This window comes from Synechococcus sp. TAK9802, assembly GCF_014279535.1.
GTDB lineage: Bacteria > Cyanobacteriota > Cyanobacteriia > PCC-6307 > Cyanobiaceae > Parasynechococcus.
Map to the genome: position 1 here is coordinate 1,179,923 of NZ_CP047937.1, position 54,496 is coordinate 1,234,418.

Annotated in this window: 60 protein-coding genes, 1 tRNA gene and 1 pseudogene (1 of these 62 only partly in view); 26 read left to right on the forward strand and 36 right to left on the reverse strand. The window is 62.0% G+C overall.

All coding sequences use genetic code 11. From position 1 onward, the window contains the following. Positions 1-114: 114 nt before the first annotated feature. Entirely contained in the window at positions 115-294 is a 180-nt protein-coding gene (locus SynTAK9802_RS06820) for a hypothetical protein (protein WP_115162128.1), read from the reverse strand. 129 nt (positions 295-423) lie between these two features. On the opposite strand from SynTAK9802_RS06820, the gene SynTAK9802_RS06825 reads away from it, so the two are divergent. Beyond that, positions 424-645 carry a hypothetical protein gene (locus SynTAK9802_RS06825; protein WP_186495522.1) on the forward strand — a complete coding sequence of 74 codons (222 nt, stop codon included), beginning with the start codon at positions 424-426 and terminating at the stop codon, positions 643-645. On the opposite strand, the gene SynTAK9802_RS06830 is transcribed toward SynTAK9802_RS06825, so the two are convergent. The 7 genes from SynTAK9802_RS06830 to rsmA form a co-directional block, all read right to left on the reverse strand. Next, complete coding sequence (locus tag SynTAK9802_RS06830) at positions 642-863, reverse strand: hypothetical protein (RefSeq protein ID WP_186495523.1); 222 nt, start codon at positions 861-863, stop codon at positions 642-644. The genes SynTAK9802_RS06825 and SynTAK9802_RS06830 overlap by 4 nt on opposite strands. Beyond that, positions 856-1,845 (reverse strand): protein translocase subunit SecF, encoded by a 990-nt coding sequence (gene secF / locus SynTAK9802_RS06835; protein WP_186495524.1) that lies wholly within the window; start codon positions 1,843-1,845, stop codon positions 856-858. Before secF ends, SynTAK9802_RS06830 begins: the two co-directional genes overlap by 8 nt. Before the next feature lie 3 nt (positions 1,846-1,848). Then, positions 1,849-3,330, reverse strand: coding sequence for a protein translocase subunit SecD (gene secD / locus SynTAK9802_RS06840; protein WP_186495525.1), 1,482 nt, complete (start codon positions 3,328-3,330; stop codon positions 1,849-1,851). Between the two features lie 5 nt (positions 3,331-3,335). Then, the gene (locus SynTAK9802_RS06845; protein ID WP_011364166.1) at positions 3,336-4,319 is read right to left on the reverse strand and encodes a pyruvate dehydrogenase complex E1 component subunit beta; all 984 of its coding nucleotides are present in this window, start codon (positions 4,317-4,319) and stop codon (positions 3,336-3,338) included. A gap of 182 nt (positions 4,320-4,501) precedes the next feature. Continuing rightward, positions 4,502-4,819 carry a DUF3082 domain-containing protein gene (locus SynTAK9802_RS06850; RefSeq protein ID WP_186495526.1) on the reverse strand — a complete coding sequence of 106 codons (318 nt, stop codon included), beginning with the start codon at positions 4,817-4,819 and terminating at the stop codon, positions 4,502-4,504. Then, positions 4,816-5,739, reverse strand: coding sequence for a 4-(cytidine 5'-diphospho)-2-C-methyl-D-erythritol kinase (gene ispE / locus SynTAK9802_RS06855; protein WP_186495527.1), 924 nt, complete (start codon positions 5,737-5,739; stop codon positions 4,816-4,818). Before ispE ends, SynTAK9802_RS06850 begins: the two co-directional genes overlap by 4 nt. Before the next feature lie 9 nt (positions 5,740-5,748). Next, a complete protein-coding gene (gene rsmA, locus SynTAK9802_RS06860; RefSeq protein ID WP_186495528.1) occupies positions 5,749-6,573 on the reverse strand; it encodes a 16S rRNA (adenine(1518)-N(6)/adenine(1519)-N(6))-dimethyltransferase RsmA in 825 nt (274 codons plus the stop codon). Positions 6,574-6,721: 148 nt separating this feature from the next. Here rsmA and SynTAK9802_RS06865 point away from each other — a divergent pair, with 148 nt between their 5' ends. Beyond that, complete coding sequence (locus SynTAK9802_RS06865; RefSeq protein ID WP_186495529.1) at positions 6,722-8,749, forward strand: recombinase family protein; 2,028 nt, start codon at positions 6,722-6,724, stop codon at positions 8,747-8,749. Positions 8,750-9,560: 811 nt separating this feature from the next. Here the strand turns inward: SynTAK9802_RS06865 and SynTAK9802_RS06870 are convergent. Then, positions 9,561-9,656 (reverse strand): DUF1651 domain-containing protein, encoded by a 96-nt coding sequence (locus tag SynTAK9802_RS06870; RefSeq protein ID WP_186495530.1) that lies wholly within the window; start codon positions 9,654-9,656, stop codon positions 9,561-9,563. Between the two features lie 865 nt (positions 9,657-10,521). Here SynTAK9802_RS06870 and SynTAK9802_RS06875 point away from each other — a divergent pair. Next, the gene (locus tag SynTAK9802_RS06875) at positions 10,522-11,079 is read left to right on the forward strand and encodes a hypothetical protein (RefSeq protein ID WP_186495531.1); all 558 of its coding nucleotides are present in this window, start codon (positions 10,522-10,524) and stop codon (positions 11,077-11,079) included. A gap of 98 nt (positions 11,080-11,177) precedes the next feature. Here the strand turns inward: SynTAK9802_RS06875 and SynTAK9802_RS06880 are convergent, their stop codons facing one another. Next, on the reverse strand, positions 11,178-12,101 hold the full coding sequence (locus tag SynTAK9802_RS06880) for a phage major capsid protein (protein WP_186495532.1): 924 nt from the start codon (positions 12,099-12,101) through the stop codon (positions 11,178-11,180). Positions 12,102-12,178: 77 nt separating this feature from the next. Here SynTAK9802_RS06880 and SynTAK9802_RS06885 point away from each other — a divergent pair, with 77 nt between their 5' ends. Genes SynTAK9802_RS06885 through SynTAK9802_RS06900 form a run of 4 tightly spaced genes read left to right on the forward strand, consistent with a single transcriptional unit; the run spans position 12,179 to position 14,175 of the window. Continuing rightward, positions 12,179-12,676 carry a pentapeptide repeat-containing protein gene (locus SynTAK9802_RS06885; protein ID WP_286863816.1) on the forward strand — a complete coding sequence of 166 codons (498 nt, stop codon included), beginning with the start codon at positions 12,179-12,181 and terminating at the stop codon, positions 12,674-12,676. 3 nt (positions 12,677-12,679) lie between these two features. Continuing rightward, a complete protein-coding gene (locus tag SynTAK9802_RS06890) occupies positions 12,680-13,108 on the forward strand; it encodes a hypothetical protein (protein ID WP_186495533.1) in 429 nt (142 codons plus the stop codon). Continuing rightward, positions 13,105-13,539, forward strand: a complete 435-nt coding sequence (locus SynTAK9802_RS06895) for a 23S rRNA (pseudouridine(1915)-N(3))-methyltransferase RlmH (RefSeq protein WP_115082171.1) — start codon at positions 13,105-13,107, stop codon at positions 13,537-13,539. The genes SynTAK9802_RS06890 and SynTAK9802_RS06895 overlap by 4 nt, the downstream gene beginning before the upstream one ends. A gap of 9 nt (positions 13,540-13,548) precedes the next feature. Beyond that, on the forward strand, positions 13,549-14,175 hold the full coding sequence (locus SynTAK9802_RS06900; RefSeq protein ID WP_255487705.1) for a 2OG-Fe(II) oxygenase: 627 nt from the start codon (positions 13,549-13,551) through the stop codon (positions 14,173-14,175). Here SynTAK9802_RS06900 and SynTAK9802_RS06905 read toward each other — a convergent pair. Next, positions 14,144-14,533 carry a hypothetical protein gene (locus tag SynTAK9802_RS06905; RefSeq protein WP_255487706.1) on the reverse strand — a complete coding sequence of 130 codons (390 nt, stop codon included), beginning with the start codon at positions 14,531-14,533 and terminating at the stop codon, positions 14,144-14,146. The genes SynTAK9802_RS06900 and SynTAK9802_RS06905 overlap by 32 nt on opposite strands. Positions 14,534-14,621: 88 nt before the next feature. Between SynTAK9802_RS06905 and SynTAK9802_RS06910 the strand changes: the two genes are divergently transcribed. Both SynTAK9802_RS06910 and SynTAK9802_RS06915 read left to right on the forward strand, forming a co-directional pair. Further along, complete coding sequence (locus tag SynTAK9802_RS06910; RefSeq protein ID WP_006850817.1) at positions 14,622-15,053, forward strand: LexA family transcriptional regulator; 432 nt, start codon at positions 14,622-14,624, stop codon at positions 15,051-15,053. 12 nt (positions 15,054-15,065) lie between these two features. Further along, entirely contained in the window at positions 15,066-16,340 is a 1,275-nt protein-coding gene (locus tag SynTAK9802_RS06915; protein ID WP_115008927.1) for a Y-family DNA polymerase, read from the forward strand. Positions 16,341-16,361: 21 nt separating this feature from the next. On the opposite strand, the gene SynTAK9802_RS06920 is transcribed toward SynTAK9802_RS06915, so the two are convergent. From SynTAK9802_RS06920 to dnaG, 3 genes are read right to left on the reverse strand one after another with little or no spacing between them, the layout of a single operon-like run. After that, positions 16,362-16,658 carry a hypothetical protein gene (locus tag SynTAK9802_RS06920; protein ID WP_006851716.1) on the reverse strand — a complete coding sequence of 99 codons (297 nt, stop codon included), beginning with the start codon at positions 16,656-16,658 and terminating at the stop codon, positions 16,362-16,364. Continuing rightward, positions 16,658-16,915 carry a hypothetical protein gene (locus SynTAK9802_RS06925; protein WP_115132806.1) on the reverse strand — a complete coding sequence of 86 codons (258 nt, stop codon included), beginning with the start codon at positions 16,913-16,915 and terminating at the stop codon, positions 16,658-16,660. The genes SynTAK9802_RS06920 and SynTAK9802_RS06925 overlap by 1 nt, the downstream gene beginning before the upstream one ends. Before the next feature lie 55 nt (positions 16,916-16,970). Next, positions 16,971-19,019 carry a DNA primase gene (gene dnaG / locus SynTAK9802_RS06930; protein WP_186495535.1) on the reverse strand — a complete coding sequence of 683 codons (2,049 nt, stop codon included), beginning with the start codon at positions 19,017-19,019 and terminating at the stop codon, positions 16,971-16,973. Positions 19,020-19,072: 53 nt separating this feature from the next. Between dnaG and SynTAK9802_RS06935 the strand changes: the two genes are divergently transcribed. After that, positions 19,073-19,963, forward strand: coding sequence for a DMT family transporter (locus SynTAK9802_RS06935; RefSeq protein ID WP_186495536.1), 891 nt, complete (start codon positions 19,073-19,075; stop codon positions 19,961-19,963). A 3-nt stretch (positions 19,964-19,966) separates the two neighbouring features. Here SynTAK9802_RS06935 and SynTAK9802_RS06940 read toward each other — a convergent pair whose 3' ends face one another. Then, on the reverse strand, positions 19,967-20,428 hold the full coding sequence (locus SynTAK9802_RS06940; protein ID WP_186495537.1) for a hypothetical protein: 462 nt from the start codon (positions 20,426-20,428) through the stop codon (positions 19,967-19,969). Between the two features lie 22 nt (positions 20,429-20,450). Between SynTAK9802_RS06940 and ruvA the strand changes: the two genes are divergently transcribed. Genes ruvA through SynTAK9802_RS06955 form a run of 3 tightly spaced genes read left to right on the forward strand, consistent with a single transcriptional unit; the run spans position 20,451 to position 21,847 of the window. Next, positions 20,451-21,095, forward strand: a complete 645-nt coding sequence (gene ruvA, locus SynTAK9802_RS06945; protein ID WP_186498077.1) for a Holliday junction branch migration protein RuvA — start codon at positions 20,451-20,453, stop codon at positions 21,093-21,095. A gap of 56 nt (positions 21,096-21,151) precedes the next feature. After that, on the forward strand, positions 21,152-21,421 hold the full coding sequence (gene rpsO / locus SynTAK9802_RS06950) for a 30S ribosomal protein S15 (protein WP_006851408.1): 270 nt from the start codon (positions 21,152-21,154) through the stop codon (positions 21,419-21,421). Between the two features lie 12 nt (positions 21,422-21,433). Then, entirely contained in the window at positions 21,434-21,847 is a 414-nt protein-coding gene (locus SynTAK9802_RS06955; protein ID WP_186495538.1) for a PAM68 family protein, read from the forward strand. A gap of 31 nt (positions 21,848-21,878) precedes the next feature. On the opposite strand, the gene SynTAK9802_RS06960 is transcribed toward SynTAK9802_RS06955, so the two are convergent. From SynTAK9802_RS06960 to trpD, 8 genes are all read right to left on the reverse strand, one after another. Then, positions 21,879-25,397, reverse strand: coding sequence for a DNA polymerase III subunit alpha (locus SynTAK9802_RS06960; protein ID WP_186495539.1), 3,519 nt, complete (start codon positions 25,395-25,397; stop codon positions 21,879-21,881). A gap of 70 nt (positions 25,398-25,467) precedes the next feature. Then, positions 25,468-26,943 carry an Asp-tRNA(Asn)/Glu-tRNA(Gln) amidotransferase subunit GatA gene (gatA, locus tag SynTAK9802_RS06965; protein ID WP_186495540.1) on the reverse strand — a complete coding sequence of 492 codons (1,476 nt, stop codon included), beginning with the start codon at positions 26,941-26,943 and terminating at the stop codon, positions 25,468-25,470. Positions 26,944-26,971: 28 nt separating this feature from the next. Continuing rightward, entirely contained in the window at positions 26,972-27,217 is a 246-nt protein-coding gene (locus tag SynTAK9802_RS06970; protein WP_186495541.1) for a DUF1816 domain-containing protein, read from the reverse strand. Positions 27,218-27,274: 57 nt separating this feature from the next. Further along, positions 27,275-28,885, reverse strand: a complete 1,611-nt coding sequence (gene rlmB / locus SynTAK9802_RS06975) for a 23S rRNA (guanosine(2251)-2'-O)-methyltransferase RlmB (RefSeq protein WP_186495542.1) — start codon at positions 28,883-28,885, stop codon at positions 27,275-27,277. Positions 28,886-28,901: 16 nt separating this feature from the next. Then, positions 28,902-29,312, reverse strand: coding sequence for a ribonuclease III domain-containing protein (locus SynTAK9802_RS06980; RefSeq protein ID WP_186495543.1), 411 nt, complete (start codon positions 29,310-29,312; stop codon positions 28,902-28,904). Further along, positions 29,309-29,698, reverse strand: a complete 390-nt coding sequence (locus SynTAK9802_RS06985) for an STAS domain-containing protein (protein ID WP_186498078.1) — start codon at positions 29,696-29,698, stop codon at positions 29,309-29,311. Before SynTAK9802_RS06985 ends, SynTAK9802_RS06980 begins: the two co-directional genes overlap by 4 nt. Positions 29,699-29,740: 42 nt before the next feature. After that, a complete protein-coding gene (gene carA, locus SynTAK9802_RS06990) occupies positions 29,741-30,901 on the reverse strand; it encodes a glutamine-hydrolyzing carbamoyl-phosphate synthase small subunit (RefSeq protein ID WP_186495544.1) in 1,161 nt (386 codons plus the stop codon). Between the two features lie 7 nt (positions 30,902-30,908). After that, positions 30,909-31,955: an anthranilate phosphoribosyltransferase gene (gene trpD, locus SynTAK9802_RS06995; protein ID WP_186495545.1), complete on the reverse strand. Its 1,047-nt coding sequence runs from the start codon at positions 31,953-31,955 to the stop codon at positions 30,909-30,911. Positions 31,956-32,116: 161 nt separating this feature from the next. Here trpD and SynTAK9802_RS07000 point away from each other — a divergent pair, with 161 nt between their 5' ends. Both SynTAK9802_RS07000 and SynTAK9802_RS07005 read left to right on the forward strand, forming a co-directional pair. Further along, entirely contained in the window at positions 32,117-33,880 is a 1,764-nt protein-coding gene (locus tag SynTAK9802_RS07000) for an ABC transporter ATP-binding protein (protein WP_186495546.1), read from the forward strand. A 67-nt stretch (positions 33,881-33,947) separates the two neighbouring features. Further along, the gene (locus SynTAK9802_RS07005; RefSeq protein WP_011364125.1) at positions 33,948-34,211 is read left to right on the forward strand and encodes a hypothetical protein; all 264 of its coding nucleotides are present in this window, start codon (positions 33,948-33,950) and stop codon (positions 34,209-34,211) included. 229 nt (positions 34,212-34,440) lie between these two features. Here SynTAK9802_RS07005 and SynTAK9802_RS07010 read toward each other — a convergent pair whose 3' ends face one another. Next, a complete protein-coding gene (locus SynTAK9802_RS07010; RefSeq protein ID WP_186495547.1) occupies positions 34,441-34,662 on the reverse strand; it encodes a hypothetical protein in 222 nt (73 codons plus the stop codon). 151 nt (positions 34,663-34,813) lie between these two features. Here SynTAK9802_RS07010 and msrA point away from each other — a divergent pair, with 151 nt between their 5' ends. The 4 genes from msrA (at position 34,814) to SynTAK9802_RS07030 (ending at position 36,217) form a co-directional block, all read left to right on the forward strand. Next, positions 34,814-35,527, forward strand: a complete 714-nt coding sequence (gene msrA, locus SynTAK9802_RS07015; RefSeq protein ID WP_186495548.1) for a peptide-methionine (S)-S-oxide reductase MsrA — start codon at positions 34,814-34,816, stop codon at positions 35,525-35,527. Between the two features lie 34 nt (positions 35,528-35,561). Beyond that, complete coding sequence (locus SynTAK9802_RS07020; RefSeq protein ID WP_186495549.1) at positions 35,562-35,726, forward strand: hypothetical protein; 165 nt, start codon at positions 35,562-35,564, stop codon at positions 35,724-35,726. A 67-nt stretch (positions 35,727-35,793) separates the two neighbouring features. After that, positions 35,794-36,129 carry a hypothetical protein gene (locus SynTAK9802_RS07025; RefSeq protein WP_186498079.1) on the forward strand — a complete coding sequence of 112 codons (336 nt, stop codon included), beginning with the start codon at positions 35,794-35,796 and terminating at the stop codon, positions 36,127-36,129. A gap of 14 nt (positions 36,130-36,143) precedes the next feature. After that, a tRNA-Pro gene (locus tag SynTAK9802_RS07030) sits at positions 36,144-36,217 on the forward strand. Positions 36,218-36,296: 79 nt separating this feature from the next. On the opposite strand, the pseudogene SynTAK9802_RS07035 reads toward SynTAK9802_RS07030, so the two are convergent. From SynTAK9802_RS07035 to SynTAK9802_RS07050, 4 genes and pseudogenes are all read right to left on the reverse strand, one after another. Further along, positions 36,297-36,509 (reverse strand): annotated as a pseudogene (locus SynTAK9802_RS07035) (replication/maintenance protein RepL); the annotation flags it as partial. A 49-nt stretch (positions 36,510-36,558) separates the two neighbouring features. Further along, positions 36,559-37,539: a phosphate ABC transporter substrate-binding protein PstS gene (gene pstS / locus SynTAK9802_RS07040; protein WP_186495550.1), complete on the reverse strand. Its 981-nt coding sequence runs from the start codon at positions 37,537-37,539 to the stop codon at positions 36,559-36,561. An 88-nt stretch (positions 37,540-37,627) separates the two neighbouring features. Continuing rightward, a complete protein-coding gene (locus SynTAK9802_RS07045) occupies positions 37,628-37,897 on the reverse strand; it encodes a hypothetical protein (RefSeq protein WP_186495551.1) in 270 nt (89 codons plus the stop codon). Positions 37,898-37,976: 79 nt separating this feature from the next. Beyond that, positions 37,977-38,819, reverse strand: coding sequence for a 3'-5' exonuclease (locus SynTAK9802_RS07050; RefSeq protein WP_186495552.1), 843 nt, complete (start codon positions 38,817-38,819; stop codon positions 37,977-37,979). A gap of 85 nt (positions 38,820-38,904) precedes the next feature. On the opposite strand from SynTAK9802_RS07050, the gene SynTAK9802_RS07055 reads away from it, so the two are divergent. Next, positions 38,905-39,360, forward strand: a complete 456-nt coding sequence (locus SynTAK9802_RS07055) for a peroxiredoxin (RefSeq protein ID WP_186495553.1) — start codon at positions 38,905-38,907, stop codon at positions 39,358-39,360. A gap of 2 nt (positions 39,361-39,362) precedes the next feature. Further along, positions 39,363-40,091: a DUF1350 family protein gene (locus tag SynTAK9802_RS07060; protein ID WP_186495554.1), complete on the forward strand. Its 729-nt coding sequence runs from the start codon at positions 39,363-39,365 to the stop codon at positions 40,089-40,091. Here SynTAK9802_RS07060 and acs read toward each other — a convergent pair. Next, positions 40,081-42,054, reverse strand: coding sequence for an acetate--CoA ligase (gene acs, locus SynTAK9802_RS07065; protein WP_186495555.1), 1,974 nt, complete (start codon positions 42,052-42,054; stop codon positions 40,081-40,083). The genes SynTAK9802_RS07060 and acs overlap by 11 nt on opposite strands. 129 nt (positions 42,055-42,183) lie before the next feature. Between acs and SynTAK9802_RS07070 the strand changes: the two genes are divergently transcribed. Continuing rightward, complete coding sequence (locus tag SynTAK9802_RS07070) at positions 42,184-42,834, forward strand: HAD family phosphatase (RefSeq protein WP_186495556.1); 651 nt, start codon at positions 42,184-42,186, stop codon at positions 42,832-42,834. A 9-nt stretch (positions 42,835-42,843) separates the two neighbouring features. On the opposite strand, the gene sds is transcribed toward SynTAK9802_RS07070, so the two are convergent. Genes sds through SynTAK9802_RS07095 form a run of 5 tightly spaced genes read right to left on the reverse strand, consistent with a single transcriptional unit; the run spans position 42,844 to position 47,334 of the window. Beyond that, positions 42,844-43,815, reverse strand: coding sequence for a solanesyl diphosphate synthase (gene sds, locus SynTAK9802_RS07075; protein ID WP_186495557.1), 972 nt, complete (start codon positions 43,813-43,815; stop codon positions 42,844-42,846). 37 nt (positions 43,816-43,852) lie between these two features. After that, the gene (gene murI / locus SynTAK9802_RS07080; RefSeq protein WP_186495558.1) at positions 43,853-44,650 is read right to left on the reverse strand and encodes a glutamate racemase; all 798 of its coding nucleotides are present in this window, start codon (positions 44,648-44,650) and stop codon (positions 43,853-43,855) included. Next, entirely contained in the window at positions 44,647-45,741 is a 1,095-nt protein-coding gene (locus tag SynTAK9802_RS07085) for an N-acetylmuramoyl-L-alanine amidase (RefSeq protein WP_186495559.1), read from the reverse strand. The genes murI and SynTAK9802_RS07085 overlap by 4 nt, the downstream gene beginning before the upstream one ends. A gap of 5 nt (positions 45,742-45,746) precedes the next feature. Further along, positions 45,747-46,568: a carbon-nitrogen hydrolase family protein gene (locus SynTAK9802_RS07090; protein WP_186495560.1), complete on the reverse strand. Its 822-nt coding sequence runs from the start codon at positions 46,566-46,568 to the stop codon at positions 45,747-45,749. 34 nt (positions 46,569-46,602) lie between these two features. Beyond that, a complete protein-coding gene (locus SynTAK9802_RS07095; protein WP_186498080.1) occupies positions 46,603-47,334 on the reverse strand; it encodes a 2-phosphosulfolactate phosphatase family protein in 732 nt (243 codons plus the stop codon). Positions 47,335-47,397: 63 nt separating this feature from the next. Between SynTAK9802_RS07095 and SynTAK9802_RS07100 the strand changes: the two genes are divergently transcribed. Genes SynTAK9802_RS07100 through glmU form a run of 4 tightly spaced genes read left to right on the forward strand, consistent with a single transcriptional unit; the run spans position 47,398 to position 52,615 of the window. After that, on the forward strand, positions 47,398-48,960 hold the full coding sequence (locus SynTAK9802_RS07100) for a UbiD family decarboxylase (RefSeq protein WP_186495561.1): 1,563 nt from the start codon (positions 47,398-47,400) through the stop codon (positions 48,958-48,960). A gap of 24 nt (positions 48,961-48,984) precedes the next feature. Then, on the forward strand, positions 48,985-50,310 hold the full coding sequence (gene aroA / locus SynTAK9802_RS07105) for a 3-phosphoshikimate 1-carboxyvinyltransferase (RefSeq protein ID WP_186495562.1): 1,326 nt from the start codon (positions 48,985-48,987) through the stop codon (positions 50,308-50,310). Continuing rightward, positions 50,291-51,226, forward strand: a complete 936-nt coding sequence (locus SynTAK9802_RS07110; RefSeq protein WP_186495563.1) for a tRNA (5-methylaminomethyl-2-thiouridine)(34)-methyltransferase MnmD — start codon at positions 50,291-50,293, stop codon at positions 51,224-51,226. The genes aroA and SynTAK9802_RS07110 overlap by 20 nt, the downstream gene beginning before the upstream one ends. A gap of 36 nt (positions 51,227-51,262) precedes the next feature. Then, complete coding sequence (gene glmU / locus SynTAK9802_RS07115) at positions 51,263-52,615, forward strand: bifunctional UDP-N-acetylglucosamine diphosphorylase/glucosamine-1-phosphate N-acetyltransferase GlmU (protein WP_186495564.1); 1,353 nt, start codon at positions 51,263-51,265, stop codon at positions 52,613-52,615. 9 nt (positions 52,616-52,624) lie between these two features. Here glmU and murF read toward each other — a convergent pair whose 3' ends face one another. Further along, a complete protein-coding gene (gene murF / locus SynTAK9802_RS07120; RefSeq protein WP_186495565.1) occupies positions 52,625-53,974 on the reverse strand; it encodes a UDP-N-acetylmuramoyl-tripeptide--D-alanyl-D-alanine ligase in 1,350 nt (449 codons plus the stop codon). Beyond that, on the reverse strand, positions 53,971-54,496 hold the 3' portion of the coding sequence (locus SynTAK9802_RS07125; RefSeq protein WP_186495566.1) for a hypothetical protein. The gene runs 257 nt beyond the window's last position; only the last 526 of its 783 coding nucleotides appear in the window; its start codon lies off the right edge, out of view; its stop codon occupies positions 53,971-53,973. Before SynTAK9802_RS07125 ends, murF begins: the two co-directional genes overlap by 4 nt.

The following is a 54,496-nucleotide window of genomic DNA, read 5'->3' on the forward strand; positions in this document are numbered from 1 at the left end:
GGTAGCAAGAGTCACACCTGAGACCCGACCTGCATGCGTATTTTTGCGGAGTCGTGAGAACGACGCGTCGAGCCTTGGGACTCTTGGGAGAGGGTCCCATTTTTTTCGACCAGATCAGAGCAGATGACGCCGCTTTTTTTCTCTCGAATCACGCTCCCGCTCAACCGCTTGCCAATAGGCCGCAGAAACCGCGACCTCCTGGCCACGCTCAATCTTGTTCAAGCGCGTCTTCAGAGCCTCAACCTCAGCACGCAAGCCGAAGACCACCTCGCTGAGACCAGGATTCAACTCCATGGAACCTGAGCAACCAATTGAGTCGTAACTCAGCCTTTACAGGCCATGACGTTCACCCCGATACCAAAGAAGCCAGCTTGGCGCTCTTCAATCCAATAGTGTGTCCAAGAGGTCGTGAGACGAGCGGGCTTGGACGTCATCTTCAATTTCTCCCGTTACGAGGAACTGAGGCAGGCCGTGATGCAGCTGGTTCGCGAGAATCTTGACCCCGATTTGCTGCAAGAGGAAGCCCACGATCTGTTCGAATCGTGGTGGGCCTCAACCCACAGCAAGGGGCAGTGGAACGCCGAGGTAAAACAACGCACCTGGGATTCGATCTGGCGGGAATTCGGCAACGGCCCCAAGCGCTAACCGAAACGACGCCAGAGAGAGCCGGAACCCAGCAAGACCACCACAGCGAGCTGATGATGCCGAATGGCATAACCAAGCCCTGTGATCGTGAACTGATCACTGAGCAGCAGAACTTCGGTGCGCAGATCAGCCAGAGCCAGCAGGATCAACAGAATTGGAAACCAACGGGCCGGAACAGCACGGCGTCTCCGCTCTGAATTACCGCTGGATTTAGTCACGGGAGCGGTCCCAAAGCGTGAGCAACGAGGGCGCCAGGGCGATGCTCGACCAGGAACCAACAACAACCCCGAGGGCGAGGGCGATGGCAAACCAATACAGCGTTGCTCCACCGAAAAACACGAGCGCCAAGAGAGGCAGCAGGGTGGTTCCGCTGGTGTAGAGCGTGCGGGTCAGAGTGGCGGACACCGCTTGATCCACCTGCACTGAAAGCGGCAGGTCGGCAGCATCCTTGCTGCGTTCACGGATGCGATCAAAGACCACCACCGTGTCGTTGACCGAATAACCAGCAATGGTCAGCAATGAAACCGCAAAGAGGCTGTCCACCTCAAGCTGGAGCACAACCCCGAGCCAGGCAAACACTCCACAGACGATCGCCACGTCATGGGCCAGCGCCACCAGAGCGAGAAACGCGTAGCGGCGGTCGTAGCGGAAGCTGATGTAGGCCGCAATACCGCTGAAGGCCACCAACAGAGAAATGAGACTGCTGCGCAGCAATTGTTTGCCAAGGCTCGGCCCGATCGTGTCGACCGATTGACCACCGGAGAGAAAAGGCCCTGCAACGGGTTCAACCGCCTCAATCACGGCTTGGCCCTGGGCAGCCGACAACGTTGGCAGGCGCAGCAACAACGACTGACCGCCATCCAGAAGCTGGACCCGGGGAGCGCCCAGGTTGGGGAGAGGTTGACCCTCCTCCTGGGGCAGCTCCAGGCTGCGGATCACATCCGAAACCTGAATCGCCTTGAGCTCGGCGCAGGCGTCATCACAGCGACGCTCCAGTTGAATCTGCGTGCCACCGGTGAAATCCAGGCCGGGACGGAGGGGAGCACGAATCGCAGGATCCAACCAGCTGAGCACCAGGCCCAACAGGCTGATCAGAACCAACAGACCAGAAACGATCCACACCTTGCGGCGCATGCTGCTGAGGGACCAGCGCAATCTGAGGACCGTGGCCGCTTGTGCCGATGACGATGCTTCAGTCATGGTTCAGGCGGTGGGGGAAGGAAGTTGCCCGGTGGGCAGAAAATTGCTGGCACGACGCAGACCGGCGTAGCCCATCAGGAAACGAAGCAGGGTGCGGGTGCAGGTCAGGGCCGTGAACAAACTCAGCAGAACACCAATGCCCAGGGTCGCGGCAAAGCCCTTGACCAGGCCGGTGCCAAGGAAGAAGAGAGCTGCACAACTGATCAGAGTGGTCAGGTGACCATCGACGATCGATGAAAAGGCTTCGGAGAAGCCTGTATCGATCGAGCGGATCAAGGTGTTGCCCCGCCGCAATTCGTCCTTGATCCGTTCAAAGATCAGCACATTGGCATCCACGGCCATGCCGATCGAGAGGATGAAACCAGCGATTCCCGGCAGGGTGAGGGTGACCGGAATCAAGGCGTACACCGCCAGGTTGAACAGGGCATAGAGGCTGAGGGCCATCACAGCCACCGCCCCTGGCAGGCGATAGGCCACCACCATGAACACCGCCACCAGGGCCAGGCCCGAGAGGGCGGCCACCAGGCTGCGGCGGATGTTCTCTGCTCCGAGCGTGGGCCCGATGGTGCGGACCTCGATCACTTCAACGGGGAGGGGCAGGGAGCCGCCGCGGAGCTTCACCTCGAGCTCACGGGCTGTTTCCGCACTGAAATTGCCACTGATGGTGGCTGCACCACCAGAGATTCCAGCACTTTTGAACTGGGGGCCAACGCTGGCGGCACTGATCAGCTGATCATCCAGAGTGATGGCCAGCAACCGGTCGGTACCGGCAATCGATTTGGTGAGGTCAGCGAAGGCCTCAGCACCCTCACCATCGAAATTGAGGGTCACCTCCCAGCTGTTCGGGTTGTTCTGGAGCGGTTGGCGGCCTGCCGTCACCAGCTGCTTGCCCGTCAGGGCTGCCGGCTCAAGCATCGTGAGCAGATCGGCATCAACCTTGTTCAGAAGCTGGCGGAGCTGCTCCTCTTCCGAGCTGGCCTGCCCATCCAGACCCAGGGTCTGCTGGGTTGACTTCAGCTGAGCCAGATCCAGAGGCTCCGGGGTCTCACCACGGCGGATCTGATCTTCACGCAACCTGAGGATCGCTTCCACCTGGGAACGGAGCTGCCTCAGACCTCGGAACTCTGCTTCGGTGTCGGCCTTTTGGGCACGAAACTCCAACAGGGCTGTGTCGCCGAGAACCCGCGCAGCAGCGGTGGGATCCTGCTCACCTGGGAGCTGCAGCACGAGCTGCGACTCACCCACCGTCTGCAGGGTGGACTCAGCCACACCAAGACCGTTGACCCGACGTTCGAGCACGGCTTTCACCGCTTCCATCTCTTCGGCACCAACCCGGGTGATTTCTCCAGCTGGCTTCACCTCAACGGTGAGCTGACTGCCGCCCCGCAGATCGAGGCCCAGTTCCAGCGGCGTCCGAACCAAAAACATCCCGGCGGCGATCGCCAGGGCAAGAACAAGGGCAAACCAACCCTGATAACGCGCCATCAACGTCAGATGCCCTTGTTGACCAACGCCTGCGCCGCCTCAACGATCTGATGCGGCTGAATGATCGTGAGGTTCTCGAGAGAACCGTTGTAGGGGGTGGGGATGTCCTGACTGGAAAGACGCACAGGCCGGGCATCCAGATCGTCGAAGCACTGTTCGGTGATCAGCGCAATCAACTCGGCCCCGATGCCGCCGGTCTTCATGCATTCCTCCACCACGATCACCTTGTTGGTCTTGCGGATGGAGCGGCTGATCGTCTCCATATCGAAGGGCTTGAGGCTGATCAGATCGATCAGCTCAACGCTCACCCCCTCTGCCTCGAGTTGCTCCACAGCCTTGAGGCAGTGATGACGCATCCGGGAGTAGGTGAGGATCGTCACATCGGTGCCTTCTTTCACCAGATCCGCCTGGTCGAGGGCACAGGTGTAGTCGCCTTCGGGGAGCTCCTCGCTGAGGTTGTAGAGCAGAACGTGCTCGAAGAAGAGCACGGGGTTGTTGTCGCGAATCGCGGCCTTCATCAGGCCTTTGGCATTGGTGGGCGTGCTGCAGGCAACGATCTTGATGCCGGGGACGGCATGGAAGTAGGCCTCCAGCCGTTGGCTGTGCTCAGCGCCAAGCTGACGACCCACACCGCCGGGGCCGCGCACCACGGTGGGAATGGTGAAGTTGCCGCCGCTCGTGTAGCGGAGCATCCCCATGTTGTTGGAGATCTGGTTGAAGGCCAGGAGCAGGAAGCCCATGTTCATGCCCTCAACGATCGGCCGGAGACCGGTCATCGCGGCACCAACCGCCATTCCGGTGAAGCCGTTCTCAGCAATCGGGGTATCGAGCACCCTGAGATCGCCGTATTTCTCCGCCAGATCCTTGGTGACCTTGTAACTACCGCCGTAGTGACCGACGTCCTCCCCCATCACGCAGACGTGGGGGTCTCTCCCCATCTCCTCGTCGATGGCTTCCCGGAGGGCGTTGAAGAGAAGTGTTCCTGCCACGGCGTCACAGTGATCCCGGCCAATCCGGGTGGTGAGGCCAAGCTATCTCAGTCAGCGCAGGGTCAACCGCCCGCCGCGAAGGTGAACAACAACAAAACGGAAAGCAGCATGGCCGGAGACAGCAGCAACGCCAGCTGGCCGAGGTCGTGGGGCGTCATCCAAACCCTGGCAATGAGCGGACGCTAGGCAGGGTTCTGATCGCGAGCCGTAAAGAGACTGCGAAGAAACACCAGGGTCAGGCCAAGGGCCACAAAACCCGTGCTGAAGGTGGCCAGGAAGGACAAACCCACCAGAAGGGTCTTCAGGGTGACGGCGATGTTCTGGGCAATCGGCGAGCTGTAGTGCGGGGGATGAACGGCGAAATACACCACCATCCGCCGACTCAGGCCAAGGGCCAGCCAGGCCAACAGCCCGGCCGTCAGCGCTCCGGAAAAAAAACTCAGCGGACCTTTGCGCGGATCCTGTGGTTCGGGGCTCTCTGGTGTGGGGACATCAGTCATGCCTCGATCCTCACGCCATCGCTGCGAAGGGCGCAAGACCAGGCCTTCAGGCCGGCGCGGTCCAGCTGGGGAGTGAGCTGATCCTGCGCCTGGCGACATGACGCCAGATCGGAGAACAGCGCGAAACAACTGGGTCCTGAACCACTCATGGCCACCGCCAGGCTTTCGGGAACGCTGTTCAACAGATCGAGCGCCGAACGCACCGCAGCTGTTTCAGGAGCAACCACCTCCTGCAGGTCATTGCGCAGTGGAGGTGGCAGCTCGCTGCGCAATGGCTGGAGCCAATCAACGCTGCGCAAGGCTTGCCGGCGTTGTTCAAAAGCCGCCTCGTCAGCGAGGTAGTGGGATTGATTGAGCTCACGGCAACGCTTGTAGGCCCAGGGCGTTGAAACGCTCACCGTGGGGTCTTTGACCAAGAGCACCGCCAGGGGTTGAGGCGTTGGTGGCACTGCTTCCAGTTGTTCGCCTCGCCCGAAACAGAGCTGACATCCTCCGGCCACACAGAAGGGCATGTCTGAACCGAGCTCAGCGGCCATTCGCTCCAGATCCGCGGGGCTGTGGCCCAAGCCCCACAGAGCATTCAGACCAACCAGTGCCGCGGCGCCGTCGCTGGAGCCACCAGCCAGGCCAGCACCGATGGGGATGCGCTTCTCGAGATGAATGGACGCCCCCAATTCACTGAAACCCGAACGGTCCCGCAGCAACTGGGCCGCCCGGAGGATCAGGTTGTCGTCACCGACGCTGAGGCTGGCGTCATCGCAGGTGAGGCTGAGTTGTGCATCAGCGGTGTTCTGAAAGCTCAGGCGATCCGCCAGTTCGATGCTCTGCATCACCATGGCCAGCTCATGGAAACCGTCCGAGCGCAGCCCCAGGACCTCCAGGTGCAGGTTGACTTTGGCCGGGGCCGTCACCGTGATCATGGTGGTTGTTCAGTCGCCCCGATTCAAACCCCTGGCCAGGGCGACCCAGTTGGCGGGCGCGAGTTCCTGGGGGCGTTGCTGCAGGCTGAAACCCGCGGAGGCCGCCAGCTCCTTCAAGCGGTCTGGCTCAGCCACACCCGCCAGGGTGTTGCGCAACATCTTGCGCCGGGCCAGAAACGCTTGCTTCAGCAGCGATTCCACCCGGGCGGCCAGAGCCGGCTCCACCCGCTCCGAGGCCGGCAAGGGCTCCAGGCAGATCACTTCTGATTGCACCTTTGGAGGCGGCTGGAAACAGCGCGGCGGCACCGGACACACCGAACGGCACCGGGCCAGCAGCTGCATGCGCACACTCAGGGCGCTGAAACTGCTGTGGCCGGGTCGGGCACGAATCCGCTCCGCGACTTCCTTCTGCACCAGCAACACAAGCCGTTGGTAGGGCGGATCCACCGGCCGGTCCAGTCGGCCCACCAACCGCTCCATCAGTGGGCCAGTGATGTTGTACGGAATGTTGGCCACCACCTTGTCGGCGATGCGGCCATCACTCAATTCCAGTGGGGCTTCGAGAACATCGCCCTGATGGAGGCTGAACCCAGGCTGAGCCTCAAAACGCTCCTGAAGACCATCCACTAGATCGCGGTCGAGCTCAATCGCATGCACCGCCTTCAGCCCCGCGGTCAGCAGACGCTCGGTTAATGCCCCGCGACCGGGCCCCACCTCCAGCACCCGATCGGTGGACTGCAGGTCAGCAGCCTCGATGATTCGTTGCAGCACGGATTCGTCCCGCAACCAGTGCTGACCAAAACGCTTGCGGGCGTGATGTCCGGAGAAACCCATGGCTTAGGTCCTAGCGTTACAAAACCTCCAAACCTGCTGGTACAACAGGCGAGTTACTGACTCGTAACTGGTGCCAGACACCGCAGCTCGCTCCAGAAAATTCAAAAAACTGCCGACTGGATCTCTGTCCAATGTGGCAGTCAGCCATATGCGGGTCAGCACGCAGGGGCAAACCACCGAGCGGCAGGAGCGTGCGCTTGAGGAGTGGATGGCAGACCATCCCGAGTACGAGCTGCAGGACAAAAGGGTTGATAAGCAGTCAGGTCGCAACCTGAACCGACTGGACTGGTTCATCAACGGCAAATATTCCGACGGCACGGTCTTGATCGTTGAAGACATTGACCGATTCAGCCGCCTTGGCGTCACTGACGGCGTTGACCTGCTGTTTCGTCTCTGGAAAAAGGGCCTAGCCATTGCGGTTGTTGGTGATCCCTTTTACGGCGAAGTCCTCAAGAACTTGGACGACAAGGGTGAGGAAATAATCAAGGAGCTAAATCGCGCGCGTCGGGAAAGCGATCGCAAACGGGACAAGTCCAACGACGCGGTACGGGTCAGCCGAGAGCAGATCAGGCTGGGCAAGTTCACGCACCCGAAATGCCTCTTCAAGCCGAGGGATGGCAAAAAAAAGGTGCATTACGCCTTTTGGCTGGATCTTGATCCAACGCTCAACAACGGTGATGGCGGATTTGTTGAAAACGCAGAGGTCAGGTGGATCAAGAGAGCTTTTGAGCTGGCCCTTCAGCCCGACATGGGTGAGAACAAGATTGCCGACCAGCTCCATTTGGAAGGCTTCCGCAGCAGTCACCCCCAGACCAAAGGCAAGAAGCTGGACGGGCGCACCATCGGCAAGTGGCTGACCAATCGGCAGGTGATTGGTGAATGGCAAGCAACCAAGCCAAAACTGGATGAGTTCGGCAACCGCTTGGGGAAGCAGTACGAGCCCTTTGGGGAGCCTCTAAGCGTCTTCCCCGTAGTCATTGACCCAAAGGACTTTCAGCGGGTGCAAGACCTGCGCCAAGCCCGCAGGACCAATGCAGGGGCTGTAGTCAGTCGTGGGGGGCAGATGCACAGCCTTTTCCAAGACATGCAGTTCTGCGCCCAATGCGGCGGCTACATGCGTTGCAGGCCCGAAGCAGGCGGCAAAAGGACGTTCAGATGCAGCGTTTCGCTGTTGGACAAGAACACCTGCAACGTGAACGGTAAGCGTGTTGGCGTGCCCTACGACGAGGAGAAAATCCTCAACCAGATGGCTGATTCCCGCTGGGAAACCTTCTACAGCCATGAAAAGCACAGTGAGGAGCTGAGGGAGTGGTCAGGCAGGCAAAAGCTCGCCTACGAGGCGATGCAAAAAGCCGAGGACTTGGTCAAAAACCGCAAGGCATCCCGCGCTCACTACTGGGACAAAGGCGAGAAAGTTCCTGACGATCTGGAGGACTCAATCAGCAAGGCTGTGAGCGAGTGGGAAGCCGCACGCGAAGCCTTCAACCGTGCAGAACTCACGGTGCAGCAGATCAACTCACGTCCAACTGGCAAAAAAGCGGCTGAGGCCACCCGCAGACGCGTCAGACAGTTCATTGACATTGATAGGCATCACCCTGACGACGCCACCCGCATCGCAACTCGCAGGGCGTTCAACCAGTGGTTGCAGCAGGAAAGCTTGGTGGTGGTGGTTGACGCGAGAGTCTTGCCACATGATCCGAATCGCGGTTTTTACGAAATCGGCAAGGGAACGATTGAGGTCAAATTCAAGACCCGCAGCCTGAAGCGATTGGACATGCGGCTTGAGGATTTCGCTGCATTTGGCGTGCCGCCTGAGCGGCTTAAGGAGCTGGAGAAGGAATTTGCTGAGCGCGACGCCTACATAGACCAGCAGTTGCGAGAAGCAGCCGAAGCAAAGGCCGAGAAGGAGCGCAACAGGACTCCTGAATCAGAGGCCAAACGCTTGGCAGGGCTGGAGAAGTTCAAGCAGCAGATTGAGGCGCACATTGAACGCAGGGTCGCTGAGCGGGCAGCAAACCCCCAGTCATCCGAATGGCCGCAGCCAGAGAAGGCTTGGCCGCACGTCGACCGTCACGCGTTGAAGCGGGTGATTGTTCAACGCCAAACCAAAGCTCGGGTGCACCAGTCCAAGCGGCCTAAATCGCTGAGTCAGCAGCAGATGCAGCAACAGCAGTAGTCAGCGCCAGATCCTTGCGATGACCCAAGCAAACACTGAGCAGAGAACGGCAAACACCGTCAATGGAATGACCCAAACGACCAAGGTCGTGACGAACGGAGGGGTGCTGTAACTCAGACCCCAGAGCAACGACTTCATGCTTTCACTCCTCACGCACCAGAGGGGCAGGAAGAAAAGCATCGGCACAAACAGAGCCGACAGAAAAGCGGTGACAGCGATTCGCTGTGGTCTGGTCATGCCCAACTGATAGCTATCGGACAGGCGGGGGGCAGCGCCACCAGACAGTTGATGTAGTCGCGATCCATGATCCGTGGCTAATGGTGGAGATGAGACGAGATAGCCGAGGGAACGGCGGTCTTGGCTCGGGGGATCTGCTCGACGGCTGACTAGATCCCCCTGCGCGGAAATAGGGCGGAGCTGGCTTACAGCCATCACGCAGGCAGCAGCAAGCCAGTCCAAGCGGCCTAAATCGCTCAGTCAGCAGCAGATGCAGCAAATGCAGCAGTAGTTGCTGCACATTTGGTAGCTGCCATCGCCTCATCCGAGGGGAGCGCAGCCCACGACAGGGGCAATGTTGTCTTCGGAGGGTTCCTGCAGCCTCCATCCAATGGTTTCTCCAGTGACCGTTGGGCGCTGATCACTGCACTGACTCCCTGAGGCGATGCAGGGAGTCAGATCAGCGTTCTTTCACTTCTCAACCTGCAAGCAGACCTCTTGTCATGGATCCTTTGGTGTTGCCAATCGCTGGCCTAGTTCTTGTCGTGGCTCAAATCATCTATGGGAAGACACCTCAGCACTCAGACTGAGGACCTCATCTGACAGGCGGAGGGCAGCGCCTCCAGCCCGTCTTCTGCATCGTCTGCCAAGCCTCAATCGCGTTGTGCCGCAGCGTCCACCTGCGAGTCATCGGCTCAGGCGGGCGGGGCGGTAATCACTAAACGCTCGCAGACACATTTCCTACGTCGACCGTTTTTTTCTTTTTAGTTTTTTGCTCCGTTGATAAGGAGTGAGATGCGAGCAGCCAAAACTCCAATAGAGAGGCTTGAGTTCGGTCTTCGGCGGGAGGCTTATCGGCTTGCCTACTTCTCGTCCATTGGTCACAGCACGAAAGTTGCCGTCTTGACCGCAAAACTAAAAAAGCTTGAAGAAGACCTACGCAGAGAGAGCGACCAGTTCAGCGATTTAGGTCAGACGGCTTTCCAGTAGTCGCTAGTCAATCAGCAATCTGAGCCAGCTTTATCACGTTCCGCAGCGTCGCCCACTGCAGCTCCGTCCACGGTGGTGGCCCCCATTGCGGCAGGTCCAGATACCCGTTGGCGACCTCAGTCCAGTTACGACTTCCCCTCGGCCAGCTCTCATAGTCCGCACCCCATAGCGGTGAGTTCCCACGGCACTCCGTATGGGTCTGAACGTGCTGCCTCAGTGTTGGCCGACCCTTTGGAGCCACATCTAGATATGTCGCTCTTAGATCGGGTCCTGAGCGCAGATACGCACTTAGTTCGCCTGCTTGCAGCAGCCTCCTAATCGTTGTCGTTGTCCTAAGCCCAAATGGGCACTGGCTTGACGCAGGTTGACGATCGCCATCGCAAAACAAGGTGTGCAATCAAAAAATTCCGCTGCCTAGGCAAACAACGCGCCTTCGGATGACCCACAGCGATTGATCTGAGAAGGACCCAGGCACATTGAGGACAAATCAAGAAGGATGAAGCAAGCCTCAAAAAACCAGCAAATATGCATTTTCGCAAGAAGATGCCTTATCTGCAATGCGACTTATGCCGAATAGCTTCACCAAAAAGTTGCTTGCTCTGACCTTGGCAGGCTTAGGCACGACGTCCTGTTCTTTACTTGAAGATTACCCGCAGAATCCACATATCCAAGAAACATCATCTGAGTCGTACAAAAAATGCGATGAACTCGCCAGCGATATTCTTCAGATTTCATACGACAATGCAGGCGAAAATGGAGGAAGGTTTACCAATTTCATTACGCGATCCAAAGACGGTGCCGCAATTCTCTATCAACTAAATGATGAGAGGGAGTTCATTGTCATATCAGACGACGAGTCAGTCGCTCCAGCCGTTTATGGCTCAGGCTTCATGGGCATGATCGCCATCTCCGCAGCCCAAGAAGCATCGAAAAATTCAGGCAAAACTATTAGCAGATTCATTGGTGAGAATGTCTTGCCGAAAGGCAATGATCCCAGAAAGATCCTCCAAACAAATGAGAGCCTTGCCTGTAAAGTGAAATTCATGGCATTAGGCAGTGAGGAGCCTGGCTTCTACAGAATTAGCGAAGATGATGATGGGTATTACTACGAGCAAACGGAATAATTTTTTGCCCAACGTGACACACGTATTAGTCAAATAAAATCCCGAGGGTTCTGCAGTTCCCTCGGGCAGCACTGCAACGGAGAAGGCAACGGTCGCGGTTATGCGATCGCGTCCTTCATCGCCGCAAACGACTCGGCATGGCGAACTGCAATGTCGATCGTTTGCAGAGCCTGTACACCTGTCGTGCCTTTAGCGAAGTCGGTGTAGGGGTCCACAAGGATCTCCAGCGTCCCGTAGAGGCCGATCAGCAAGTCTGCAAAGTTGCCGTAGATCACAGCGGACAGATCGGTCCCAGAACCCTTTGTGAGGTTTGAGGGGACGTTGTTGCTGACCTCAAAACGCCGCCCCGCAATCTGGGAACGGCCAAGTTCAGTTCCATAAGGGCTGAGGAGGTACTGGCTCTGGGAGTCCTTGGCTTTTGCCAAAACCGCTTCAACCTTGGCGTTCGTAAGGAAACCGCACGTTGCGACATCTGCGTTGTCAACGGCCACCTCCTTTTTGAGATCCAACAGGTTGTCCAATGTTGGGGTAACTCCGTTAGTTCCTCCCGCTACTGCATTAATTCCTGACGTTTGAAGGATTCCGAGCGGTTCATTGCTGCTGCCAGAACCGTTGATTGCTGCTGCGTCAATCGCATCAGCCAACAGGGCAACAAAGTCAGCACGGATGAGCTGCTCAATGTCAAGCGTGGACTGCAGGTCCATCAACCGAGAGAACTTGCTCAGTGCGCCAACGGTTTTCGGGGTCATGGAGACATGCCCAATGGTTCCCGTTGACTCGATCACGCTGTCGCTGTTGTCAGCGCCAAACCAGTAAGCAGTGGCACTGCCAGTGCGCTTCGGAATATCAACGTTGCCGACGAGGCCAGAGATGAAGGTTGCGCCCAAATCGGCTACCGCCAGACGATCACGCAACGCCTCAATGAAGCTGTCGGCAAGCAGTTGGGTCTCAATCAGGTTGCCGCCAGCAGAAGCGGTGCCAGCTGCTGCAAGGCCTGCTGCTCCGCCCAGCCACCGCTGCATTGAGACCCCACCGGCTTGAACCCTCACGTCTTGGTTCAAACCATTCCCCCCTGGAACGGTTCTAGGGTTCGGCTGTGATGGTTCCGATCATGGGCAGACGCTTCACGGCCGTACTGATCTCTCTGGTGGTGTTCACATGCCAGTGGCTGATGCCGGCTCCGGCCCACGCCGCGATGGATGTGGCCAAACAGGTGTTGATCGGTGCCGACTATTCCAACAAGGACCTGCGGGGGGCCACCTTCAACCTCAGCAACCTGCGCGAAGCCAACCTGTCCGGGTCTGATCTGCGGGGAGCCAGCCTCTACGGCGCCAAGCTGCAGGATGCCGACCTCAGCGGCACCGACCTACGCGAAGCCACCCTGGACGCCGCTGTGATGACAGGCACCAACCTTGAGGATGCCGTGCTGGAGGGGGCTTTTGCCTTCAACACCCGCTTCAGCGATGTGTTGATCACGGGGGCCGACTTCACCGACGTTCCCATGCGCGGGGACCAACTCAAAAGCCTCTGCGCCGTTGCCGACGGAACGAATTCCGTCACGGGCCGCAGCACCCGTGAAAGCCTCGGTTGCGCCTGAACCATGAGTTTTGATCCCCGCAGCCTCGAGCGCCTGCGTGAGTTAGGGCGTCAACTCCCTGCACGCCTGCCGGAACCGGAGAAGCCTGCGGCAGCGCCCAAAGCCAGCCAGGTGCGCCATCGCGTTGAAACGGAGAAGAACCCCGAGGAGCTCTTCCGGGAACTGATGAAGGCCAGCCAGGACGGCACCGTTCCTGAGCACCTCATGGACCGCCTCAAACAGTTGGAGGCCCAACGCAAACCATCGGCTCAACCATCGCCGTTCAACAGCAACGACACCACCCCAGCCCTTGCTGCACCAGCGCGCAGCCAGCCCGGACCGGGAAAAAACACCCAGCCGAAACGGCCGAAGGTGAACCCGGGCAGCGAGGAGGAAAGCCTCTACGTGGCTTTCGGGCAGCTGCTGCTCGAGGATGAGGGAGACGACGTTTGAACCCGGCCCGTTGCCGGATTCTTGCGGTGGGCAAAGTGCGTCGTGGCTGGATTCAGGACGGCATTGACCTCTACCTCAAACGCCTGCCTGGGTTGACCATCAGCGAACTGCGCGACAGCAATCCAGACAAGGAAGCCGATGCCATCAGAGCGGCCCTGCGACCCGACGAAACCCTGATTGCACTGATGGAACAGGGCGACACCTTGGCGTCGGTTCCCTTCGCGCGACGTCTCGAGCAATTCGGCAACCAACGGCTGGCCTTCGTGATCGGTGGGGCCGATGGTCTGACGGCTGAGCTCAAGGCACAGGCCAAATGGCGCCTGAGCCTTTCACCGATGACCTTCCCCCACGAACTGGCACGGCTGATGCTCGTGGAACAACTGTTCCGAGCCCAGGCGATTGTTCAAGGCAGCCCTTATCACCGTGCCTAGGGTTCGGCGATGGCCGCTGATCTCTCAGCCACGACCATGCTGCAAATCATCGACAACCTTCTGCCCGCCAGCGCCCTTCAGGACCTACGCGACCTGTGTGACATCCACGGGCGACTCAAGGAGGAACACGACGGTGATGCTCAATTCAGCTGGCGACCCGAAACCGGTTCTCCCCGCTCGATTCACGCAGCGGCTCAGCAAGCCGTCGTCGATCACTACCTCGACGAGGCCCTGCTCCCTCTGGCAACACCGTTCGCACCCCAGCGGGCCGGAGTCGAGTGGTGGTGCAACACCAACAACGATCTCGACTGGCACATCGACAAGGACGAGCTGGAAGGTCGACGCAGCGGCCGTTTCCTGCTTCCGTTGCTGTCCACCGTGTTCTACCCCCACGTGAGCTGCGCTGGCGGCGAACTGCTGGTGGCCGAAAGCCCTCCGATCGAGAACGGATACCAGGGGCCGTCACCCACGTTCCGCTCGGTGATCTCGATCCCACCGGTGGTGAACCGCCTGGTGCTGTTCTCCCCCGGCATCCTGCACCGGATCAACCCGTTCGAAGGCGAGCGCTATTCCGTGGCCGTAAACATCTGGGAGCAAGCGCCCCTCACCACAACGGCTGCAGAGCCACCGGCTTGAATTTTTCGATCGAAACCGTCCAGGCCCGCGGGGAGAAAGCCTGCAATGCCGCTTTGAACGCGGCCGTATCCCCCGTGTTCAACCAGTCCGCCTTGAGCCTGGGCACGTCCTCCGGCAGCCGTTCCATCGGCAGCTCCACCAGCAGCAGGCTGTCGGCGCCAGCCGCACGCTGCAGCACACCCTGATCACTGCGCTGCCACACCCGCAGCAACAGCTCCAGCACCAGTGCATGGCCCAACGCCTCCGGGGCCCCACCCTGCGGAGCCACCTCTTTCTGAGACCGTCCCCCCAGGGGCAGGGCGCGCCGGCCCTGCTGATCGATCAGCGCCATGGCCACGAGGTAAGGGGAGTCAGCCAACACCAGATGTCGAAGGCCACCATCCTCACCGGATCCGCCCCACAGCGAACAGTACATGCGTACTATTTAGTCAGTTGTCGCTGCTGCCGTGGAGCTCCAACACAGACCGCTTCCTCTGCAGCCCAAGCGCAGTCGACTCACGCTGCCCCTGGCCGGGGAACGGGTCGCCGCAGGCTTCCCGTCCCCCGCCGATGACTACGTCGACGTGGGGATCGACCTCAATGAACAGCTGATCCGGCATCCCACCAGCACCTTTTTCCTGCATGTGAGCGGCGAATCGATGACCGACGCCGGCATCCACGACGGCGATCTTCTGGTGGTCGATCGCAGCCTCGACCCGCGTCCGGGCCAGGTGGTTGTGGCGGTGCTCGACGGTGCCTTCACCCTCAAACGCCTGATGCGTCATCGCGGCCGGTTGCGCCTGGAAGCCGCCCATCCGGACTATCCGCCACTGGAGCTTCACCGCTGCGGCGAAGTGCAGATCTGGGGTGTCGCCATCCACGTGATCCATCCGCTCTGAAGCGACATCACCATGCCTCAGGCCACGGCCCTGATCGATGGAAACAACTTCTATGCCTCCTGCGAACAGAGCCTGGATCCGGCTCTGATCGGTCACCCCGTGGTGGTGCTGTCCAACAACGACGGCTGCATCGTTGCGCGCAGTGCCGAAGCCCGTGCCCTCGGCATCCGCATGGGGACGCCGTACTTCAAGGCGCGCCGGGAGCTGGAACGGCACAACGTGGTGGTGCGCAGTTCGAACTACGCCCTTTATGCCGACATGAGCCAGCGGATGATGAGCCTGCTGGAGGCCCACTGTGAAGAGCTGGAGGTGTATTCGATTGACGAGGCCTTCGGGAGAATTCGTCGTCCCCGCGATGGCGACCTGCAGGGTTGGGCCCGCCAGCTGCGGGCACGGGCACGGCAGAACCTTGGCCTACCGATCGCCATCGGCTTAGGGGCCAGCAAGGCCCAGGCCAAGCTGGCCAATCGCCTGGCCAAACAGACCCCAGACCATGCCGGGATGTTCGACCTCGGCCAGTGCGACAACCCCGATCGCTGGCTGGAAACCATTGCGATCGAGGATGTCTGGGGCATCGGTCGACAACTGGCCCATTGGTGTCGCCTGCGGGGCGTCAGCAACGCACGACACCTCCGGGACATGCCGAGCGGTGAACTGCGCGCCAAATGCGGCGTGGTGGGTCTGCGGCTGCAACGGGAGCTGCGGGGCCATGCCTGCCTGCCGCTGGAGCTGGCACCAGCACCGAAGCAAGAAACCTGCGTGAGTCGCAGTTTCAGCCGACCCATCACCAGCCAGGAAGAGCTGCACCAGGCCATCGCCACCTATGTGGTGCGCGCCGCCGAGAAATTGCGCAGGCAACGGCAACGGGCAGCAGCGCTCACCATCTACACCCGCACCAGCCCGTTCGCTCCTGGGTTTTACAGCCAAGCCGCCAGCACGCAGCTGGACCTACCGAGCAATGACACAGCCGTGCTGCTGGAGGCGGCACGCCCCTTGGTGGCACGGATCTTTCGCCCCCACCGTCCACTGGCCAAGGCCGGCGTGCTGATGCAGCACCTGCAGAGCCACGACATCCTGCAGACCCATCTGATGGTGCCGATGAGTGAGGAACAGCAGCAGAAACGGGAGTGCCTGATGCAGACCATCGACCGGATCAATCGGCGTTACGGGCGTGGAACCCTGCAATGGGCCGGTTGCGGACTGCAGCCCAGCTGGTTGATGCGGCGTGAGCAACTCAGCCGCGCCGCCACCACCCGTCTGCAGGATCTACCGGTGGTGAAGGCCTGACCCACAGCGTTGATCCAGGCCTCAAACCTCCTGCAGCAGCTGGATGACCTGCTCACGGGTGCTGAGCAGCAAGACCATCCGCTCGCCGTGGGCGTTGAGACCCGTCTGCTCCCGCACCAGATCGGTGCTGGCCAACGCCAGTCCTCCGGTTTCAGTGAACAGCACCGGCAGGGTGCCCTGGTGCCCTCGCATGCCCTGCAGATCCAGCGCCTGACGAACAGCCCGCTGAGCCTTCTCGGAACCCAGACGCTCCACGAAGGCCGGCCAGAGGTGGTTGACCGGATCGAGCGCGGCGAAATCCAGCTGCGAATCAGTCATCAGGACGGCAACAACGCAAGGGCTTCGCTGATCATCTGCGGGGTGACGGCAATGCGCTCAAGCGGATCAGCATTGTCGAGGTAGGCGTCAAACGAGGCGAAGCGCTCGATCACAGGGTCGGCCCCCTCGGCGGCGCAAGCCTCAACCCAATCCCCCTCCTCCGGCTTCACCGCGACGTAGGCCTGCAGCGCTTCCTCGAGATCACCGCCGTCGCCGACGCCCTCACCGTGCCAGATCGCTTCGAAGAATTCAGACATCTTCAACTCGAGGAACAGATCCTGATGCAGTTTGCCCAGACCAGCGGCCCATGGCTCAGGCGGCCGGGGGAACGGTGTAACTGGCGCAACGTTGCTGATCCAGATGGCCGATGTGTTTTCGCTCGGTGTAATACAACTCCTGGTAGCGCAGCGCATCACGGTTGAGGTCATCGAAGAGGGCCTGAATCCGCACCTCCATGTCCACGGAGGCCTGATCTGACGAAGCCTCCTGATCAATCAGAACAGCGATGCAGGATTCCAGGGTTTGGAGACGCTGGCCACCCCAGGCCTCCAAAAGGTGCCGGCAGCGCTTCAAGCTTTTCTGACGCTCCAGCAGGGCAGCAATGCCCCGCAGCTGCTCCAGGGGCTCCGCCAGGGCAACACGCTGCAATTCACCTGGCTCCAAAAGGGGCGTCAGGCGGGACACCAGCGCACTGCTCTCCAGCAAGAGCTGATCGGTGAGCAAGCGGGGCAGATCGATGAGATCCAGACCCTCACCGTCGTCGTCGCAACGGCTGATCAACTCCATGCGCCCCTCACCCAGGTTGGTCTCCTCGAGATCTGTAATGGCCGCCCAGAGATGGCGGTGATGGGGAATGGCGAAATCCTCCAGTTCGCGTTTGCGCAGTTCCTGGCGAATCGTGGCCCGATGGCGGGGGCAATGCAGATACAGCCGCAGCAGATCGGCCTCACAGCGCTCCCGCTGTCCGGATTCACCGGGCTGCTCGTGACGGCTGGAGCGCCCATGCCAACGCTGGCCCTTCACCTGCTGCCGCAGGTCGTCCTCGAGCTGAAGCGCCAGGCGTCCCTGGCCACCACTGAGGCGCTCCGCCACCCGTTGGAGGTAGTGGGTGCGCACGGCGGACTGGGGCAGTTTGCCCAGCAGCCCCACCAGGGCAGTGACCGCCTGTTGGAACTGGTCGGCCCGGCTGAGATCGCGCTCCTCCAGCACCTGCTCGATCTGCCAATCCAGCCAGAGGGGGGCCTGATCGAGCAGAGCGCGGTAATCGCCGGCCCCGTTCTGTTTGAGGAACTCATCGGGGTCCTTGCCTGAAGGAAGGTGCAGAACCCGCAGCTCCAGCTGACCCTGCATCGCCAGCTGCTCAACCTCGCCGATGGCCCGATTGGCTGCACGGACACCGGCGCCGTCGGCGTCGAAATTCAGAACGATCCGCTTGCTGTCGCTGACGCGGCACAACTGGGTGATCTGCTGACTGCTCAGGGCCGTGCCAAGGGAGGCCACAGCGTTGGTGATGCCGGCGGCATGCAGGGCAATCACATCGAAGTAGCCCTCCACCACCACTGCCCTGTCGTCCTTGCGGATGGCATTGGAGGCCTTGTCGAGACCGAACAGATGCTTCCCCTTCTCGAACACTTCGGTCTCGGGGGAGTTGAGGTATTTCGGTTCGCTGCCATCAAGGCTGCGTCCCCCGAAACCGATCACCCGGCCCTGACGGTCATGGATTGGCACCATGACCCGATGGCGGAAGCGGTCATAGAACCCGTTGCCGCCCTTGCGGGGAACCACCAGCCCAGCAGCCTCGAGGAGCTCAGGCGCCAGCCCCTCAACCTGTTGGAGATGCTTCAGCAGACCATCCCACTGATCCGGCGCGTAGCCGAGTTGGAAGGTCTCCTGGGTGGCGGGGCTCAACCCTCTGGCCTCACTGAGGTACTTGAGGGCCTCTGCGCCAGCAGGCGCCATCAACTGGCTGCGAAACCAACCGGCAGCGAGGGCCAGGGCCCGTTGCAGCTTGTCCCTGCGGGATAACTGTTGCCGCAGCCGTTCCTGCTGCGGACCATCCACCGTCTCGATCGGCAGCTGATAACGCCGCGCCAGATCCAGCACCACATCGCTGAAACTCTGGCGCTGGAACTCCATCAGGAACTTGATGGAGTTGCCGCCAGCACCACAGGAGAAGCAGTAGTAGAACTGCTTTGCGGGCGACACCGTCATCGACGGTTTGCTGTCGTCATGGAACGGACAGATCCCGACGAATTCCCGTCCCTTCTTCTTGAGCACCACGTGCTCGCCCACCACATCAACGATGTCGGCCCGTTCCTTGACGGCCTCGATCGTTCTTGGGTGCAGGCGGGCGTTCACCATCGGTCCATTCTGCGAAGTCGCAGGGTTCCGTGCACCCCGTCATCCGAACAGCCATGGCCGAACCGCAGACCCCACAGCCCTGGTGGAACCGGGACTCGGTGCAGGGCAGCCGTGCCCTGATCCTGAGTTCCCTGGCTTTCAGCCTGATGACGGTGTGCGTCAAGCAACTGAACAGTCGGCTTCCGGTGGCGGAAATCGTGTTGTGCCGGGCCCTTATCAGCATCGTTCTGACCGCTGTGGGCCTGCGCCTGGCCGGGGTCTCCCCGTGGGGCCAGCGACGGGGGCTGCTGGTGGCGCGGGGGGTGCTGGGCAGCTTGGCCCTGCTCTGCTTCTTCGAAGCGATTGACCAGCTGCCGCTCGCTTCAGCGACGGTGCTCCAGTACACCTACCCCACCTTCACCGCCGTGGCAGCGCTGTTGCTGCTGGGCGAGCCCCTGCGCCGACGCATCAGTGCGGCGGTTCTGCTGGGCTGGATCGGCGTCACCCTCGTGGTGCAACCGCAGTGGCTCACGGGAACAGCCCAACCTGCGCAACTGATCCCTGCCCTGATCGGCATTGGTGGCGCTCTGATGACCGCCCTGGCCTACGTGAGTGTGCGGCGGCTGTCGCAAACCGAGCACCCCTTGGTGATCATCCTCTATTTCCCGATAATCTCAGTTCCCCTGACCCTGCCCTGGGTGCTGCAACAAGGGGTCTGGCCCCAAGGCATCGAATGGTTCTGGCTCCTGGGGGTCGGAGTGATGACCCAGCTGGGCCAGATCTGGGTGACCGAGGGCCTGCGCTGCCTGCCCGCCGCCCGAGCCACATCGATCAACTACGTGCAGGTGGTCTTTGCCGCAGGCTGGGGCTGGCTGTGGTTTGCCGAATCGATCAATGCCTGGCAAGTGGGCGGCGGGATGCTGGTGCTGGCCGCCACCCTGATCAGCCTGTCGGCGCGACGTTAGAGCTCAGGCTTTGTCCAAACCCAGGGGGTACGTCAGCCAGGCCTGGCGGTCGTCGGATCCGCCTTTGGGTCTGGCCAGGCGCCAGCTCTGACCACGGGAGCCCCGCTGCAGAAACAGTTCAAACGGGCTATCCACCTGCACACGGTCGCCGGGCAGCTGCCAGTCGAAGCGGCCTGAAATCCTGAGGCCCTGCTCGTCACCCAGGGCAAAACTTTCCTGGTCCTCCACCCGCACCCGACTCACGCTTGGGGCGATGGGCATTGGGGTGAGATCGAGGGAGCTGGCAATGGCCGACTGAGTGAGCTGAATCTGCAGGGCCAGCGCTTCATTCAGGAGAGCCCGTGGCGGCTGAGATCCGTTGCATGCCGTCAGTGAAACCACGACCGATAGAACGCACAGCACCTGAAGCAAACGGCGCACAACGCGCTTGAAAGCAGAGACAGGCAATGACAGCTGCGGCAACATGACGCGGTTGAAACCTCTCCCCATGATCGGCTGGCTGCAGGGACGACCGATGGAGTGCTGGACTCAAGCCAACCGTAGCGGCGTTCTGCTGCTCTGCGGTGGGGTCGGATATGAGGTGCACCTGACCGAGCGGCATCAGCAGAACCTTCCGGCGGATGGCGACCTGAACCTATGGATTCATCAGGTGCAGCGGGAAGACGGCAGCAGCCTCTACGGCTTTCCCCTGCGCCAGGAGCGGGATCTGTTCCGGCTGCTGATCAGCGTCAGCGGTGTGGGCCCCCAGGCCGGTCTGGCGCTAATGCAGGAATGCAAGCCCCAGGAGCTGGTGGAAGCGATCAGCAGCGGTGATCTGCGTCGCCTCTGCAAGGCGCAGGGCATCGGCAAACGCACTGCTGAGCGTCTGGCGGTGGAACTCAGGGCCTCGATTGCGGCCTTCGCGGGCGTGGATCCCGCCCCATCGCTGGCGGAAGGCGTCAGCTCGGAGCAGATGCCGGCAAGCGGTGCCGACGTGGAAGCGACCCTCTCGATGCTGGGTTACGACGATCTGGAAATCCGTCGAGCCATCCGTGCGATCGCTGAGGGCGCCGATGGCCAACCGCCTGCTGGTGACGACCAAGACGCCTGGCTGCGGGGCTGCCTGCAATGGCTGAGCCGCGAATCGGCCTGAGCCGCCCCACGCGAAGGTAAGCTGGTTGTTTGCACTGACAGGGCCGCCCCCCGCGCATGTCGCTTGATACCACCGAGAAGCAGCAGCTGATCAACACCCACCAGACCCACGGCACCGACACCGGTTCTGCAGAGGTCCAGGTGGCCATGCTGAGTGAGCGGATCAACCGTCTCAGCAGCCACCTGCAGAACAACATCCATGACTTCTCCTCACGCCAGGGGCTGCTCAAGATGATTGGCCGCCGCAAGCGCCTGCTGAGCTACATGCGCAGCAAGAGCGAGCAACGCTACGCCGACACGATCGCCAAACTGGGCATCCGCGGCTGATCGACGTCCCCCATGCCTGAGCAACGCAACGCCCTCCCCTTTGAGCCCAAAGGGTCTGGGAAGGGAAGCAAGCCTGCTTCAGGGACGCCTCGGCAGGAAGCCATTCCTCGCTACGTGGCCGATCGGATGGCTCGCCGGGTTGCTGTGTTCACAGGACTCCCGTCCCTCGCTGGGATGGGAGTTTTTGTTGGCAGTTATTTCGTCGTCACCCGTGGCATCGCCGATATCGCTCCAGGGCTCACGCTGACGGGCTCGGGCCTGTTTTTCCTCCTGGGCCTGGTGGGCCTCAGCGTTGGCGTGTTGACCGCCAGCTGGGATCCCGAACCGGGTTCTCTGCTCGGCTTCGAGAACTTCAAGCCGAACATTCAGCGGATGAAGGAGTCGATCCGGGCCCAGAAGCAGCAACAAAAGCAATCGAAGTCCTGATCAGCTTTTTGTTTTGATCAGGCCCTCCTGATCAGGTGAGCACCAGACGGTCGCTGCACCGGGCTTCAAAGGACTGGGTGCGCAGTGACGCGATCGCTGCATCAACGTCTTTGACGCAGAACTGGGAACCGAGACGCACATAGCGAACACTGTCGCCGTGGCACACCTCGGCCACCACAGGCACCTTGACGCCCAGCTCATCCCGCTCAGGGCGATGTTGGTTCAGGCATTCCCGCAACTTGTGCTGAATGGCGATGTCGCTGGCCTGATCGGAGGGGAGCTGAACCAGCAGCAGATTGAGCTCATCGACGGCACGGCAGTCGTCAATGATCAGCTGCACGCGCTCGTCACGCCGGTCGACCCCAGCCCACACCAAAAGGCGGGCTTCAGCCATCAGGTGATCTGCGAGGCGCGCGTAACTCTTGGGAAACACCACCGCTTCGCAACTTCCGGTGAGATCCTCGAGCTGCAGGATCGCCATGCGATCGCCCTTACGGGTGGTGACCTGGCGCATTTCAGCCACCATCGCGATGGCACTCACCTTGGCTTTGTCGGGCTGTTCCTCCAGGGAACCCAAACCGATGGGAGCCAGCAACTTCGACGAGGGTGTGAGCTGTTTGAGCGGGTGATCGGAGAGGTAGAAGCCCACCAGATCTTTTTCGAGACGAAGCTTTTCGGTTGGGGGATAGTCCGGCACCGGCGCCGCCTTGGGTGCATGGCTGAGATCCGCCGGCCCATCGGCATCGGCCGCAGGAGCCATCAGATCAAAAAGATTGCCCTGGCCGCTGTCTCGATCTTTGGCCCGTGAGGAGGCCCAGTCGAGCAGCAGATCAAGATCTGCCATCAGCTGAGCACGGTTGGCCTGCGGATCCATGGCATCCAGGGCACCGCAGTGAATCAACGACTCCAAACCACGGCGGTTGAGCACTGAGGACGGGATCCGGTCGCAGAGGTCCGCCAGGGAACGGAAAGGCCCATCGCTATCGCGGGCGGCGATCAATTGACGGATCGCACCATCACCAAGGTTGCGAACGGCGGAAAGGCCGAACAGGATCCGATCGCCGTTGGGGGTGAAGTCGGTGAGCGAGGCATTCACATCCGGGGGCATCACCTCAATCCCCATCGCATTGCAATTGGAGATGTAGCGCTGCACTTTGTCGGCAGCTCCGGCGTTCACCGTGAGCAGGGCCGCCATGTAGGCGACCGGGTAGTGCGCTTTCAGATAAGCCGTCTGATACGTGACGGCGCCATAGGCCGTGGAATGGCTCTTGTTGAAGCAGTATTCAGCGAAGAGAACCATCTGATCGAACAGTTCGTCGGCGACCTTTTCATCAACGCCGCGCTCTCCAGCACCCTGAACGAAAATGCCGCGGTGCTTCTGCATCTCGGACACTTTTTTCTTGCCCATCGCCCGCCGGAGCAGATCGGCCTGACCCAGGGAGTAACCGGCCAGATCCTGCGCGATCCGCATGATCTGTTCCTGATACACCATGATCCCGTACGTCTCGGACAGGATCGGCTCAAGAATCGCGTGGGCGAAGTCGATCGCCTCCCGGCCGTGCTTGCGGTTGATGAATTTGGGAATCAGGCCCGCATCGAGGGGACCCGGTCTGTAAAGGGCAAGGATCGATGAGATGTCTTCCAGGGATGAAGGCTTGAGATCACGCACGATCTGCCGCATTCCGCTGGATTCCAACTGGAAGATCCCCTCCAGATCACCTCTCGCCAGAAGGGCAAAGGTCTCTTCATCCTGGGGCGGCAATTTGTCGGGGTCGACACGGGTGCCACTGCTCACCTCCACCAGTTCGAGGGTCTTTTCGATCATCGTGAGGTTCTTCAACCCCAGGAAATCCATCTTCAACAGACCCATGGATTCCACGTCTTCCATGAAGTACTGCGTGATCACCTGACCATCGTTGTTGCGCTGCAACGGCACCAGTTCGTCGAGGGGATCAGCGGCGATGACCACACCAGCTGCGTGAACACCGAAGGTTTTGTTGGTGCCTTCAATACGCATTGCCATGTCCACCCAACGCTTCACCGTTGGATCGGCCTCGTACTTCTCGCGGAACTCGGGGTTGGGTGATTCGTCGCCGATCATCGCCTTGAGCTTGGCGGGCTTGCCGCGAACCACCGGGATCAGCTTCGCCAGACGGTCGGCATCCCCGTAGGGAATGTCGAGCACCCGGGCCACATCCTTCAAAACCGCCTTGGAGGTCATCCGGTTGAAGGTGATGATCTGCGCCACCTTGTCCTCGCCGTAGCGCTCGGTGACGTAGTCGATCACCTCACCACGACGCTCAATGCAGAAGTCGGTGTCGATATCAGGCATCGACTTGCGTTCTGGATTGAGGAAGCGCTCGAACAGCAGGCAGTTGGTGATCGGATCAATGTTGGTGATCCCCAGGCAATACGCGACGAGCGACCCTGCGGCGGAACCACGACCCGGACCGACGGGAATGTTCTGTTCCCGGGCAAAACGGATGTAATCCCAGACCACCAGGAAGTAGGTGGGGAATCCCATCTGCTCCATGATCTTGAGCTCATGGGCCATGCGCTCGGCATAGTCGTCGGGCAACGGGGCCTCAGGGCTGAGCTCGAGCCGATCCCGCAATCCCTGCTCGGTCACCTCCCTCAGGTAGCTGACGGGGGTATGGCCCTGGGGAATAGGGAAGCGGGGCATTTGATAGCGGCCGAGAATGTCGTAAGGCTCCACCTTCTCGGCCACCTTGACGGTGTTGGCGATCGCCTCCTGAACCACCTCAGGCTCGAGGTGATCCCCGAAGAGAAGGCCCATCTCCTCTTCGGTTTTGATGTATTCGGTGCCGGTGTAACGCAGCCGCTTCTCATCGGTAATCAGCTTGCCGGTGAGCACGCAAAGCAAGGCATCGTGGGCTTCAACGTCCTGCTTGCTCAGGTAGTGGGCATCGTTGGTGGCAACGATCTGAATGCCGAGCTCCTTGGCAATTTTGACGATCTCAACGTTGACGATCCGATCTTCCGGGGATCCGTGATCCTGAATCTCGAGGTAGTAGTCGTCGCCGAACAACTCTTGATACCAAGCCGCCACCTTGCGAGCCACATCGGGGCGACCCCGCAGAATCGCCTGGGCGATCTCACCGCCGAGGCACGCCGTGGCGATGATCAGGCCTTCGCTGTGTTGCTTCAGCAGTTCCTTGTCGATGCAGGCACGGGAGAAAATCCCGCGTCCCCGCATCCCCCGCAGGTGGCTGATGCTGGTGAGCTTCACGAGATTGCGGTAACCGGTGGCGTTTTTCGCCAGCACCACCAGGTGATATCGCTTCTCCTTCTTGGGTTGCGGGTCGTCAATGGACCCATTGATCACATACATCTCATTGCCGATGATCGGCTTGAGATCTGAACCCTGACAGAGCTTCAGCAGCTCAATCGCGCCGTACATCACGCCGTGATCCGTCAGGGCGATGGCGGGCATGCCCAGCTGCTTCGCCCGCTCCACCATGGCCGGCAACTGCGACGCGCCGTCCAGAAGGCTGTAGTCGCTGTGGTTGTGGAGAGGAACGAAAGCCATGGGGTCAGACTAGGACCCGACGCAAGATCCAGCGTTCAAGGGGAACACAACCCCCCACATGTAGGGCAACTCAGGGAACCAGTGCAGCTTCCGGGCGTGACGCAAACACCTGAGCGGCCTGCTCGTACTGATGCGCCACCTGAAGCAGACGCGTTTCATCCAACACATTGCCGATCAGCTGCATCCCGATCGGCAGACCCGCCGCGCTGAATCCACAGGGAACACTGATGGCCGGAAGTCCAGCAAGGTTGACCGGAATCGTCAGCAGGTCAGCCAGATACATCGCCAGCGGGTCGTCGGCGTGGGCGCCAGCCTTGAAGGCCGTGGACGGCGCTGTTGGCGTCAGCAGCACATCAACACTCTGGAAGGCCGCATCAAAATCCCGCCGGATCAGGGTGCGCACCTGCTGCGCCTTTTTGTAATAGGCATCGACGTATCCGGCGGACAGGGCGTAGGTGCCGATCAGGATTCGCCGTTGCACCTCAGCGCCGAATCCTTCAGCACGGCTTCGCGCCGTCATAGCGGCAAGGCTCTCGGCGTCTTCGGCACGGAAGCCGTATTTGACACCGTCGTATCGCGCCAGGTTGGCCGACGCCTCCGATGGTGCGATCACGTAGTAGGTGGCGATGCCGTCGTTGAACCGGGGGCAGCTCACCTCCACCAGTTCAGCGCCGAGAACCTCCAGCTGGGCAGCAGAGGCCTGCACCGATGCCTTCACCTCAGGATCGAGGCCTTCGGCATCGAAGCACTCCTTGATCACCCCCACTTTCAGGCCCTTGATGGACTGGTTGAGGCCGGCGCTGAAATCGGGAACCGCTGCATCAAGGCAGGTGGAATCGCGGGGGTCGGGCCCGGCGATCACCTGGAGCAGTTCGGCCACATCAGCAACCCTGCCGGCGAAGGGACCCACCTGATCCAGAGAGCTGGCGAAGGCCACCAGGCCCCAACGGCTGACGCGGCCGTAGGTGGGCTTGAGGCCCACCACACCACAGAACGACGCCGGTTGGCGGATGGAGCCACCGGTGTCGGAACCAAGCGAAGCGACGCAATTGCCAGCAGCGACGGCCGCTGCACTGCCACCGGAGCTTCCACCCGGCACATGGGCGGTGTTCCAGGGGTTCTGTGTGGCCCCGAACGCGGACGTTTCGGTTGAGCCACCCATGGCGAACTCATCCAAATTTGTCTTGCCCACCAACACACCACCGGCCTGCCAGAGCCGCTCGGTGACCGTGGATTCGTAGGGCGGCACGAACTGCTCAAGCATGCGGCTGGAACAGGTGGTGCGAACACCTTTGGTGCAGAGGTTGTCCTTGATCGCCAGTGGCAATCCCGCCAGGGGGCCAAGCGTCTCTCCGGCGGCCCGGGCTTCATCGATGCGGGACGCCTCAGCACGGGCCTGATCGGACGTGACTTCAACAAAAGCGTTCAGCGAAGGCTCAGAACTTTCGAGCCGCTTGAGGTGCTGATCAACGAGCTCGCGGGAGGAAACCTCGCCGCTCTTCAGTTGCTGACGCCACGCGCTGATCGTCATGTCCCTGCGATCCATTGCAGCAAGGACGCTATCAGCCGCAGGATCAGCCCTCAGCCGAGATGGTGAGGGGCTCGGAGCGCCGGGTCCGCAGCAGGGAGTGGCTGATCGACTGGGGTTGCTCCGACTTGACGTCGTCCAGGAATGCACTGAGCTGGCTCTCCAGCCCCTTGCGGGTGATGAAAGGACCGAACCAGTAGGTCACATCAGGGCCTGACGTCTGAACGCGAGCCCACCAAGCGACTCCAAAGCCATTGGCAAGGCTGCGCAGCGGCCGAATCAGGGGACTCATGGGAGGAACAAGACCTCGGGGCATTGTGCCCCGAGATCTTGGTCAACCGCGCTGTTTTCAGGGAGATAGCTGGATGTTCTGATCGAACGGCAAGGCAGCATCCGGCTGCGATGGATTCAGATCCAGGTCAATCCGCTGTTCCGGAGACTTTTCCACAGGAGCTTCAGGCTGTTCAGGCGAAGCAAGCTGTTCGGGCGAAGGGGGCTGTTCAGACGAAACAGGTTGTTCAGCCACAACAGGCGATTCAGCACCGGCAAGTTTGGGCCTCCGAATCGGCGGCGACGGTGCCTGGCCGTGAATGTCCTTCATCCAGTTGCGCCGTGCCACTTCATAGACGCACAGGGCTGTGGCGACGGAGGCATTCAGGCTCGGTGTGATGCCCCGCAGCGGGATGCGAACCAACTGGTCGCAATGGCGCCGGGTCATCAGCGACAGGCCCTGGTCCTCGGATCCGGTGACCAGCACCATCGGCCCACTGAGGTCGACATCGGTGAGGGTCACATCCCCTTCAGCGGCAAGGCCCACCACCCTGTAGCCGGAGTCTTTGAGCTTTTCCAGGGAGCGATTGAGGTTGACCACGCGTGCCACCGGAAGGTGTTCAAGGGCTCCGGCGGCCACCTTGGCAGCGGAACCGGTCAAGCCAGCACTGCGGCGCTGGGGGATCACCACGCCATGGGCTCCCATGGCTTCAGCGGAGCGAACAACCGCCCCGAGGTTGTGGGGGTCGGTGACACCGTCCAGGGCCACCAACAGGGGCGGTTCCCCCAGATCCGAGCAGCCCTCGATGAGGCTATCGAGATCAAGGGTTTCCGCTGCCGCCGTCTGCAGGGCGATGCCCTGGTGAACGGACCCACCTGTGATCTGTCCCAACCGGGCCCAGGTCACCTCTTCCACGAGAACACCCGAGGCCTTGGCATCGCGCAGGAGCTGGAGGAATTTGGAGGCACTGCGCATCTCGGCAGTGCACCAGATGCGATGGATGGGGCGTCCGGCCTCTAACGCGGCCTGGGTGGCATGACGCCCCCAGATCAGATCGTCCGCTGGCGGGGTGGCCGCTGCAGCCTCCGGGGCTGCATCCGGCCGCTGAGGACGAGCCTCATCGAAGCGGGATCTGGGGCGCTGGGACGGTTGGCGCCGTTCATCCCCGGAGCGACGGCGGTCGCCGAACCGATCGTTGCGATCGCGAAAACGTCCAGGCCCTGAGCGTTCGTTTTGAGAACCCGAGCGGGGGGCGTTCTGATCTCGGTCGAAGGAACGGGAGCGGTTGCCGAACCGCTCTTTCGGGCGATCACCGAAACGTTCTCCAGTTCGATCACCGGATCGATCAGCGGCGCGATCACCGAAACGCTCCCCAGACCGCTCCTTGAACCGACAACCAGGTCGATCACCAGAGCGCTCACCAAACCGATTGCCGGGTCGATCGCCACCTCGCGACTGGTCCCACTCTCCATCCCGTGGAGCGCGTCGTTCGCGATAACCGCCGCCATCACGCCCAGGTTTGGCATAGGGGGAACGACCGCCGTCAGAACGGCGGTTGCCAGGCATGGGGCGACCATTGCCGGAACGGCCCATCGAGGAGCGCCCCCCTGCCGGTCGTCCACTGCCACCAGGCCCCGAACGGCCATCGCGGGATGGGCCGCTGGAGCGGCGTTCAAAGCGAGGGCTCATGGTGTGCGAGGCAACGTTATGGGTTGGATCCGGCTTGCTCCAAGTGATCGAAGAGCTCCGCAAGCCGGGCTGGATTGTTCAGAAACAGCCAGCCCACCATTGTCTCAAACCCTGTGGCCCTTCCATAAACCGCAGCGTCTGCGCTCCGTGGCCCCCGCCCGGCACTGTTGCGACCTCGCCGCACCAGATCGAGTTCTTCTGAACAGAGGAGCTCGCTTTCTTCCAGCCAGCTCAACAAACGGGACTGGGCGTCAGCACGAACATCAGCCACAACGGCGCGATGCAGGTCGTCAGAACGTCCTGGCCTCGACCCATGGCGGAGCCGTTGATGCAGCTCCCACACGGCATCACCAATCCAAGCCAGTTGCAATGGTCCCAGCTGTTCGTTGATGTCCCGGGGAGACTGGCTTCGAATCCAATCGCTCAAGCGGCCAGCTGGTTAAGGGCTGTGGGCAGATCCTCCACCAGATGAAGGAACTCCTCAAGACGCACCAACTTGATCGTTTGCGTCACCCTTGAGTTCCCCACCAGCACAAACGACCGCTTGGCATCCGTGCATTGCTTGGCCAGCTGAACCAAAGCCCCAAGGCCGGATGAATCGAGGAAGTCGATCTTGCTGAGATCGAGAACAGAAGGAAGCTTGTTGGCCTTCAAAACATCACCCACGTACTCCATGAACTGCTTCTCGGAGTACGCATCCAGCTGACCGGTGAAATGAAACACCAAACAGCCGTCTTTCTGTGAGAATCCGCCCCGGAGAGAGACGGTCAGTCGCTGCAGTTCGCTGATGGGATCAAGCCCCCCAGGCATCATCGGCACGAAGTGTAGTGATGCTGAGCGTTGGCTACCACCTCATCAACGGCGATCGGCCATCAGCGTCACAAAGCGGGCGAAATGATGGTCGGCGTCATGGGGGCCGGGACTCGCTTCAGGGTGGTACTGCACCCCGAACACCGGCTTCTGACGGTGGGCGATCGCTGCCACGGTGCGGTCGTTCAGATTGAAATGGGTGACGTCGATGACGTATGAATCCAGAGAATCAGCGGAGAGGGCAAAGCCGTGGTTCTGACTGGTGATTTCAACCTGGCCTGTGGTGCCACAGGGATGATTCAAGCCGCGGTGGCCATAGGGAAGCTTGAACGTCTCTCCACCCAGGGCCAGACCAAGAATCTGATGGCCCAGACAGATGCCGAACAGGGGTAGATCGGATTCCTCCAGCAACAGCTTGGCCAGGGCGATCCCACGGGTCACCGCTGCCGGGTCGCCAGGCCCGTTGGACAGGAAGACGCCATCCGGGCGATGGGAACGAACCGTCTCCAGATCCGTGTCTGCCGGCAGAACCGTGACATCACAACCATGGGCGACCAATCGATCGAGGATGGCGCGCTTGATGCCGAAATCGATGGCGACAACGCGGAAGGGCGCGTCGCTGCGGCGCTGCAAACGCTGATCGAAGCCAACACTGCAGGCCTGATTCCACTGGTAGGGCTCACGGGTGGTGACGCGGTCCGCCAGGTTCAACCCCTGCATCGACGGGGTCTGCTTCAGGAGCTCAAGCAACTGCGCCGGGGTCTGGCCGTCACTGCTGATCACGCCATTCATGGCCCCCACCTCACGCAGGTGACGCACCAGGGCACGGGTGTCCAAACCGCTGATGCCCACCAGCTGGTGGGTCTGCATCCAGCTCTCAAGGGACTGCTCACAGCGCCAGTTGCTGGGAACTGGGGCCAGCTGGCGGGCAATCACGCCACGGGCATGGGGGCGATCAGCTTCTTGATCGTCAGCATTCACCCCGGTGTTGCCGAGTTCGGGATAGGTGAAGCTCACCAGCTGCCCGGCATAGGAGGGGTCTGTCAGCACCTCCTGGTAACCGGTCATGCCGGTGTTGAACACCACCTCACCGATGGTGGTGCCGCGATGGCCGAAGCCGACACCGGTGAGAACCGTGCCATCGGCAAGGACGAGATAAGCCTTGTCTGATGGGGAATCGGGCATCGAAGGGCCGCCGCAGGTCATCAGTCACTCATTCTCCATCTCCGTCGGACAGGGCATCCCGCAGAGCCACAAGCTTGTCCCAGGCCTTGCCCTCGTTGAGAACAGCCAGAGCCTGAGCAACAGCAGCCGGCAGATCGCTTTGCAGCCCGGCAGCCCAGAGCACCAGTGCTGTGTTGAAGGCCACAACCTCCGTCTGCGCCAGCGATCCCTGCCCCTGCAGAACGTTCTGAAGGATCTGCTGGTTCACCGCGCAATCACCACCGCGCAGCTGATCGAGACCAGCACGGGTGAGGCCCAGATCTTCAGGGGAAACCTCTTTTGTGGTGATGCCCCCGGATTCGATCAGACGCAAGGCATTGGACCCCGCCAAGGACGCCTCATCGAGGCCTCCAGCGCCATGGACCACCACGGCACGGCTCAAGCCCAAGTGCTGCAGAGCAACCGCCATGGGGTCGAGAAGTTCCGGACGCGCCACGCCAAGAACCTGCGCCTGGGGCTGCAGTGGATTGACCAGAGGACCCAACAGGTTGAACACCGTGCGGACCCCCAGGCTGCGTCGCAGCGGCGCCAGATTCACAAGAGCTGGATGCCAGGCGGGAGCGAACAGGAAGGTGACACCGGTTCCCGGCAAAGCGTCGACCACCTTGTTCAGCGGTGCCTTGAGGTTGAGGCCGAGCCCCTCGAGCACGTCGGCTGAACCCACTTTGCCGCTGGCGCTGCGGTTGCCGTGCTTGGCCACATTGACCCCGCAGGCGGCGGCGGTGAAGGCGACCGCCGTGGAGATGTTGAAGGTGTCGGCACCATCACCACCGGTGCCGCAGGTGTCGACCATGGCCAGATCGGGCCGGGGACAGGGAAGGGGGCAGGCCTCGCGCAGGACAGCCGCCATGGCCGCCAGCTCATCGGCCACCATCCCCTTAGCCCGCAGTCCAGCCAGGAACGCCCCGGTCTGCACGGGCTCGAGCTCTTCGGCCAGCCAGGCACGCATGAGAGCAGTGGCCTCATCGGAGCTGAGGTTGTTGCCCTGCAGCAGATGGTCCAAGCAAGCGGACCAGGAACGCGGGTCTGAAGACATGGAGGGGGGCTGGCAGTAAAAAACCCGGGGTGCGAGGCACGCCGGGCCGGGTGATGGGGACAGTCCCACTATCCCCCAGATCAACGAATAACGACCAGTCAACGACCAGCCGTTGAAGCCGGATGCCTAGGTTGGCCTGCCAACGGGACCCACGAGCTCGCATGGCCGCCCTTCGTCTCGATCTGATCGGCCGCTATCTGCGTCCCCACCGCCGCACGGTGCTGCTGGGAGCCATCGCTCTGGTGGTGGTCAACGTTCTGCGGGTCACGATCCCGATGGAAGTGCGCAGCGTTGTGGACGAGCTGCAGGAGGGATTCAGTTACGCCGGAGTCCTGCGCCAGGCGGGATGGGTTGTGCTGCTCGCCAGCACCATGGGGGTGATCCGGCTGGCCTCGCGACAACTCATCTTCGGTGTGGGCCGGCAAGTGGAGGTGGATCTGCGTCAGCGCCTGTTCGAGCACATGCTCCGCCAGGAACCCGATTGGATTCAGAGCAAAGGCAGCGGTGAAGTGATCAGTCGCGCCACCAGCGATGTGGAAAATATCCGGCGCCTGCTCGGATTCGCGATTCTCAGCCTGACCAACACGCTGTTGGCCTATGCGCTGACGCTGCCCGCGATGTTGGCCATCGATCCGTGGCTGACCCTGGCCGCCGTCGGGCTCTACCCCGTGATGCTCAGCACAGTGCGCCTGTTCGGTGGGCGCATGATGCGTCAGAAGCGCGCGCAGCAGGAAGAACTCTCCGCCCTCAGCAACCTGATTCAGGAGGATCTCTCGGGAATCGGGGCCATCAAGATCTACGGCCAGGAGGGAGCAGAACAGCAGGCCTTTGCCACGCGCAACCGCCGCTACCGCGACAGTGCCATTCAGCTGGCGAGAACACAAAGCACCCTGTTCCCGCTGCTTCAGGGCATTTCCTCTCTCTCGGTTCTTTTGCTCCTGGCCATCGGCAGCGGCCAGCTCGAAGCCGGTCGTCTGAGCATTGGAGGACTGGTGGCCCTGATCCTTTATGTGGAGCAGCTCGTCTTCCCAACGGCACTGCTGGGATTCACGCTCAACACCTTCCAGACCGGCCAGGTGAGCCTCGAGCGGGTGGAGGAGTTACTGAAACGGGAACCAAAGATCAAAGACCCGGATCCCTCTGAAGCTCAGCCCCAGCCAACGGCAGAACACCGGGGGCGTTTTGAAGCCCGCGGCCTGACGGTTCAGTACCAGGGCGCAGAGCAGAACACCCTCAATGGCCTGAGCTTCTGCATCGAGCCTGGGGAGTTGGTGGCTGTTGTAGGGGCCGTGGGCTGCGGCAAGACCACCCTGGCTCGGGCCTTCGGTCGGATGGTTCCACTGGAACCAGGACAGCTGTTCCTGGATGGCGTGGATGTCACCCAGATGCCCCTGAAAAGGTTGCGCCGTGACGTGGCGATCGTTCCCCAGGAGGGCTTTCTGTTCACCAGCACCCTGGCGGACAACCTGCGCTATGGCGACCCTGAAGCCAGTGATCAGCGGGTTGAACTGGCGGCAGAGCAAGCCCGCCTGGCTGATGACGTGAAGGGCTTTCCCGATGGTTTCGGAACCATCGTTGGTGAACGCGGCATCACCTTGAGTGGTGGTCAGCGTCAACGCACAGCTCTGGGCCGGGCTCTGCTGATGTCGGCGCCGGTGTTGGTCCTCGATGACGCCTTGGCCAGCGTTGACAACAACACGGCTGCGGCGATTCTGGATTCGATTCGAGCTCAGGACGACCGGACGATCGTGATGATCAGCCATCAACTTTCAGCCGCAGCGGCCTGTGATCGCATCCTGGTGATGGAGAACGGACGCATCGTTCAACAGGGTCACCACAACTCCTTGATTCAGCAGCAGGGTGTGTACAAACGGCTTTGGGAGCGTCAGCAGGCGTCGCAACAACTGGATGCGTTGGCTTCCTGAAGAATCTCCGGGCGGTTTCTGACAACACCAACGTTCGTGGCTTAGCTGTGAAGGCAACTCCTTGCCTATGACCAGCGGATCCCCCTTCGCGGTGCGCTGCACGCTCACCTTTGGCGATATCTACGGACAGGTACTGGCCTGGATGGCCGTCATTTTTGTGAGCCTGGCTGCGGGGCTTGCCCTGATGGGCTCGTCGCGACCGGTGTTTGCGCTGGTGGGGGTGGGGCTGATTCTGGTGCTCAGCCTGCCATTTCTGCTCTTCGCCTTCGTCACAACGCTGCTGAATCACATCCAGCTCAACCCAGTTGAGGGGGAAGCCAACGCGTCTTGAGCATCCACGGCAACAAAAAACGAGAGCCTGTCACCACGTCCGGAACGGCTATCCCGCGATGGTCCCGTAGGACGAGACAACTTTCCCTTGGTCGGCCATCAGCAGAAGCTCGTTCCATCCTGCAAAACGATTAAGGACAGACAGTCCTGGCGCAGAAGCGGTTTCTGGTTCAACCGAGTGAACCATCTGGTTTTGTTTCTGAGAAACAGCTTTCGTAATCAACAAGCCATCAATCAATGGCTTGAAATTGGTTGGTCCATCCAATTCGTCTTCTTTCTGGCCATGGCCCAGCCATCGGCACAATCTCCTCCACCCTGATGACATTCTCAATGGTGTCAACAATCAAATGTGCCTGACCTGCAGACTCGCCTCGAGACAGCTCAACAACAGCGCCATTCAGGCTGAAAATCACTGACAAACAATCAACACCTTTCTGCAGAACATTGTTCAAAGAAGAACCACTCTTCAAGACAAGCTTTGATTCGTTCCCTATGTATCCCTCACTTGGGGAGCCATCACTGAAAGTTCACAGATGGCCCTCGACGCGGCAGCATCACTGTGCTGAATCCGCTGCCTAAGCTCTGCGGATTAACGCAACCAACATGCTTCCTTCCTGGCTGTCTCCCCGCGGCGGCGCCGAATCCTCGGCCCCGGCAACGCACGCCGTGTTGGGAACGCCGCTGAAGGCCCCACTGATGGCGGACCAGGAGGAAGCAATCTTTGCCTGTGGGTGCTTCTGGGGTGCTGAAAAGGGCTTTTGGCGACTGCCTGGGGTGGTGAGCACGGCCGTGGGCTATGCGGGGGGGCAAACCGAGAACCCCTCCTACAACGAGGTCTGCTCCGGCAGAACCGGGCACACGGAAGTGGTGCGCGTGGTGTGGAGCCGACCCGCCCTCGACTTCAGCGACCTGCTGAAACTGTTCTGGGAGTGCCACGACCCCACCCAGGGCAACAGGCAAGGCAACGACACCGGCAGTCAATACCGATCAGCCATCTACACGTTCAATCCAGAGCATCTGCAACTGGCCCTGGCCAGCCGGGATGCTTATCAAGTCGCCCTCTCGGCCAAGGGCTACGGGGCCATCACCACCGAAATTCTGGCGGACCAGACCTTCTATTTCGCCGAGGACTATCACCAGCAATACCTCGCCAAACCCGGCAGCCGTCCCTACTGCTCCGCCATGCCAACCCAGACGCTGCTTGGTGACTTCGAGGGATCGAACTACAAACTCCCGAAGCAGGTCTGGGACGAGTACGACTGGTCCATCAGCCACTGCGTGCTTCGATCCGACAACAGCCCGATCGCCCTGGGCTGATTCGGCCAAGATAAGGACGGTCCCGACCCATGTCATGCCCGAGCCCTGGTCTGATCGGCAGGTGATCCTGGCGATTGCCCTCACCTTGATTTTGGTACTGGGCCTGATCCTCGGCGGTGTCTCCCACAACCGAGAGCAGCAAGCTCCGATGCTGTGGCGGGAGACCCCCCAACCCAAAGCAACACCTTTGGCAATCTGACCACCAGCCAGCGGGCACGATTCCTGTTGGTGCGATCGTGGGTGAAGAAGGACGCCTCCGTTCTGCAGTGAGTGAACGGCCTGATCCATCCGAGCAGCGTCAACTGCATCCCCTGCCGAGGGGGCTGGTGGAGCTCTACGGCTTGATCGCCGTTCTGGTGGTGCTCATCCCCGAATGGCTGGCGGATGGAACCCTGAATCTGGGCCAAGCGAAAGGCCCTGCCTCACTCCCAATGCGCTCGAGAGCCTGGCGCACCCTGCCCGAGCTTCGTCTGGCGGCGATGACCCTGGCTGAGCTTCGCCAGGTCGCCGCAGAACTGCGGGTGTACCACTACGGATCCACAACGAGAGACCAGCTCACCACTCGGTTGCTCAGGCGACTCAGACGCCGGGATGCACTGTGATAACTTAAATCTGACGGGGCGTGGCGCAGCTTGGTAGCGCACCACTTTGGGGTAGTGGGGGTCGTGGGTTCAAATCCCGCCGCTCCGATTCAACCGTCTTGTTTCCCCACCTGAACATCAACACTTCAGGGATTGAGCCGGCGTTTTCGCCGGCTCTTTTTTTGCCTTCAGCGGCGGCTAGCGCCGGTCACCATCAGATGCCTGGAGGCATCAATCTGAAGCCAGCCTTCATCCCGCAACTGCCCCAACACGCGGGTCACGGTCACCCGTGTGGTGCTGAGGGCACTGGCGATCTCCTGATGGGTAAGGCGAAGGTTGAGCCGCAACCCGGCCTCACAGGGTTCGCCAAAGTCCTTGGCGAGCAGCTCCAAAAAGCCCCGGTTCGGACTGTCCAAACCGGAGCATTTCACCCACCCAAAGTAGAGGTTTTCAGGGCTGAATGCTCGCCACCGCACTGCGGGATTTTTCGAGGATGCTGCCCCGCAGAGGCACAAAGCCCAGGGCCGCCGCCCGCTCCTGGGTGGAATCTTCCAGCATGTAGTTGAAGACGTCCCGCACAGCCTCGGCCTTGGCGCCATTGCCGTTGGCATAGGCCAGCACCCAGGTGAGTGTGGCGATGGGGTAGGCCCCAGCTGCCTCGGGGTTGGGATTGCTGCCCGCCAGATGCTGATCAAGCTCAATGCCGTTGAGAGCTTTGGCACCGGCCTCCACGGAGGGCTGGAGGAATTCACCGGATTTGTTCTGCAGCGCAGCAGCCTTCACATTCCCCTTGATGTACGACTGATTCACGTAACCGATCGCACCCTCACGGTTCTCGATCACTCCGGCCACCCCGGAATTGCCCTTGGCCCCTACGCCCACTGGCCACTTCACCGATTTGCCGCTGCCGAGGGTCCAATCGGTTGAGAAGGCCTGCATGGAATCGGCGAAGGCCTTGGTGGTGCCGGAGCCATCGGAGCGATGCACCCAGGTGATCGTGCCTGCTTCGCAGCCCAGCTCCTTCCAATCGCTGATGCCGCCCGTGGCCACCTCCACAGCCTGTTGCTGGGTGAGTTGAAGCTCGCAACCGGGCTTGTTGTATCCGAAGGCAATGGTTCCGCCCACCATCGGGATCTGAACCACTCCCTGGCTCACCTGCTTGCGATCGGCCTCTTTGATCGGGTCGTCCGAAGCGGCGAAATCCACGGTGCCATCAATGAAGGCTTTGCGACCGGAACCGGAACCCACCGCTTGGTAGTTCACCTTGATTCCACCGGAGCCGGCCAGATCGGCAAACCAACTCTGGTACACCTTGGCGGGGAAGGATGCTCCCGCCGCATTGAGGCTGGACACACTGGAGCTGCCACCACAGGCGGCGAGGCCAACAGCGAGGACGCTCAGGCTTGAAACAACAAGGGAACGACGTGCCAAAACCGTTTGTGTGATTTAGCCCATCCTCTCGCGGAGCAGGAGAGCTTGGGTTAAGAGCCCTCTAACAACTGCCTAAATCGGTCCACCTTCAGGTGGTGGGCACAACGGTGGATGCAACGGTGAGCCGCGTGGCCACCGCGTAACAGCGCAGCCAGCGGTTCACCCGTTTGCGGTGGGGGGAGGGAACCTCCTCAATCAACTGGCTGAGTTTATCCGCCCCCATGCGTCGCAGGGCACGCACATCCACATGCCAGAGCGCTTCGGCTTCGCGGATCAACCGCGCCCAGGTGCGCACCTGCTGCCACTGGCGCAGGCGGGAGCGAAGGGGGCGTTGATGGGGATGCAGAAAGGCCGTCATGACTTCAGCGTGCTGCCTCAAGCGGCACTCTCTGCAAAATCACTCAGACCCTTCGGAGTGCTGAAGCAAATGCGCAGACTCAGGCGCTGAGGCGATCGGCTTCGAGCTCAACTGGGACAACCGGAAAATCAAGTTCCGCCACCTCACGATCGCTCAAACGACGGGTCCAGGCCCCCTTGATCGGATCGTTCCAACGGAAACCCGCTGCTTTGGCGAGGTGGCGTTCGTCGAACGACACCCGGGCACGCATCAACTGGCGGGGTTCCAGGCCCCGCTCCAACAGCTGCTCCAGGTCGTCACAGCGGGCGAAGACTTCCGCGATGTAGATGCAATCGCTAAGGGCGCGGTGGGCAGCCCAAACCGGAACGCCGTAGGCCAAGGCCAGGTCCCGCACCGACGGCCGCGAACGCAGCTGACGCTCCGCCGGCCAGCGAATGTCTTCCATAGTGCACAGCCACGGTGTTGCAGTGGCCGGCACAACGCCGAGACCAAACCACTGGCGATCGAAGGCCGCGTTATGGGCCACCAGCAGATCGGCAGCTTCAAGCAGATGCTCAAACCACACCAGCGCCTCCCGCCAGGGCTGGGGCCTGCGGGTGACGGCGGCGGGGATCCGGTTGATCGCCTCTGCCGCGTTGGAGTCCACCGGCAGGAGAAACGATTGCTGGGCCAGCACCGAACGACTCGGCACATCAAACAAAATGCAGCCCACCTCCAGGCATTGGTCCTGCTGCGGATCCAGACCGGAGGTTTCGGTGTCGATGATCAGCAGGGTGGTGGGTGAGGCCTTTGGCGCGTCCTCGGGCTGATCAGCCTTGGCCTCGGGTTCAGCGGCTGGCGGAGCAGGCATCGGCATTGCCGCTGTTTGGGGCTCCGCCTGAGGCCTTGAAAATCCCGCAAGCAAATCGAGCTGTTCAGGCATGGCGCAGTGACTCCTCCCGCCCCTGATTCTCCCGCCCCGGGCAAGGTGCCTGCTGCCTAGGGTTCAACCTCTTCATTTCAATCGAATGGCCCTCGGGATCGGCGACCGGCTCCCCTCCTTCAGCCTGGAGGATCAGAACGGCGACCTTCGCACTCCCGCTTCGGTGCAGGGCCGCTGGCTGGTGCTGTTCTTCTATCCCAAGGACGACACACCTGGCTGCACAGCTGAAGCCTGCAGCTTCCGCGACAACGCAGAGAGCTTTGCTGCCCTCGATGCAGAGGTCTGGGGCATCAGCGGTGATGACGCCGTCAGCCACCGCCGTTTCGCCAGCCGTCACAACCTCACGTTTTCGCTGCTATGCGACCGCAACAACGCCCTGCGCCGCGAGATGGGTGTGCCCAAAGCCCTTGGCCTGCTTCCCGGTCGCGTCACCTACATCGTTGATGGCGAGGGGGTGATCCGTCACACCTTCAGCAACCTCCTGGATGGCCCGGCCCACGTGCGTGAAGCACAGCAAGTGCTGAATCAGCTGCGCGGTTGAGCATGGCCAACTGGCGTCAGCTGGGTGCGATCTGGCAACTGCGGCCGGCCGAACCCACGGGATTGATCGAATTCATCGGCGGAAGCTATCTGGCGGCCACCCCCCAGATCAGCTACCGCAGGCTGCTGGAAGAGCTGGCGGCGGATGGGTTGGCGGTGCATGCCTGGGCCTATGTGCCCGGGTTCGATCATCAACGTCAGGCCCGCGATGCCTGGAGTGCCTTCCGCTCTGCGCGTCGCCAACTTGAGGAGCGCTGCGGAACCTTTGGGGCTCCGCTGCGGCTTGGCCACAGCCTGGGATGCAAGCTTCACCTGCTGGCCCCCGATGGGGGTCGGGGCAGCAGGGCTCTGGTGGCCCTGAGCTTCAACAACTTCAACGCCGATCGCTCGATTCCCCTCCTGGGGGAACTGGCACCAAGGCTCGGGGTGGAAACCGAGTTCAGCCCAAGCCCAGCTGAAACGCTTCGCTTGATCAGCCGCCACTACCAACAGGAGCGGAACCTGGTGGTGCGCTTCGGGCGCGATGAACTGGATCAAAGCGACGATCTGATCCAGGCCCTGCGAGAACGTGCTTCCGACGCCAGCTCAACCCTGGAGCTGCCCGGTGATCACCTCACCCCAGCCAGTGCAGGGCTGCGGCGCAGCTTTCTCGGAGACTGGGCGGATGACCCCAGGCGGGTGGCGGTCATCCGTCAGCTGAGCCGAACCATCGGCCAGGCGATCAGGCCCTGAGGCGATCCAGAACGGAGCGATCTTCCAGGGTGCTGGTGTCGCCACTCACCTCCTGACCCGCCGCCAGGGCCCGCAGGATCCGGCGCATGATCTTGCCGCTGCGGGTCTTGGGCAGGGCATCACTGCAACGGATCTCATCCGGCCGGGCAATCGGACCGATTTCCGTTCCCACGTGGGCGCGCAACTCCTTCACAAGGGCGTCATCGCCCTCGCGGCCCGCCTGCAGGGTGACGAAGGCCACGATGCCTTCGCCCTTGAGGTCGTCGGGCCGACCCACGACAGCCGCCTCCGCCACCGCAGGGTGACTGACGAGCGCTGATTCAATTTCCATCGTGCCGAGACGGTGGCCTGAAACGTTGATCACGTCATCGACGCGACCCATCACCCAGAAGTAGCCATCGGCATCCCGACGGGCACCATCCCCCGCGAAATAGAGGTAGGACCCATCGGCAGGACGGATGTGCTCCCAATAGCTCTCGCGGAAGCGTTGGGGGTTGCCATGCACGGTGCGCATCATTCCCGGCCAGGGAGCACGCACCGCCAGGTAGCCGCCTTCATCAGCACCACAGCTGTTGCCTTCCGCATCAATGATGTCGGCTTGAATGCCGGGCAGGGGCAGGGTGGCAGAGCCGGGCTTGGTGGGCGTTGCCCCTGGCAGGGGGCTGATCATCACTCCGCCGGTTTCGGTCTGCCACCAGGTGTCGACGATCGGGCAGCGGTTGCCTCCAATCACGTCGCGATACCACATCCAGGCCTCCGGATTGATCGGTTCGCCGACGGTGCCGAGCAGCCGGAGGCTGCTCATGTCGAACTGATCCGGAACGGAGCGGCCGCTCTTCATGAACGCCCGGATGGCGGTGGGAGCCGTGTAGAAGATCGAGATCTTGTGTTTCTGGATCAACTCCCAGAAGGCACCGGGCTTGGACGGTCGCGGCGCACCCTCATACATCACCGTCGTGGCACCGTTCGACAAGGGGCCGTAGACGATGTAGCTGTGGCCGGTGATCCAACCCACATCGGCCGTACACCAGAAGACATCCTCATCCCGGATGTCGAAGATCCACTGGAAGGTGAGGTGGGCCCAGAGGTTGTAGCCGGCGGTGGTGTGCACAACGCCCTTGGGCTTGCCGGTGGAGCCGGAGGTGTAGAGCACGAACAGTCGGTCCTCGCTGGCCATCGGCTCAGCGGGGCAGTCGGCACTTTGACCCTCCACCAGGTCATGCCACCACTGATCGCGACCGGAGACCATCTCCACGTCCTGCTTGGTGCGCTGCACCACAAGCACGCCGGTCACCGAGGGGCAGGCGCCATTGGCCAGCGCCGCATCCACCGCGGGCTTGAGTGACACCGGCTTGTCCTTGCGGAAGCCGCCATCAGCGGTGATCACCGCTTTCACTTCACCATCGTTGAGCCGATCCCTCAGGGCTTCGGCGGAAAAGCCGCCGAACACCACTGAATGGGGTGCACCGATGCGCGCGCAGGCGAGCATGGCGATCGCCGCTTCCGGCACCATCGGCATGTAGAGCGCCACAAGGTCACCCTTGCCGATGCCCATGGCCTTGAGGCCATTGGCGGCTTTGCACACCTCGGCATGCAGTTCCTGGTAAGTGAACCGGCTCACATCCCCCGGTTCTCCCTCCCAGATCAACGCTGTCTTCTGCGCCGTTGGCCCATCGAGATGACGGTCCAGGCAGTTGTAGGAGAGGTTGGTGGTGCCACCCTCAAACCAGCGCGCGAACGGAGGATTCGACCAATCGAGCACGGTGTGGAAGGGCTCGAACCAATGCAGTTCTCGACGGGCGGCCTCACCCCAGAACGCATCAGGATCGTTTTTGGCGGCATCGGCCATGGCCCGGTAGGCCTCGAGGCTGCCAATGCGCGCTTTGGCGGCGGTGTCTGCTGGCGGCTCGAACACCCGCTGCTCCTGCAGCACGCTTTCGATGGTGGTGTTGGCGTCGGTCACAGCAGACTGCGCAGTGCTTCTCCTGGAAGGGTAAGGAGCAGGACCCCGCTTGATCCAGGTCCCGTATCAATCCGTCGGACGATGATGCAGTCGATGCGAAACGATTGAGCTGGGCATCGCCATACCGGGATGAAACTGCCACCTGCCGCTTGCCTGTTCGATCTGGATGGGCTTCTGCTCGACACCGAGCCGCTGCATGGCCGGGGCTGGTGGGAAGCCGCGGCCCATTTCGGCACCCAGCTGAGCGAGGCCCAGTTGATGCAGCTGAAGGGCCGTCGCCGGCTCGACTGTGCGGCCCAGGTGGATGCATGGCTGGCGAAACCGGTGGGCGCAGATGCGCTGTTGGCGGTGCAGCAGCCGATCGTGCGTGCCCTGCTTCCGGATGCTGCCCCGATGCCTGCCGCGCAGGAGCTGGTGGCGCATTGCCACAACCGGGGCATCCCCATGGCACTGGTCACCAGCAGCAGCAGCGAGGCCGTTGCATTCAAAGCAGCACCCCATCCCTGGCTGGAGCTGATCCAGGAACGGGTCTACGGCGACGATCCCGAGCTCAACGCGGGCAAACCCGACCCCGCACCCTTTCGACTTGCTGCCCACCGGTTGGGGCTCAACCCAAGCAACTGCTGGGCCCTGGAGGATTCCCAGGCCGGCAGCCAATCAGCCCTTGGCGCCGGGTGTCAGGTCTGGCTGGTGAGCCCCAAGGGCTCCGACCAACCCGACCTGGAGACCAACCCCTGTGCCATCAACAGCCTGGCTGTTGTGTGGAAGCTGTTGGCTTGAAGTCGCTGCTCAGTACAGGCGGCTGAGGACAAAGTCCGGCAGTTCCATCAAGGCGCGTTGCGCCGCAGACTCCGGCAGCCAAGCGATCGATTCCCGGGATTCGCGGGCAAAGGTTTCCGCCAGCTCACGGGTGCGTTCAATCGCCTTAGAGGCCCGCACCATCTCCAGTGACTTGTCCAGGTCACCGGGCTCGGAAAACTGGCGATCGATCAACGGCTGCAGCGATGGATGCTCCTCAAGGGCATAGAAGGTGGGAGCCGTGAGATAGCCGCTAGCGAGATCACTGGCGGCGGGCTTGCCGAGCTGCTGGTCGCTTCCGGTGAAATCGAGGATGTCATCCACCACCTGGAAGGCCAGGCCCAACTGGCGACCGAATTGATAGAGGCTGTCGAGCTGGGAGGGTGAGCAGCCGCTGAGCACGCCTGCGGCACGGCAGCTGTTGGCAATCAGGGATGCCGTCTTGCAGTAGCTCTTTTCGAGGTAGGTCTCAAAGGTTTGGGCCGTGTCGAAGCGGTAGAGGCCCTGCTTCACCTCCCCATCCGCGAGATCCATGATCACGCGACTAAGCAGCTTGACCACGTCGAGGTCATCGAGATTGGCAAGGTGCCAGCTGGCCTGAGCGAAGAGGAAGTCGCCGGCAAGAACAGCAACCCGGGCATCGAAACGGCTGTGGACCGTGTCCACCCCGCGCCGAGTCGAAGCCTCATCCACCACATCGTCGTGAACGAGCGAGGCCGTGTGGATCATTTCAGTGATCTCAGCCAGGCGGCGGTGGCGGGGCGTGAGCTCTCCCTGCGCGGACAAGGCCCGCGACAGAAGCAGAACAATTCCGGGGCGCAACCGCTTGCCACCGGCGCTGAACAGATGCTCGGCAGCGGCCTGGAGGATGGGGTGACCTGCCCCGATCAGGCTGCGCAGGTCTCCGAGCAGGGTTTCAAGATCTGTCTCTACCGGTTGGAGTAGCTCGGTAACGGTGCTCATGACTCCCCTCGGCGCCGCGATCCTAGTGGTCCCATGCTCAGTCCTGCAGCAGCTGAAGGCTGACGGCAGGCCGCTGGCCCAGCCAGGGGGTGGCGCGCACAGCGAAGCCATCGGGGTCTGCGGTGACGCAGAAGCGGCAGCTCTCCAGGGAAAACGGCCTTGGAGCCGGCGAGATGCGCGCCGGTGGCCCCAGAACGGCATCCAGCTGACGGGCCACGCCGATGGCCGGGTCAATGATCTGGACCGACTGCGGCAGCAGCTGACGCAACAGCGGCACCAATAACGGGTAATGGGTGCAACCCAGCACGATCGAGTCCACGGAAGCCGCCAGCAGGGGTTCGAGATAGGCCTGGGCCGCACGACGCAGGTCGTCGCTGTTCATCTCGCCGGCTTCGATCAAAGGCACAAAGGCAGGACAGGCCTGCTCGATCACCACCGAGCCGGGATGAAGCGCTTCGATGCTGGCCCGGTAGGCCGAGGAGGCCACGGTGGCTGGTGTGGCCAGCACGCCAACACGGCGCGTTTCCAACATCGCTGCGGCGGCGCCGATCAAACCGATCACCGGCACCCCGGCCTGTCCCTCGGCCACATCCCTCGCCAGGGCATTGGTGGTGTTGCAGGCCATCACCACCGTGAAGACCTGTTGGTCACGCAACCAACCCACCACTTCTGCAGCGATGCGCCGGATGTCATCCGGTTGACGGTTGCCATAGGGAACCCGGGCCGTGTCACCGAGGTACACGCAGGGCACCGGTCCATGGCGTTCGAGCACCCGACGCAGAACCGTCAGACCACCGAGGCCGCTGTCGAAGAACCCCAGCAGTTGCTTCGTCATCGCACCTCCTGTTTGAGGTAGTTGAGGATGCCGGCCGCCAGGGCCAAGGCCAGGCGGCGGCGATGGTCGGCCTTGGCCAGACGCGGCGCATCAATTGCCCCGGTGACGAATCCCATCTCCACCAGAGCCGAAGGCATGGTGCTGCGTCGGATCACGAAGAAGCGACCACGTCTGACGCCGCGGTTCGGTGTTCCGGGGGACACATCCATCATCTGCTGCTGCAGATAGGACGCGAGGCGTCCAGAACGGGGGTCCGAGAAGAAGAACGTCTCAATCCCGTTCACATCCGGGCGGTTCATGCTCAGGGCATTGGCATGGATGCTCACGAAGGCCGTGGCCCCACTGCGGTTTGCCAGGGACACCCGCGGCGGCAGGTCCACATCCACTTCACGGGTGCGGGTCAAGCGCACGTCCACGCCCCTCGCCCGCAGAAGGTCGGCCACCTGCAGCGACACATCCAAAACCACGTCGGTCTCGCGCAGACCGCCTATGCCGATGGCCCCCGGATCAGGCCCCCCATGACCGGGGTCGATCACGATGCGATAACGGTTGCGGGCCACGGTGGGCAGCCCGGAAGGATCCACCGGCGTGCGGGTGGGACGGAATCCACCCGGTGGGAGCCAGGCCGTGGCACGACCGCTGAGGTCGCCTTCACCGAAATTATCCAAGCCGCGGGTGGGCAGGCCTGTGAACACCAGTTCCCAACGGTCCGGAGCGGTTCCGCGCAGGCGCAGATCGTTGGGATTGAGATCCACATCAGGGCGGAATTCCACCACCAGACGGGTGGCACCCGCGCGGGGTTTGCCCAGCCGGATCTCACGGACGGCACCGCGTCCCGCCAGGCGCCGCGGGAATCTCAGCTCACCTGGTATGTCAATCCAGACCCTGGTGCCGCGGCCATCGCTGGCGGCCTGAAAAAACGCCTCCAAGCGAGCGTTCCGGCTGGTGCGCAGCTTGAGCACCCCCTCCTCAGTGAAGGCCCAGGCGGCCAAGGCACTGGCGGCTCGGGCAGGCAACGCCTGAGTGAAGGCCGTGCACTGCAGAGATGCGGCCAAAAGCCAGGCCATCCGTCGGGACGAGGCCGGAGCCATGGCGCTCAGAACAGCGTGGGTTGGCGGTGCCGAAGGCTCGGCATCTGACCCCGAACATGACCGAGGTGGTTGGTGTTCACCGGAGCAATGGCGGCTCCCGCCAAGACACCCGCATCCGCGAGGACCGTTCCCCAGGGATCAATCACCAGGGCATGTCCATGGCTCTGACGGCGAGCGTGGTGGACACCGGTCTGAGCCGGAGCGAGGACATAGGCCGTGTTTTCAATGGCCCTGGCCTGCAGAAGCACCTGCCAGTGGTCTTTTCCGGTGAAGGCCGTGAATGCCGCAGGAATCATCAACAGGTCTGCGCCGGCACCGACGAGATGGCGATAGAGCTCAGGAAACCTCACGTCGTAGCAAATGGACAGCCCCACCTTGCAGAGACCAGGAATCTCAACAACCGGAGGCAGATCCCTGCCTGGGTTCACCGTTGCCGACTCGCGGTAGGTGTTGCCGTCCGGCAGGTCGACATCGAAGAGGTGAATCTTGTCGTAACGGCCCAGGAGCATGCCGTCACGGTCGACAAGCTCAGCGCGGTTCAGGGTTCGCGATCCATCACCCACCGGCACAGGAAAGCCACCACCCAGCAGCGCCACCTGATAGCGACGCGCCATGGTCACCAGGAAGCGACTGCTCTGCTCCGCCAGAGTGGGAGCCAGCTCCAGGCGCCGGCTGTCTTCGCCCATGAAGGCGAAATTCTCCGGCAGACCGATCAGCTCGGCACCACGGCGGGCAGCCAGATCGATCTGCTCTTCAGCTGCATTGAAGTTGAGCTCCGGGTCCTGACCACTCGTCAGCTGGACAGCAGCCGCCAGGAAGTCGCTCACATGCACTGATCAGATGAGCGAACTTTAGTGAGGGTCAGGCCGCCCGAAGCACCCCAGGCTCGACCTGTGTCGGAACGACACTGAGCTGATCGAGGCCAGCACAGCAGCGGAAATCCGCGTCGTGATCGCCCAGGCGAATCAAGCGCTGACCATGCGTCGCCGTGCGAAGACAAGCCTCTGGTTCGGATTGCCACTGACGCCAGAGGGAGACGGCTGCTGTGAGTTCGTCGTTGGCGGCACTGCTCCCGGTGGGATCCAACTCCAGCAAGCGATGGCCCAAGGCACCAGCGGCCAGGGAATCCTCGAGGGAGTAGGCCCCCTCCCAACCGCTGCCGACAATCGCCACGTGGCTGGGTTGTTTTTCCAGCAAGCGCTGGGCCACGGCTTCACGGTTCGGCAACGCCGCCGTAAGCAGCAGGGGAACCTCGCGGACACGATCGAGCGCCCGGGTGCCATTGGTGGTGCTCATGAACAGACGCTTGCCAGCCACCCGCTCCGGCGTCACGGCAACCGGTGAATTGCCCAGGTCAAATCCCTCGAGCATTTGCCCACCGCGCTCACCAAGGAGCAACCGAGCATCGGCAGGCCATGCCGCTGCCGCAGCGCGCAGATCGTCGAGGCTGGCGAAGGCCTGCACCGCCTCAGCACCGTTGTGCAACGACCAGGCAATGGTGGTGGTGGCCCGCAGCACATCAATCACTACCGCCGCATCGGGGCGGAGGTCCTGCGGCATCTCTGCCGGCACATGGAAGTAGGAGATCTGCATGGCCACGCTGAACACCGGCGTGCGACACAGTACCGAGACCGCTTGCGCCGAGACCGTCATCCCATGGCCCTGTTCCAATCCGGTCCGGCCACCCGAGATCTGCGGGGCTTCCTCAAACTGCTCGAGGACCGCGGCCAGCTGCGCCGGATCACAGCTCCGGTGGACCCCGACCTTGAGCTGGCGGCCATTGCAGACCGGGTGCTGAGCCAAGGAGGTCCCGCCCTGCTGTTCGAGAACGTGATCGGCTCGTCGATGCCGGTGGCCGTCAACACCCTCGGCACCGTGGAACGTGTGGTGTGGAGCATGGGCCTCGAACGGGCCGAGCAGCTGGAGGAACTGGGGTCACGCCTGGCCCTGCTGCAGCAACCCCGCCCTCCCAAAGGCCTGGAGGAAACCAAACAGTTCGCGCGGGTCTTCTGGGACCTGGTCAAGGCCAAGCCCGACCGCGACCTCACCCCCCCCTGCCGTCAGCAGGTGTTCCGTGGCGATGAGGTTGATCTCGACAACATCCCCCTGATCCGGCCCTGGCCAGGGGATGCCGGGGGCGTGATCACGCTTGGACTGGTGATCACCAAAGACCCCGAAACCGGTGTCCCCAACGTGGGTGTCTACCGGCTTCAGAAGCAGTCGGTGAACACCATGACCGTGCACTGGTTGAGCGTGCGCGGTGGTGCCCGCCACCTGCGCAAGGCAGCCGCCATGGGCAAGAAGCTGGAGGTGGCGGTGGCCATCGGCGTGCACCCGCTGCTGGTGATGGCCGCAGCCACACCGATCCCGGTGCAACTCAGCGAGTGGCTGTTCGCAGGCATCTATGCCGGAGAAGGGGTTCGTCTGGCCCCCTGCAAAACCATCGACCTGCAGGTGCCCAGCCACAGCGAAGTGGTTCTGGAGGGAACGATCACTCCCGGTGAAGTGCTGCCGGATGGCCCCTTCGGGGATCACATGGGGTTCTACGGCGGTGTGGAGGACTCACCTCTGGTGCGCTTTCACTGCATGACCCAACGGCGGGATCCGGTGTTTCTCACCACCTTTAGCGGCCGTCCTCCCAAGGAAGAAGCGATGCTGGCCATCGCGCTGAACCGGATCTACACGCCAATCCTGCGGCAGCAGATCCCAGAGATCACCGACTTCTTCCTGCCGATGGAAGCGCTCAGCTACAAGCTGGCGGTGATCTCGATCGACAAGGCCTATCCGGGGCAGGCCAAGCGTGCTGCCATGGCCTTCTGGAGTGCCCTGCCGCAATTCACATACACCAAGTTCGTTGTGGTGGTAGACAGTCACATCAACGTGCGCGACCCGCGTCAGGTGGTCTGGGCCATCGCGGCCCAGGTGGATCCCCAGCGCGACCTGTTCACGCTGGAAAACACCCCCTTCGACACCCTGGACTTCGCCAGCGAGCAGTTGGGCCTGGGGGGACGACTGGCTATTGATGCCACCACCAAGGTGGGACCTGAGAAAAATCACGAATGGGGCGAACCCCTCAGCCGTCCGGCGGATCTGGAACAGCGGGTCAGCGACCGCTGGGCCGAGCTAGGTCTGGAGGACCTCGGCAACGACGACCCCGACCCCAGCCTCTTCGGCTATGCCCTCGATCGCCTGATTCAGGGCCTGAAGACCGGCCAATAGGATCAGCCCAACGACGAAACAACCTTGAGCGGCACAGGCCAATCCGACGACCCTCGTGAGCTCAAGGCCGGAGGAACCCTCCAGGGACGGGTGAAGGTTCCAGGCGATAAATCGATCTCGCACCGATCGCTGCTGTTCGGCGCCATCGCAGAGGGCACAACAACCATTGATGGTCTGCTCCCTGCCGAAGACCCCCTGAGCACCGCCGCCTGCCTGCGGGCGATGGGCGTCAGCATCAGCCCGATCACCGATGGCGGCATCGTCACCGTTGAAGGGGTTGGCCTGGACGGATTGCAGGAGCCAGCAGAAGTGCTCGACTGCGGCAACTCCGGCACCACGATGCGACTGATGCTGGGCCTGCTGGCGGGCCGCGACGGTCGCCACTTCGTGCTGGATGGCGATGCGTCCCTGCGCCGCCGCCCGATGCGTCGGGTGGGCCAACCGTTGGCCTCAATGGGTGCGGAAGTGCGTGGCCGTGATGGCGGCAACCTGGCGCCGCTGGCGGTGCAGGGGCGCCAGCTGAAAGGAACGGTGATCGGCACGCCCGTGGCCAGTGCTCAGGTGAAATCAGCCCTGCTTCTGGCTGCGCTCACAGCCGAGAGCCCGACCACGGTGATCGAACCGGCCCAGTCCCGTGATCACAGCGAGCGGATGCTGAAGGCCTTCGGTGCTGATCTCACCGTTGGCGGCGAAATGGGACGGCACATCAGCGTGCGTCCCGGCGCCACCCTGCAGGGCCAGAAGGTGGTGGTCCCTGGTGACATCAGCTCGGCGGCCTTCTGGCTTGTGGCTGGAGCCTTGATTCCAGGTGCCGATCTCACCATCGAAAACGTGGGGCTGAATCCAACACGCACCGGGATCCTGGAGGTGCTGGAGCAGATGGGTGCCCGGATCGAGGTGCTCAACCCCCGTGACGTGGCGGGCGAACCGGTGGGCGATCTGCGGGTGACCCACGGACCATTGAAGCCCTTCAACTTCGGCGAGCAGATCATGCCCCGCCTCGTGGATGAAGTGCCGATCCTCAGCGTCGCCGCCTGTTTCTGCGAGGGCGAAAGCCGGATCAGTGGAGCGTCTGAACTGCGGGTGAAGGAAACCGATCGGCTGGCGGTGATGGCGCGTCAGCTCAAGGCCATGGGTGCCGACATTGATGAACATGAGGACGGCATGACCATCCGCGGCGGTAGACCGCTCAAGGGAGCCGTGCTGGACAGCGAAACCGATCACCGGGTGGCGATGAGCCTCGGCGTGGCGGCCATGCTCGCCGACGGCAACTCGAGCCTCGCGAGAAGCGAAGCTGCAGCCGTGTCGTATCCCTCGTTCTGGGACGAACTTGAACGGCTCCGCTGCTGAGCTCGGTGCGCTCCGCGTCTATCCGACGGCGGATGGCAGCTTCAGCCTGCACAGCGATCACTTCGGCGAGGCCTTTCACAACTCGGCGGGAGCCCTGAATGAGGCCCGGGCCAAGTTCGTCCAACCCGCTGAGCTGCAGCGCTTCAGCGGCGGCACTGAATTAAAGATCCTGGATGTGTGCCTGGGGCTCGGCTACAACACGGCCGCTGTGCTGGAAGCCTTGCCGACGGCAGGGCCGAAGCTGCGGTGGTGGGGGCTTGAGCTGGACCGCCGGCCCTTGGAACAAGCCTTGGAGCAGGCCAGTTTCCAATCCCTCTGGTCAGCCTCTGTGCTGGCGAAGCTTGAAGCCATTCGCGACCACGGCTGCTGGAAAGAACCAAACAACTGGCAAGAACCCAACAGCCAAGGCATCCAGCTCTGGGGCGATGCCCGATCGAAGCTCCAGGAGATTCCCGAGCCCGTTCGCTTTGATCTGGTGCTGTTGGACGCCTTCTCCCCACAGCGCTGCCCGGAACTGTGGAGCGAAGAATTCCTGGGAGTGCTGGCGCAGCGCTTGGCTCCGCAGGGACGGTTGCTCACCTACAGCCGTTCCGCCGCGGTGCGGGCCAGCCTGAAGCGGGCGGGCTTGAGCCTGTATTCCCTGCTGCCGGCCCCGGGCGAACGGGTGGGTTGGAGCAGCGGCACCATGGCCACGCCTGCAGACACCGCCTGTCCTCTGGACGGCCCCGGTTGGCGCCAGCTCTCGGCGATGGAGTGGGAACACCTGCAGACCCGGGCGGCCGTGCCATTTCGTGATCCCCAGGGCAACGCCACAGCTGAAGACATCCTTGAGCGCCGCCGCCTTGAACAGGAGCATTGCGGTTATGAACCCACCAATGCCTGGCAAAGGCGCTGGCGCAGGGACACTCCGTCCTGAGCCCGGTAGATTCCGCCCGTCTTCCCCTCGCTCCGCATGCTTGCCGTAGCCGTACTGGCCGCTGGAAAAGGCACCCGCATGAAGAGCGCACTCCCAAAAGTGCTCCAACCGCTGGCGGGAGCCACCCTGGTGGAACGGGTTCTCGCCAGTGCCGGCAACCTGCAACCGGAACGGCGGCTGCTGATCGTTGGGCATCAAGCCGAACGGGTGGAGCAGCAGCTGGCTCCGCTCGGAAGCCTGGAATTTGTTCTGCAGCAGCCCCAGAACGGCACGGGCCATGCGGTGCAACAGCTGATCCCCTCGCTGCAGGGCTTTGAAGGGGAACTGCTCGTGCTCAACGGCGATGTGCCCCTGCTGCGAAGTCAAACCGTCGACGCATTGGTGCAACAGCACCGCGACAGCGGTGCCGATGTCACCCTGCTGACGGCACGGCTCGAGGATCCCACCGGTTACGGGCGTGTGTTCGCCGATGCCGATGGCCAGGTGAGCAGCATCATTGAGCATCGCGATTGCACGGACGAGCAACGCAGCAACAACCTCACCAACGCCGGGATCTACTGCTTCAACTGGACAGCCCTGGCCAACGTTCTGCCGAAGCTCAGCACCGACAACGATCAGGGGGAGCTCTATCTCACCGACACGGTGGCGATGTTGCCGAAGGCCATGCACCTGGAGGTGGCCGATGCCGATGAGGTAAACGGCATCAACAACCGGCGGCAACTGGCCCAGTGCGAAGCCCTGCTGCAGCAACGGCTGCGCCACCACTGGATGGATGAAGGGGTCACCTTCGTTGATCCCGAAAGCTGCACCCTCAGCGAAGGCTGCAGTTTCGGCCGCGATGTGGTGATCGAACCGCAAACCCACTTCCGCGGCCGTTGCGTGGTTGGCGACAACTCCCGGATCGGCCCCGGCAGCCTGATCGAGGAAGCGTCGGTTGGGACCAATGTCAGTGTGGTGCACTCCGTGGTGCGAGAAGCCAACGTCGGCAACGACGTTGCCATCGGTCCCTTTGCTCACCTGCGGCCGGCCGCCGATGTCGGCGATGGCTGCCGCATCGGCAACTTTGTGGAGGTGAAGAAAAGCCAGCTGGGGGCTGGCACCAAGGTGAACCACCTCAGCTACATCGGCGACGCCCAAGTCGGGGAGAAGGTCAACGTGGGGGCCGGAACCATCACCGCCAACTACGACGGGGTGAACAAGCACCGCACCGTGATCGGCAGCAACAGCAAAACCGGTGCCAATTCCGTACTGGTAGCCCCCATCAACGTCGGCGAACGCGCCACCATCGGTGCCGGGTCAACGATCACCAAGGATGTGGCGGATGGCGCTCTAGCAATCGGTCGCGCCCGCCAGATGACCAAGGACGGCTGGGCGGAACGAAAGGTTTAATCCAGCCTTCTAAAGACTTGGCAACAGCGGAATCAACCGTTCCAGGGCGACACCGCGGCTGGCCTTGAGCAGCAGAACATCACCGGAGTTCAGCCAGGCAGCCAGGGGCGCTGCGGCGTCTTCGGGGTGCGACACCAGCTGCAGGTGGGGCAGGGGAGCCGCCACTTCAGCCATCGCCTTGCCCTCCTCACCGCCATCCACCAGCACCAGACCATCCAGGCCCAGCTGCACAGCGCGGGCGGCAACCTCTTGATGCAGCTCCAGGCTGCGCTCCCCAAGCTCCAGCATGGTGCCCAGCACGGCAAAACGTCGCCCCGGTTGCGCAGCCAGCAGCTCAAGAGCGGCCAACACCGCCTCAGGCGATGCGTTGTAGGTCTCATCGAGGAGTGTCAAACCACCCTGCTGCAGGCGGCGGTTGCGTCCGCCCGGCACCATCACCTGCATGGCTTGCAACGCCTTGCGGGACACGCCCAACTGGTCTGCGACAGCGACGGCCAAGAGCAGGTTGCGGGCGTTATGGCGCCCCTCCAGCTGTAGCGGGAGACGATCTGCACCGATCAGCAACTGGTCGCCGTTGACGTCTCCAACCAGATCGGATTCGACCTCGGGATCGTCAGCCAGGCGCACGCGCAGCACGCGGCCGGACCACACCGCCGCCAAGGCCGACTCCAGCAGGGGATCACCGGCGGGAATCACCACGGTTCCCTTTGGATGCAACCCAGCCGTGATTTCACATTTGGCCGCTGCAATCGCTTCACGGCTGCCGAGACGACCGATGTGGGCCGTGCCGATGTTGGTGATCACCGCAAGATCTGGCTCGGTGCAGCGGGAGAGACGCTCAATCTCCCCAGGCCCCCGCATGCCCATCTCAATCACCAGGGCCGCATCAGCAGCAGTGGAGCCCAGAACGGTTAGGGGAACGCCGACATCGTTGTTGTTGTTGCCTTCGCTGGTCTGAATCGCTCCCAGCGGAGCCAATGCCGCTCGAATCAACTCCCGGGTTGTGGTTTTGCCGGCTGAGCCCGTCACCGCCACCAGAGGCTTGGCCAGGGCACGGCGATGCAGCAAGGCCAGCTGTTGATAGGCCAGCAGTGTGTCGTCCACCCGCCAATGCAACAGGCCTGAAGGCAACGGTTCAGTCCAGCTGCGGCTCACAACAGCAGCCTGGACCTTGTGTTCAGGCAGTTGGGCAAGAAAGTGATGACCATCGAAGCGCTCGCCCACCAGGGGGACAAAAAAATCATCCGCCTGAAGCTGTCGGCTGTCGGTGCAGACCCGTCCCATCAGGGCATCGGGTTCAAAGCTGCCGCCCTGCGGCGTTCCCCAGGCATCCAGCAGCTGACGCAGCGTCAGGGTCATCCCACCAACCCGAGGTCAAACAGGATCATGCCGCCCCCAACCCGAGCTGACCGCCCCAGCAGATCGCCCTGCTCATTGACCAACTGAAGACTGGCGTAATCCAGCTCGAAAGCCGACTGAAGCCAACTGGAGGCGAGGCTCTGGCGTTGATCCAGAGGCAACTGCTGCCAAGCGTCAACAGACAACTCCAAGAGCAAGCGGTCCTGCTCCGGAACGGGCTTGGCTGAACGGAGCAGTCCTTCCGGGACGGCCTTGTCCTGAAACAACTCGAACAGGGGATCAAAACTGAGTTGGGGCTGGGGGGGCTGCTCCGGCTCCGATGGTTCCAAAGCCGGCTCCGCATCCACAGCTTCCAGCGGAGGGGATGGCTCCTGCAGCATGGGCTGTGGAGCTGGGATCAGCTCCGGCACGGGAAGCTCAAGGTGAGACGTCCGCTGCTCCACGACCGGCTCCGGACGCGAGGCGGGTCGGGCGTGGTCCTGCCAGAAGCGGACCCCAGCCAGCGGCAGCAGCAGGAGCAGC

Coding starts and splice junctions, on each gene's coding strand:
- SynTAK9802_RS06820 (WP_115162128.1), bottom strand. CDS start 294: ATGGAGTTGAATCCTGGTCTCAGCGAGGTGGTCTTCGGCTTGCGTGCT.
- secF (WP_186495524.1), bottom strand. CDS start 1,845: ATGACTGAAGCATCGTCATCGGCACAAGCGGCCACGGTCCTCAGATTG.
- secD (WP_186495525.1), bottom strand. CDS start 3,330: ATGGCGCGTTATCAGGGTTGGTTTGCCCTTGTTCTTGCCCTGGCGATC.
- SynTAK9802_RS06850 (WP_186495526.1), bottom strand. CDS start 4,819: ATGACTGATGTCCCCACACCAGAGAGCCCCGAACCACAGGATCCGCGC.
- ispE (WP_186495527.1), bottom strand. CDS start 5,739: ATGATCACGGTGACGGCCCCGGCCAAAGTCAACCTGCACCTGGAGGTC.
- rsmA (WP_186495528.1), bottom strand. CDS start 6,573: ATGGGTTTCTCCGGACATCACGCCCGCAAGCGTTTTGGTCAGCACTGG.
- SynTAK9802_RS06865 (WP_186495529.1), top strand. CDS start 6,722: ATGCGGGTCAGCACGCAGGGGCAAACCACCGAGCGGCAGGAGCGTGCG.
- SynTAK9802_RS06870 (WP_186495530.1), bottom strand. CDS start 9,656: ATGACTCGCAGGTGGACGCTGCGGCACAACGCGATTGAGGCTTGGCAG.
- SynTAK9802_RS06875 (WP_186495531.1), top strand. CDS start 10,522: ATGCCGAATAGCTTCACCAAAAAGTTGCTTGCTCTGACCTTGGCAGGC.
- SynTAK9802_RS06880 (WP_186495532.1), bottom strand. CDS start 12,101: ATGCAGCGGTGGCTGGGCGGAGCAGCAGGCCTTGCAGCAGCTGGCACC.
- SynTAK9802_RS06885 (WP_286863816.1), top strand. CDS start 12,179: ATGGTTCCGATCATGGGCAGACGCTTCACGGCCGTACTGATCTCTCTG.
- SynTAK9802_RS06890 (WP_186495533.1), top strand. CDS start 12,680: ATGAGTTTTGATCCCCGCAGCCTCGAGCGCCTGCGTGAGTTAGGGCGT.
- SynTAK9802_RS06900 (WP_255487705.1), top strand. CDS start 13,549: ATGGCCGCTGATCTCTCAGCCACGACCATGCTGCAAATCATCGACAAC.
- SynTAK9802_RS06915 (WP_115008927.1), top strand. CDS start 15,066: ATGCCTCAGGCCACGGCCCTGATCGATGGAAACAACTTCTATGCCTCC.
- SynTAK9802_RS06920 (WP_006851716.1), bottom strand. CDS start 16,658: ATGACTGATTCGCAGCTGGATTTCGCCGCGCTCGATCCGGTCAACCAC.
- SynTAK9802_RS06925 (WP_115132806.1), bottom strand. CDS start 16,915: ATGTCTGAATTCTTCGAAGCGATCTGGCACGGTGAGGGCGTCGGCGAC.
- dnaG (WP_186495535.1), bottom strand. CDS start 19,019: ATGGTGAACGCCCGCCTGCACCCAAGAACGATCGAGGCCGTCAAGGAA.
- SynTAK9802_RS06935 (WP_186495536.1), top strand. CDS start 19,073: ATGGCCGAACCGCAGACCCCACAGCCCTGGTGGAACCGGGACTCGGTG.
- SynTAK9802_RS06940 (WP_186495537.1), bottom strand. CDS start 20,428: ATGTTGCCGCAGCTGTCATTGCCTGTCTCTGCTTTCAAGCGCGTTGTG.
- ruvA (WP_186498077.1), top strand. CDS start 20,451: ATGATCGGCTGGCTGCAGGGACGACCGATGGAGTGCTGGACTCAAGCC.
- rpsO (WP_006851408.1), top strand. CDS start 21,152: ATGTCGCTTGATACCACCGAGAAGCAGCAGCTGATCAACACCCACCAG.
- SynTAK9802_RS06955 (WP_186495538.1), top strand. CDS start 21,434: ATGCCTGAGCAACGCAACGCCCTCCCCTTTGAGCCCAAAGGGTCTGGG.
- SynTAK9802_RS06960 (WP_186495539.1), bottom strand. CDS start 25,397: ATGGCTTTCGTTCCTCTCCACAACCACAGCGACTACAGCCTTCTGGAC.
- gatA (WP_186495540.1), bottom strand. CDS start 26,943: ATGGATCGCAGGGACATGACGATCAGCGCGTGGCGTCAGCAACTGAAG.
- SynTAK9802_RS06970 (WP_186495541.1), bottom strand. CDS start 27,217: ATGAGTCCCCTGATTCGGCCGCTGCGCAGCCTTGCCAATGGCTTTGGA.
- rlmB (WP_186495542.1), bottom strand. CDS start 28,885: ATGAGCCCTCGCTTTGAACGCCGCTCCAGCGGCCCATCCCGCGATGGC.
- SynTAK9802_RS06985 (WP_186498078.1), bottom strand. CDS start 29,698: ATGATGCCTGGGGGGCTTGATCCCATCAGCGAACTGCAGCGACTGACC.
- carA (WP_186495544.1), bottom strand. CDS start 30,901: ATGACCTGCGGCGGCCCTTCGATGCCCGATTCCCCATCAGACAAGGCT.
- trpD (WP_186495545.1), bottom strand. CDS start 31,955: ATGTCTTCAGACCCGCGTTCCTGGTCCGCTTGCTTGGACCATCTGCTG.
- SynTAK9802_RS07000 (WP_186495546.1), top strand. CDS start 32,117: ATGGCCGCCCTTCGTCTCGATCTGATCGGCCGCTATCTGCGTCCCCAC.
- SynTAK9802_RS07005 (WP_011364125.1), top strand. CDS start 33,948: ATGACCAGCGGATCCCCCTTCGCGGTGCGCTGCACGCTCACCTTTGGC.
- msrA (WP_186495548.1), top strand. CDS start 34,814: ATGCTTCCTTCCTGGCTGTCTCCCCGCGGCGGCGCCGAATCCTCGGCC.
- SynTAK9802_RS07020 (WP_186495549.1), top strand. CDS start 35,562: ATGCCCGAGCCCTGGTCTGATCGGCAGGTGATCCTGGCGATTGCCCTC.
- SynTAK9802_RS07045 (WP_186495551.1), bottom strand. CDS start 37,897: ATGACGGCCTTTCTGCATCCCCATCAACGCCCCCTTCGCTCCCGCCTG.
- SynTAK9802_RS07050 (WP_186495552.1), bottom strand. CDS start 38,819: ATGCCTGAACAGCTCGATTTGCTTGCGGGATTTTCAAGGCCTCAGGCG.
- SynTAK9802_RS07055 (WP_186495553.1), top strand. CDS start 38,905: ATGGCCCTCGGGATCGGCGACCGGCTCCCCTCCTTCAGCCTGGAGGAT.
- SynTAK9802_RS07060 (WP_186495554.1), top strand. CDS start 39,363: ATGGCCAACTGGCGTCAGCTGGGTGCGATCTGGCAACTGCGGCCGGCC.
- SynTAK9802_RS07070 (WP_186495556.1), top strand. CDS start 42,184: ATGAAACTGCCACCTGCCGCTTGCCTGTTCGATCTGGATGGGCTTCTG.
- sds (WP_186495557.1), bottom strand. CDS start 43,815: ATGAGCACCGTTACCGAGCTACTCCAACCGGTAGAGACAGATCTTGAA.
- murI (WP_186495558.1), bottom strand. CDS start 44,650: ATGACGAAGCAACTGCTGGGGTTCTTCGACAGCGGCCTCGGTGGTCTG.
- SynTAK9802_RS07085 (WP_186495559.1), bottom strand. CDS start 45,741: ATGGCTCCGGCCTCGTCCCGACGGATGGCCTGGCTTTTGGCCGCATCT.
- SynTAK9802_RS07095 (WP_186498080.1), bottom strand. CDS start 47,334: ATGCAGATCTCCTACTTCCATGTGCCGGCAGAGATGCCGCAGGACCTC.
- SynTAK9802_RS07100 (WP_186495561.1), top strand. CDS start 47,398: ATGGCCCTGTTCCAATCCGGTCCGGCCACCCGAGATCTGCGGGGCTTC.
- glmU (WP_186495564.1), top strand. CDS start 51,263: ATGCTTGCCGTAGCCGTACTGGCCGCTGGAAAAGGCACCCGCATGAAG.
- murF (WP_186495565.1), bottom strand. CDS start 53,974: ATGACCCTGACGCTGCGTCAGCTGCTGGATGCCTGGGGAACGCCGCAG.